Raw genomic sequence first — 57671 nt, 5'->3', positions numbered from 1 at the left:
CATACCGGCTGTAAAGCCGTAATCCATCAAATTGGAGAAGCTTTCGGACAAACGCTCGGTGACGATGTCACCCATTTTTTCAGAGTAGAAACGGCGGTTGTGTAATGCCACATAACCACGATCCTGGATGGTGCCGATGATCGCTGCATAGGTCGAAGGACGGCCAATGCCGCGCTTTTCCATCTCTTTAACCAGGCTCGCTTCCGAGTAGCGCGCCGGCGGCTTAGTGAAGTGCTGGCTCGGGTCGAGCTTGACCAGCTTGAGCACTTCGCCCTGATCCATTTCCGGCAGTACATCATCGTCGCCCGGCTTACTCAGCTGCGGCAGCGCACGGGTATAACCGTCGAACTTGAGAATACGCCCCTTGGCGCGTAGTTCGAACTGCGCAGCCGTCACCGTCACAGTGGTCGACAGGTATTCAGCCGGTGGCATCTGACAGGCCACGAACTGGCGCCAGATCAGCTCATACAGGCGCTCGGCGTCACGCTCCATGCCTGACAACTGGGTCGGCTTGAGGTTGACGTCGGAAGGACGAATCGCTTCGTGCGCTTCCTGTGCACCTTCTTTACTGCTGTAGGCAATCGGGTTGGCTGGCAGGTACTTCTTGCCAAACTCGCCTTCAATAAAGTCACGCACCATGCTCACAGCGTCAGCCGAGAGGTTGGTCGAGTCAGTACGCATATAGGTGATGTAGCCAGCCTCATAAAGACGCTGGGCCATCATCATGGTCTTCTTCACCCCAAAGCCCAGGCGGTTACTGGCAGCCTGTTGCAGGGTGGAGGTAATAAACGGCGCGGAAGGCTTGCTGCTGGTCGGCTTGTCTTCACGCTTGCTGACGGTGTAGCTAGACGCTTTTAGCGTAGCCAAGGCCGCCATGGCCTGGGCCTCGCTCAGCGGCTTGAAGGCAGCGCCGTTCTCGCGCGCCACTTCGAAGCGCACATTCGCGCCTTTGGCCGTGCCTAGATCGGCATGCACTTCCCAATATTCTTCGGGGACGAACGCGCGAATCTCTTTTTCACGTTCGACCACCAGCTTTACCGCTACCGATTGCACGCGGCCGGCAGACAGACCACGGGCAATCTTGGCCCACAGCAATGGCGAGACCATGTAGCCCACCACGCGATCGAGAAAGCGCCGCGCTTGCTGGGCGTTAACCCGGTTGATATCCAGCTCACCGGGCTTGGAAAACGCGTCCTGGATGGCCTTCTTGGTAATTTCGTTGAACACCACGCGCTTATAGCGGCTGTCATCACCGCCGATGGATTCGCGCAAGTGCCAGGCAATGGCTTCCCCCTCGCGGTCCAAGTCGGTTGCGAGATAGATGGTGTCGGCATCCTTGGCCAAACGGCGCAATTCCTCGACCACCTTCTCTTTGCCTGGAAGGATCTCGTACTTGGCTTTCCAGCCATGCTCGGGATCAACCCCCATGCGCGCGATCAGCTGGCGCTTGGCTTTTTCCTTGGGCGACAGCGCAGGTACTTCACCTGCAGCGGCTTTGCCACGCTTGGCCGGCTCTTTGGCGGTGCTCGCCGAACCACTGGTGGGTAGGTCACGGATGTGGCCGATGCTCGACTTCACCACGTACTCGTTGCCCAAGTACTTGTTGATGGTCTTGGCCTTGGCCGGGGATTCCACGATGACCAGCGATTTGCCCATGGATTGGAAATTTCCTGAATTCGGTAAATAAATGCGGGAGGCGCGGTGACTGCCTGTTAGCGCGGCACCGCTATATATAGTGGCGGTCCGGCTAAGGTCAAGCGCAGCGGTGGCCCGATGTCAGCTCAAGGCCGAGTAAACAATGCTGTTTCAGCCTGAATCAAAGCAAAGCGTGGAACCGTCTCGCCGTCCACCTGAACGCTCTCACAGAACATCTCAAGCGGCCTCACCCAAAGGCCAAACTCGCCGTACAGCGCCTGATAGACCACCTCCAGCTGCTGCGTTTCAGAATGCTGCGCCACGCCAAATACCCGGTATTCCGGGCCTTTGTAGTGACGATAGAGGCCAGGCTGTAACTGCATGGATGAATTCCTTAAAGATTTTCTACTAAAAACAAAAACCGGGGCACTTGGCCCCGGTTTTCCACCTTCTACATCGACTACAACTTAGATGCGTTCGAAGACGGTGGTGATGCCTTGGCCGAGACCTACGCACATGGTCGACACACCGAAGGTGCCACCATTCTGCTTCATCACGTTGAGCAGGGTACCGGAGATACGCGCACCGGAACAACCGAACGGGTGACCCAGAGCGATTGCGCCGCCGTGCAGGTTGACCTTCTCTTCCATCTTATCGAGCACTTTCAAGTCCTTCAGCACAGGCAGAGCCTGAGCAGCGAAGGCTTCGTTGAGCTCGAAGAAGTCGATGTCATTGATGGTCAGACCCGCACGCTTAAGGGCTTTATGAGTCGACGGTACTGGACCGTAACCCATGATCGCCGGGTCAACACCGGCAACAGCCATGGCACGAACCACTGCCATTGGCTGGATGCCGAGGTCCTGAGCGCGCTGAGCACTCATGACGATCATGCAGGAAGCGCCGTCAGTGATCTGCGAGGACGTACCTGCAGTCACGGTGCCGCCCTTCGGGTTGAACGCTGGCTTCAGTGCAGCCAGGCTCGCCAGGGTGGTTTCCGGACGAATGGTTTCGTCGTAGTCGAAGACCTTCAGGAAGCCATTCTCGTCGTAGCCTTGCATCGGGATGATTTCATCCTTGAACTTGCCTTCAACGGTAGCTTTCTGAGCCAGACGGTGCGAACGCTCACCGAATGCATCTTGCTGCTCACGGCTAATGCCATGCATTTTGCCGAGCATTTCAGCCGTCAGACCCATCATGCCCGAGGCTTTGGCCGCATACAGCGACAAGTGCGGGTTTGGATCAACGCCGTGCATCATGCCAACGTGGCCCATGTGCTCCACACCGCCGACAACGAACACATCGCCGTTACCGGTCTGGATCGCCTGCACAGCAGTGTGCAGCGCGCTCATGGACGAACCGCACAGGCGGCTCACAGTCTGGCCAGCAGCGGTGTGAGGGATCTGGGTCATCAGCGACGCCATGCGTGCGATGTTCCAGCCCTGCTCCAGGGTCTGGTTAACGCAGCCCCAGATTACGTCTTCCACTTCAGACGGATCGACCTTGGTGTTACGTGCCAGCACGCCACTGATCAGGTTGGCCGACATGGTCTCGGCACGGGTATTGCGATGCATGCCGCCCTTGGAACGACCCATTGGGGTACGACCGAAGTCGACAATGACTGCATCTCTAGGATTCAGGCTCATAAATTTACTCTCGCTCTAGTCTGTCCGCGATTAACCGAAAAACTTCTGGCCCTTAGCGGCCATTTCGCGAAGCTTGGCAGTCGGGGTGTACAGCGCGCCCAGCTCGGCATATTTGTCGGCCAGGGCAACGAACTCAGCCACACCGACGGTATCGATGTAACGCAGCGCACCACCGCGGAAGGGCGGGAAGCCGATGCCGTAAACAAGACCCATATCGGCCTCGGCAGCGGTCTCGACGATGCCATCTTCCAAGCAACGAACAGTTTCCATGCACAACGGGATCATCATCCAGTTGATGATGTCTTCGTCGGTGACTTCACGCTGCTCAAAGATGATGGGCTTGAGCACTTCGAGAACAGCAGGGTCAGCAACTTTCTTCTGCTTGCCGCGCTTATCCAGCTCGTAGGCGTAGAAGCCTTTACCGTTCTTCTGACCCAGGCGATCAGCTTCGTACAGTGCATCGACTGCCGAGCGACGATCGTCTTTCATGCGGTCTGGGAAGCCTTCGGCCATTACGTCGCGACCGTGATGACCGGTGTCGATGCCGACCACGTCCATCAGGTACGCCGGGCCCATTGGCCAGCCGAACTTCTCCATCACCTTATCGATGCGCACAAAGTCGACGCCCGCGCTGACCAGCTTGGCGAAACCACCGAAGTAGGGGAACAGCACGCGGTTGACCAGGAAGCCTGGGCAGTCATTGACCACAACCGGGGTCTTGCCCATTTTTTTGGCGTAAGCGACGGTTGTAGCCACAGCTACGTCGCTGGATTTCTCGCCACGAATAACTTCAACCAGCGGCATCATGTGCACAGGGTTGAAGAAGTGCATGCCAACGAAGTTTTCCGGACGCTTGAGCGCCTTGGCCAGCAAGCTGATGGAGATAGTCGAGGTGTTCGACGCCAGGATTGCATCCTCACGTACCATGCCTTCCACTTCAGCCAGCACGATCTGCTTGACCTTAGGGTTTTCGACGACCGCTTCGACAACGATGTCGACAGCGCCGAAATCGCCATAGGACATGGTCGGACGAATGGCGGTGAGGGCTTCTGCCATCTTCGCCGGGGTCATACGACCTTTAGCAACACGGCCACCGAGCAGCTTGGACGCCTCGGCCAAGCCCATCTGGATACCCTCTTCACGGATATCCTTCATCAGGATCGGGGTGCCCTTGGACGCGGACTGGTAGGCAATACCGCCACCCATGATGCCAGCACCGAGAACGGCAGCCAGCTTCACGTCTTTAGCGATTTCGTCGTGCTGTTTGGCTTTTTTCTTAAGATCCTGATCATTCAGGAACAGGCCGATCAAGCTGGCAGCCACTGGCGTTTTAGCCAGTTTAACGAAGCCGGCAGCTTCAACTTCCAAGGCCTTATCGCGCCCCATGTTGGCCGCTTTCTGGATGGTCTTGATGGCTTCAACCGGCGCTGGGTAGTTCGGGCCAGCCTGTCCGGCCACGAAACCTTTGGCGGTTTCAAAGCACATCATTTGCTCGATCGCGTTGAGCTTGAGCTTTTCCAGCTTCGGCTGACGCTTGGCCTTGTAGTCCAACTCGCCAGAGATGGCGCGCGAAATCAGGTCAAGTGCAGCAGCTTGCAGCTTGTCAGCAGCAACCACGGCATCCACTGCACCCATTTTCAGGGCATCAGCGGCTTTGTTCTCTTTACCGCTGGCAATCCACTCCACAGCGTTATCAGCACCGATAACACGTGGCAGACGCACAGTGCCGCCGAAGCCTGGGTAGATGCCCAGTTTGACTTCCGGCAGGCCCACTTTGGCGCTTTCGGCCATGACGCGATAATCCGCAGCTAGGCACATTTCAAAACCACCGCCCAAGGCGATGCCATTGATCGCGACTACAGTCGGAACATTGAGGTCTTCAAAATCACTGAAGATCTTGTTGGCTTCGAGGTTGCCAGCCACCAGCTCTTCGTCCGGCAACTTGAAGTTGTCGACGAACTCGGTGATGTCGGCGCCGACGATAAATACGTCTTTGCCACTGGTGACAATCACGCCTTTGATCGAACCATCAGCCTTAATTGCATCAACGGATTGACGCAGTTCATTGAGGGTAAGACGGTTGAATTTGTTGACGGATTCACCCTTGAGGTCGAATTTCAATTCGACGATGCCACTCTCAAGAGCCTTAACCGTGATGGCTTTACCTTCGTAAATCATCAACTGATCTCCACGGTATGGAAGCTGAACAGTACACATCGGAGCCAACCAGCAAGTTACTCAACGGCATGGCCGCATCAGAGTAACCCCAATCAGCCTGGCACACCCACCGACGCGATATTCGGGTTGTAAAGGCGATGGATTAAGTAAGCAAACGCTCAATTCATACGCCCGTTTGATTTGGGTGTGCACACCTTCAAGGAAAAGCCATGACTTGTCAATTGGCCCGTAACGGCGGCAATAACGTACAAAAAGTTACGCTCAAACGCGCACTGGCGCCCCGATAGCTTCGCCTCGAAAAAGCAGCCATTCGCTGCGATATAGCGCTACTTATCGAGAAAACCACGCAAAAAAGCGCACCCGCGACGACCTAGCAAAATATTTTAGCTACAGGTACAGTCGTCTCAATACGGCCGTGTTTATGACACCCGTAACTAAAACAAAAACAATTAAAGCCCAACCAAGGGCGCACGGAGTTTCCTTATGTCGAGGCGCACGCTTGCCATTGCTTTGAGCACCCTACTGGCAATCACACTCCCCCTGTTCAGCGCCGCAAGCCAAGCCGCTGAAACCGCCACCAGCCTACGTAACCTGCACCAGCTACGTCTTGCCGCGCAAAAAACGCTGGGCGATTTTTATATGTTTAACGGTATGGAAGGCGATCAACGCTATGCGCGGATGATCAATGAGTCGCTCAGCGAGGTGAACACCCAGCTAAGCGCGCTGAGAGACATGCCTGGCGAGGGCTCAAACGCCCTGCGCTCGCAGCTTGACCAGCAATGGAAAGGCTACCAGAGCGATCTCAATAACCTGATTAACGCACTAAAAACCCAGGGTTATACAGACCTACAGCCGGTGGCCGACCTGGCCGCGCGCAACCAACAGCTGATGAGCCTAAGCCAGGAGCTTTACAGCAAGATTCAGCAAGAAGGCAGCTACAGCGTGCCCACACTGACCCAGCATAGCCGCGAGCAAAGCCTGTTGATGCAAGGCATCGCTGTGGATTACGCCTCACGTAGCACTTCAGTGGGCGCCACTTTTATGGGCGGCGGCGATGCACGGCCGATTGAGGACATGGTCAGCGAGTTCGCCAGCAAGATGGCGACACTGCAGAAAGCCCCGCAAAACACCCCGCAACTTAAGCAGTCCTGGGGCGAGGTCGCGACCAAATGGCGCTACATTGAAAAATCGTTGATTAACTACAACGAAAACAGCGTGCCCTTTCTGGTCAGCAAGTATTCCAACACCATTATTCAGGGCATCGAACAGATTTCCACCCAGTACGCAGCCACCGATCTCTGATCGCCTCGGGCGCACTCAGCACTCGCTCCAGCGGCTTGCCTGGGCACAGGCAAGCGCGGTGCTTGCAAAGGCCTTTGTTAGCCTCAGGCTCTGGCCTTGAGAAAGCCGACAACTTTTTCCAGTGCCGCGCCAGCGCCCCGCTCGCCCCAGCATATCGAGAGCATCTGATCAGTCGCTTCAACCTTGAACGCATCCGCCGGCAATGCCTGCAACTCGGTCAACAAGGTCTCATCGGCGCAGGGCTCGCGCCATTTATTGACCCACTGCCCCGGCTCCAACTGCCAGTAGCACCAGCGATCGACCTGACCGCGCCGGCGCGCCTGGTGATATTGCGGGCACGACCCCGGTGGCTCACGCAACAACCAGTGCGGCCACTCTTGCGGCGACAATTGCATGGCCACGCCCATACGCCGAGCCTGCAGGCGCACATCCATCTGCCCACGCTGACGGCGTGACGGTGCCAGCCATGCCAAAGGGCTTAACATGACCGCCAGCAGTAAAACCAGAAACCAAGGACTCATATCGTTCTCTCACAGGCAAAAGCCTGTTATATGCATTCAAGAAGGCCATACTTAAACCATCGAACCACATGTAAGGAGCTATCCATGCCCTATCTGCACATTCTGGTCGCTGTCGACCTTACCGAGGAATGCGACCCGGTTATGCACCGAGCGCAGAAATTAGCAGCCAGCAGCGGCGCCAAATTATCCGTGGTGCATATCGTCGAGCCCATGGCCATGGCCTTTGGCGGCGACGTGCCGATGGACTTGTCGATGCTGCAACAACAGCAGTTCGACCAAGCACGCGAGCGCCTGGATAAATTTGCCGACAAGTACCCCGCTCTTAGCGACGAACATCGCCACCTGGCTTATGGCCAGCCGCGCCAGGAAATTCATCGCCTCGCCGAAGAACAGCAATGCGACCTGATAATTGTCGGCAGCCACGGCCGCCATGGCCTAGCCCTGCTACTGGGCTCGACCGCTAACGACGTCCTGCACGGCGCTCCCTGTGACGTCCTGGCTGTGCGGCTAAAGAAGGCCGAATAACGTCGGCGCACGAATAACGCAACGCCAACCGCGCTTGCGTTATTCGTTACTGTCGCGCGTTCCCATGACCAATGGGCGGATCTTCTGCAGTTGCGTCTCCAGCGAATAGGTCATGCTTGAGGCCATCGAAAAGAACGTCAAAAACGCCTTGAGGTTCGAGTCACCATCACAGGTTGCATGAATACGCTGCCAGAATGCCTGATTCACCAGCTGCAACTGCTGGAAAACCTCAACCAACCCCTTTAATTGCCAGTCAGCTGTATGCCCCTCGCGCAGGTTGAAATACTGCTGAGTGAGGTAGAGCGACACAGCCCGCAGAATGAATTCCTGGTTATTGGCGAACGGCAGATGGTGCTGCGCCATGGGCTTTAGCTTGCCCAGCAACGGGCACGCACTGGTTGCCATGATCACCCCAAGCAGCGCGCGCAACCCTTCGTCCAAGCCAACCTGTTTGTTGTACTCACGCTCCGGCGTACGCACCCAAACAGCAGCCTTCTTGAACGCCGGAAGGCCGTGGAAATCCTCAATCACCCGGTGCAAATCAACCGCTGCGGGGCAATGGCTGAAATTGTCCTTGCTCAGCGGACAATTACTGCACTGCTGATATTCCAGACGCGTCCAGGCTGGCGCACTTTGCGCAGCCTCTGCTGCATACACCCGGTCCAGCTCAATCCTATAACTGAACTGGTGATCGTCGTCGAGAGTAATGCTGTACTCGATGGCCATCGACTGTCTCCGCCAGAAGCCCGAATGCTATTTGAGCGCGCTACTTATTTACTAGGGCGCGGGATTAGCCTTCCAGCTCGGCCCAACGCTCAACCAATTGTTCCAACTCGTGCTGCACAGCCTGCAACTTAGCCAGTACTTCAGCGGCTTTTTCCGCTGGTTGCTGATAGAAAGCCGGCGAGCCGATCTGCTCCTGCAAGCTGGCAACCTGCGCTTCAAGCACATCGATCTGCCCAGGAATGGCTTCCAGTTCACGCTGTAATTTGTAGCTGAGCTTTTTCTTGCTCGCATCTGTAGCCACAGGCGCGGCCTCAACCGGCGCCGGAACCACCGCGGTGGCCAGTTCAGGTTTACCGGCTTTGCTTTCGCCAACGCCGAGCAAACGCGGTGAACCACCCTGGCGCAGCCAGTCCTGGTAACCACCGACGTATTCACGCACTTTGCCTTCACCCTCGAAGACCAGGGTGCTGGTCACGACGTTGTCGAGGAAGGCCCGGTCGTGACTGACCATCAACACGGTCCCCGGGAAGGTCAGTAGCACCTCCTCGAGCAGCTCAAGGGTTTCCACATCGAGGTCGTTGGTCGGTTCGTCCAGCACCAGCAGGTTGGCCGGTTTGCTGAATAGCTTGGCCAGCAACAGGCGAGCACGCTCACCGCCGGACAACGCCTTAACCGGCGTGCGCGCACGCTGCGGGCTGAACAGGAAGTCGCCCAGGTAGCTCAGCACATGGCGGTTCTGCCCGTCGATTTCGATAAAGTCGCGGCCTTCAGCAACGTTGTCGATCACGGTCTTTTCCAGGTCGAGCTGGTGCCGCAACTGGTCGAAATACGCAACATCGATGCGCGTACCTTCGGCCACCTCGCCGCTGGTGGGCTGTAAGCCACCCAACATCAGCTTGAGCAATGTGGTCTTGCCAGTACCGTTCGCACCGAGCAGGCCAATACGGTCGCCACGCTGCAGCACCATGGAAAAATCTTTGATCAGGAACGGGCCGCCTGGGTGGGCGAAGCTGACGTTTTCCAGGACCATCACCTGCTTGCCGGATTTCTCTGCAGTTTCCAGCATGATATTGGCCTTGCCGGTACGCTCACGGCGCTCGCTACGCTCCACGCGCAGGGCCTTGAGAGCACGCACACGGCCTTCGTTACGGGTACGGCGAGCCTTGATGCCCTGACGAATCCACACTTCTTCCTGGGCCAGTTTTTTGTCAAATAACGCGTTGGCAGTTTCTTCAGCGGCCAGCGTGGCCTCTTTGTGCACCAGGAAGCTAGCGTAGTCGCCGTTCCAGTCGATCAGGCCGCCACGGTCCAGTTCGAGGATGCGCGTAGCCAGATTCTGCAAGAAGGAACGGTCGTGGGTAATAAACAGCACCGCGCCCTGGAAATCGGTCAAGGCTTCTTCCAGCCAGGCAATCGCACCGATATCCAAGTGGTTGGTCGGCTCGTCGAGCAGCAGCAAATCGGGCTCGGAGACCAGCGCTTGGGCCAGCAGCACGCGACGGCGCCAGCCGCCCGAGAGCTCAGCCAGAGTCTTGTCAGCCGGCAACTGCAAGCGGCTCAGGGTGCTGTCGACCAGTTGCTGCAAGCGCCAGCCGTCACGGGCCTCAAGGTCCTGCTGCACGTGCATCAGCTTATTCAGGTCGTCTTCGGTGACGCAGTTCTGCGCCAGGTGATGGTACTGCGCAAGCAGTTCGCCTACACCGTCCAAACCCTGGGCGACCACATCAAACACCGTACGGTCATCGGCTACCGGCAGCTCTTGCGGCAACTCACCGATCTTCAACCCTGGCGCGCGCCAAACGGCACCGTCATCGGCTTTTTGGTCGCCCTTGACCAGCTTCATCATGCTCGACTTGCCGGTGCCGTTGCGGCCGATGATGCACACCCGCTCGCCACGGGCGATCTGCCAAGACACCTTGTCCAAGAGCGGCATTGCGCCGTAGGCCAGGGAAATATCGGTGAACTTGAGCAGGGTCATGGCACGCCTCAACAAAAAACGACGGGTGAAAGCCGGTCAACCGGGGCTGAGCAACGCACTTCGTTGCATCAAACGTACAGCGGTAACCTGAAACACCCAGAAAATCATCTGCAGATGCCCAAAGCAGCCGCAAAACAGGGCGCGCATTCTAACCGAGAAGCGCGTAGGCCGAGCAGGCAATTTCGCCAGCGGCCGAGGTAACCCCAGCCTCCGCACCACACAACCCTGACGGCAAGCGCTCTAGCACGCCTAATCGACCATTAAGCGAAGCCCCATCGCAGCAATTACGCGCTGCAACGCTTTGAGCCTTCACCCTCCCCAGGCAAAGGACTAAGCTAGGGTCATACGCACTATTTGCCTGGAAGTATCATGCGCGGTCCCCTGCTCAACCTATTGTCCTGCCTATTGCTGTCCTCCTTCGGGTTATCTGCGGCGCAGGCCGCCACCCTGGCGCAACAACGCCAGTATTACGACCAGGCCAAAGCGGCACTGGCCAAAGGTGACAAAGAGCCTTACCAGCGTTATGCCAACGCTCTGCGCGACTACCCGCTGGAGCCTTACCTGGCCTATGACGAGCTGACGGCGCGGCTGAAATGGGCAAGCAATGACGAGATCGAGAAGTTCCTCGCTGAACATGGTGACCTGCCGCAAATCAACTGGATGAAGCTGCGTTGGCTGCGTTGGCTGGCCGAGCGCGGTGAATGGCAGACTTTTATCAACCACTACGACCCGGCGCTGAACTTCACCGAACTCGATTGCCTGTATGGCCAGTACCAACTGAGCCATGGCATGCGCGCTGAAGGTAATGCCACCGCCGAAAAACTCTGGCTGGTGGGCAAATCGCAGCCCAATGCCTGCGACCCGCTATTCGAGCGCTGGGCGGCGGAAGGCCAGCTCACTGAACAGAAACGCTGGCAGCGCGCCAAACTGGCAGCCGAGTCGCGTAACTATGGCCTGCTCAGCCACCTGATCAAGAGCCTGCCGCCGCTGGGCAACCAGGGCAAAAACCTGCTGGAGGTCGCGCAAAAGCCTGAGCTGCTGAAACAAACCAGTCGCTTCACACAAACTGACCCAGCCAGCGCTGACATCGTCGGCCTTGGCCTGCGCCGCCTGGCCCGTCAGGACCCGGAAAGCGCGCTCAAACTGCTCGACAGCTATGCCCAGCGCATGAAGTTCTCCAGCACGGAACAAGTCGCCATCGCCCGCGAAATCGGCCTGACCTTGGCCAAGCGGTTCGATGCTCGTGCCTTGCAAGTAATGGCCAAGTATGACCCCGAGCTGCGTGACAACACTGTAAGCGAGTGGCGCGCGCGCTTGCTGCTGCGCCTGGGCCGCTGGGAGGAAGCCAACCAGCTAACCCACCAAATGCCCGCCGAACTCGGCAACACCAACCGCTGGCGTTACTGGCAGGCGCGCACATTGCAACTCGCGCAGCCCAACAGCCAGGCGCCAAAAGCCCTGTACCAGTCGCTGGCCAAGGAACGTGACTTCTATGGCTTTATGGCCGCCGACCAAGTACAGGCGCCCTATCAGCTGAGAAACAAGCCGCTGGCCCTGAGCCCGCAAACCATCAACAAAGTGCGTAACTCGGCGGCCATTCGTCGCGCCCTGGAGTTCCACGCCCGTGGCCAGGTCGCCGATGGGCGGCGCGAGTGGTACAACGTCACGCGTTTGTTTAGCCGCGATGAAATGGTCGCCCAGGCGCGCCTGGCCTACGAGATGGGCTGGTACTTCCCCGCCATTCGCACCATCAGCCAAGCGCAGTATTGGGACGACCTGGATGTGCGCTTCCCAATGGCCCACCGTGAGCAACTGGTGCGCGAGGCACGCAACCGCGACATTCACTCCAGTTGGGTATTTGCCATCACCCGTCAGGAAAGTGGCTTTATGTCCGACGCCAAGTCCGGGGTTGGGGCGATGGGTTTGATGCAGCTGATGCCCGCCACGGCCAAGGAAACCGCCAAACGCTTCGGTATTCCGCTGTCATCGCCGCAGCTGGCTTACCGACCGGAGGTCAATATTCAACTGGGCGCGGCCTATCTGAGCCAGATATACGGCCAGTTCAACGGTAACCGCGTGCTCGCCTCCGCGGCCTACAACGCTGGCCCAGGCCGTGTTCGTCAGTGGCTGCGCGGGGCGGATCACCTGTCATATGACGTGTGGATCGAGAACATCCCGTTTGATGAAACCCGCCAATATGTGCAGAACGTGCTGTCCTACTCAGTGATCTATGGCGACAAACTCAACGCGCCGCAGCCCTTGGTGGCGTGGCACGAGCGTTACTTCGACCAGTAAAGGCTCATCCTGCACGCTCAACAGCACCTGTTGAGCGTGCATTGCCGCCCTACTCCAACACCTGAACCGGCATATCCAACCGCAAATAGCCCTCGCCGCAGGCGATCAGGTTCTGTCCGAAAAACACCTCACCATTACGCTCACGGTAAGTTTTCAGCGTGGTCAGCGGCTCACGGTCTGCGCTGCGCTTGCCGGTTTGTGGGTCGAGGGTGGTCATGATGCAGCGTGAGCAGCCCTTGACCACGCGAAACTCCAACTCGCCAATACGAATCCGCTTCCAGCTGTCCTCGGCATAAGCCGCGCTGCCACTGACCACCAGGTTGGGACGAAAACGCAGCATCGGTAACGGCCGGCCAACCCTCGCCGAGAGGTCATCCAGCGACGCTTGGCCGATCAGCAGCAAAGGAAAGCCATCGGCAAACGCCACCTTGTCACCCGCCTCGGCATAAGCCGTATCAACCTGCCGTGCACGCGGCTCTGATACTTGCACCAGCCGGCAGGCACGCCCCAACCACTCGCTCAGCCACTGTGCAGCCGCATCACCGGCATCTGGCACCTGCAGGCTGTCACGCCAGATCGTCACAGCGCGCAGCGACGCCTGCTCATCCGGCACCACCACCTGTAGATCGCTCATACCTGGCGCACTTAGCTGCAGCTGCGTGCTCCCCAGCCAACGCGCCTGCAGCTGCGTCATCTGCGCCAGCAAACGCTGGGTAAGGAAGCGCCCCGTTTGCGTATCGACTACCATCCAGCGTCGGTCACCCTGCACGCCCAAGGTGTCCAGCTCCGTTTCGCGCAGGGCTTCACCCATCGCTGATTTCAGTGGATAGCGGTACAACCCGGAGAGATGCAACATGAACCCAACTTCCTTTTGGCAAAATGCACTTATACGAGTAAGCCGCCGCACCTACAAGCCTGCCCTGGCGCTGTCATTTGCCACGTTGCTAAGCGCCTGCAGCGGCAGCCCGCCGGACAACCTAGGCATCCAAAATGGTCGTTTGGCCGCCTGCCCAGATTCACCAAACTGCGTAAACAGCCAGGCCAGCGATGCCCAACACGCCATCAAACCACTGCCCCTGCAGGGCTCACCCGAGCAAACCCAAGCACGCCTTAAAGCCCTGATCAGCAATGAACCGCGGGCGCTTCTGGTGGATGAAGCACCGGGGTATTTGCGCGCAGAATTCAGCAGCAAGCTGATGCGCTTTGTGGATGATGTGGAGTTTATGGTCGGCGCAACTGCGGTGGATGTGCGCTCGGCGTCACGCCTGGGCTATGCGGACTTTGACGTTAACCGCGAGCGCATTGAGCAACTGCGCCAGCGCCTGAGCGAATAGCCCAGACCTGACGCAAACGCAGGGCCTAGCTAGTCAGCCGAGTGCAGAAGTGCCAAGCGGTCGCACACGACATCCACCAACTTGTCCGGCTGGAATTTAGACAGGAAGTTGTCGCAGCCGACCTTCTTCACCATGGCCTCGTTGAAGCTGCCGGACAACGATGTGTGCAACGCCACGTACAAATTCTTGAGGCGCGGGTCGTTGCGGATTTCCGTGGTCAGGCGGTAGCCATCCATCTCTGGCATTTCCGCATCGGTAATCACCATCAGCAGCTTTTCGTGCACATCAATGCCCGCATCCGCCCAACTCTTCAGCAAGTTCAAGGCGCGCAGACCATCACTGGCGCAATGGCAGCGAATATCCAGCTGCGCCATGGTGCCTTTGAGTTGGGTAATTGCGACGTTCGAGTCGTCCACCAACAACACTTCGCGACCACGCGCATGCTCAAGCAGCGGAGAGGCAAGCTTCTCCGGCGAAACCTTGGTGCTCATAGGGGTAATTTCTGACAGTACTTTTTCCACGTCGATAACTTCAACAATCTGGTCTTCGACTTTGGTGATCGCCGTCAGATAATGCTGTCGTCCTGCACCACCTGGTGGCGGCAAGATGGACTCCCAGTTGAGGTTGAGGATGCGCTCGACACCGCCGACCAAGAAAGCCTGCACCGAGCGGTTGTATTCCGTAACGATAATGGTGCTGCGCTCATCCGGCACAATGGGGCGCATGCCGATGGCCTGGGACAAATCGATCACCGGCAGGGTCTGCCCACGCAAGTTGACCACCCCGCAGACAAATCGATGACGCTGCGGCATCAACGTCAGTTTGGGCATCTGCAGCACTTCCTGCACCTTGAACACGTTGATTGCAAACAGTTGCCGGCCAACCAGGCGGAACATCAGAATTTCCAGGCGATTCTCGCCCACCAGCTGGGTACGTTGGTTCACTGAGTCGAGAATACCGGCCATCATGCGCTCCTGTTCACTGATCGATTTAGCCTAGTTCAAATGGCCATGCCCTAGTGTATCGGCTATAGGCCGCCCATCTAAAGGCAGATAACGAAGCGCATCGTGCAACAAGGGCCTCGCAAAGGCCCATCAGGGACAAGCTAGGCCTGCAACAGCGGCGAACCTGCCGGTAAATGCACCCGTAAAGCGGCCGGCAGGGCAACAAAGCGTAATTGACGACTTCCCATCGGCTCCCCGTCCAGATTGAGATCAAGGCCTTGCGGGGCATCCACCTCTAACCAAGCCAGCCGCGCACTGAGGGCCACACTCTGCAAGCCATTGATGCCGCCCGACAATAGCGTGCCCAGGGTGCCGACCACATCAGCTGCTGCCGGCACAATGCACACATCCAGCAGGCCATCATTAACCCGCGCCTGCGGACACAACACATGCCCACCGCCAGCCTGCCGACCATTGCCAATACCGAGGGCGATAAACTCACCTTCCCACTGAAAATCTGGCCCGGAAAAGCGACCAAACGACGACTCTACCTCGGCAAAGCGGCTCAACCCTGTCAGCAAGTAAGCGGCCCCACCCAAGACACGCTTAAGCTCTTCCGAGGTGTTGGCGGTGACGCTGGAACCAAAACCGCCCGTGGCCATGTTGAGGAACACCTGGCCGTCGACTTCACCCAAGTCAATCGGCTGCGCCGGCTCATCCAGCAAGGCCAGCGCTGCCATGGGCGCCAGCGGCACCCCGGCGGCATGAGCAAAATCATTGGCGGTGCCCAATGGCAGTAACACCAGGCTGGCGTTGGTTTTAGCGTGCGCCATGGCTTCGGCCACATCACGCAGGGTGCCGTCACCACCACCGGCGACCAGCGTTGGGTAACCCGCCTGCAACGCTTCGCGCACCATGCGCTGCGCATCACCGGCCTCCCAGGTGACGCGCACGTCCAGCTGCCAACCCTCTTTACGGCGTGCCTGCACGGCCGCTCTCACTTCGGTATTGAGCGCTTGCTTGCCATGCAGAATTAACAGTGCTTTACGTTCCTGCATTAGCGGCTTCCTTTTCACGCCTTAGACAAATACTCAGCACAGCCATTTGATACTGGATCCGCCAGGATGTGGCAAACCGAAGCTTATAAAAACATCAAAAATAACGATTATTAAGCTCAATATTTAAGCATTTTTAATCGTATTGATTTATTGGATCATCTATCCATTGCCCACGAACACCGCAGCAAGCGCCGGTGCTCATTCATGAGGATATGCAGATGATCGAAGTACGCCCCTTCGCCAAACTCGGTGGTGCCCATCACGGCTGGCTTAATGCCCGTCATCACTTTTCCTTTGCCGAATACTATGACCCGACGCGCATGAGCTGGGGCCCGCTGCGGGTGTGGAACGATGATGAAATCGCGCCGCAGACGGGTTTTCCAACCCATCCGCACCGCGATATGGAAATCATCACCTATGTACGCCAAGGCGCCATCACCCACAAAGACAACCTGGGTAACCATGGCCGCACCGAAGCCGGTGATGTCCAGGTGATGAGCGCCGGCACCGGGATTGCCCACAGCGAATACAACCTGGAAGACACCACCACCAAAATCTTCCAGATCTGGATTCAGCCCAACCAGTCCGGCTTGCCGCCATCTTGGGGGGCCAAGCCATTCCCTAAAGGTGAGCGCGCCGGTGCCTTCGTCACGCTGGCCAGCGGCTTTGCCGAAGATCAGGACGCGCTGTCGATCCGCACCAATGCACGGATGGCGGCCGCCACCCTGCAAGCAGGCCAGAGCACCGAGTACCCGATTGGTGCAGCGCGTCGGGCTTACTTGGTAGCCGCCAGCGGCAGTATCGAGGTCAACGGCATAAGCGCCCAGGCTCGCGATGGTGTGGCAGTCAGCGATGTCGAAGTGATCCGGGTAACGGCTATCGAAGATAGCGAAATAATCTTGGTGGATGTGGCCTAAGAAACTGCCTGCGATCTGCTGCGCGTCGGTCCTGCTGCGTTAAAAACAGGCTTGGAATGCTCATGTACAAAAGTACACTCCGCTTCCTCGCCTGTTTTTGCCTTGCATGACTCTAGCTCGCGAGATCGCAACTAGGTTCTACGCAATCTTGCGGGCAGCGTAGCGCAGCAGCCTTTTACGCTGGGTAGCCGGTGATTTTGCGGATGGTCTGGTACAGCGGCTTAAGCTGCTTGTACATGCGTTGATAAACCTGGGTGTAGAGCTGCTGGTAGGTGCGCTGCGCCTCAGGATTAGGTTCAAACACCTGGCCAACTCGAGTCATGGCGGCGATCGCCGTGGGGTAATCCGGGTACAGGCCTAGCCCTACCGCACAGTTGATCGCCGCGCCCAAACCACTGGTTTCATACAGATGTGGCCGCTCGGCCGGCAGGCCGAAGATATCGGCGGTCAGTTGCATGGCTGCATCGCTCTGCGAACCGCCGCCAGAGACGCGCAAACGGGTGATACGGGTGCCCGAACGCTTCTCGATCTTCTCCTTGCCCTGACGCAGGGCATACGCCAGCCCTTCGAGAATCGCCCGGTAGATATGGGCACGGGTGTGCACGTCACCAAATCCGATGATCGAACCCTTGGCCTCCAGCCCCGGCTCACGGATACCAGGCGACCAATACGGCTGCAGCATCAGGCCCATGGAGCCGGCTGGTACGCTGTTGACCAGCTCATCGAACAACGCCTCAGGCTCGACGCCCAGCTCCTTGGCGCGCTGCATCTCGCGTAGGCCGAACTCCTGCTTGAACCAGCTGACCATCCAGAAACCGCGATAGATCATCACCTCGGTATTGAAGTGATCGGGAATCGCCGAGGGATATGGCGGAATCAGCGGAATGGTTTCCAGGTACTTGCGGCGCGTGGTGTTGATCGTTGCCGTGGTGCCATAGGACAGGCAGGCGGTGCTCGCCTCCACACCGCCTGCACCGAGTACCTCACAAGCCTTGTCGGCGCCGGCAGCGATCAGCGGCAGGCCTTCGGGAATCCCGGTATGGCGGCTGGCCGCTGCGCTGATATGGCCGAGCCGTTCACCGGGCTTGCACAGCTCCGGCAACTGCTCACGGCGCACCGGCATGGCCTGCCATTTCCAGTCGCCGGCTTTGGCCCACTGCAGACGCTTGTAGTCGAACGGCAGGTAGGCCACGCAACTGGTCAGCGAATCGACAAACTGGCCGCACAGCCGGTGAGTGAGAAAGCCTGAGAGCAGCAGCACCTTGTGGGTATTGGCCCAGATTTCTGGCTGGTTCTGCGCGATCCAGTTGACCTCGGCCTGGGCGCGAAAATAATCAACCGTAGCCTGCAGACCCGCCAGTTTGAACAGCCAACCCCAGGGCCCGCTGATCCGCCCCTCGACCTTGGCCTGGCGTTGATCCAGCCAGAGCATCGCCGGACGCAGCGACTGGCCTTGCTCATCAACATTGATCAGGGTGCCGCGCTGGGTGGTCAGCGATACGCCACGGATGTGACTGCGGTCGATATCCACCTGCTGCCACAGCTGCGCGCATGCCTGGCCCAGGCTGGCCCAGTAATACTCGGGGTCCTGCTCGGCCCAGCCAGGCTGCTTGGAGTAATAGGCCTCCAGCTCTACCTTGCCCTTGGCGAGCAGGTTGCCCTGAAGATCGAACAGCAGCGCCCGGATGCTCTGGGTGCCGTTATCGATGGCCAGTAGGTAGTTTTTATCGCTCAAGGCACAACCCTTTCTGTAAATACACGCTAGTAGCCCGGATTGCATTCGGGCTACTGGCTGTTAATCAGTCGCCGATGCGCAAGCTGTAGCAGCGCTGCCAGAGCGCCAGATAATCCTGCTCTTCCTGCTGCCAACGCGCGTCATCCCAGCCCAACCGCGCCTGGCACAATGCACGGATACGCGGCAGTTCGGCGGCAGCACCCTGAGCCAACAACAAACCTAGGCGGGTACGGCGTAGCAGCAGATCATCCAGATGCAGCACCAACTCCTGCTCGGCGGCCCACGCCAGTTCGGCCCATAACGTGTCCGTACCGACTACCCGCTCAACACCTAGCTCGTCGATCAGCGCCAGCAATTGCGGCAGCGCCCGACCATAACGACCGATTAGGCGCTTCTGCTGAGCCGGGCTTAGCGTTGGCATCGGCTGGCTGGACAGCGCGGCAAAGGTCGCCGCGCCATGGTCGTCGACCGTGCGGCCAACCATCGGCGCGCAAGCCTGCAGCACCTCCAGCGCCAGCAGGCGGAAAGTGGTCAGCTTGCCGCCGGCCAGGGTCACGCAGCCGGGCTCAACCCAGAGTGCGTGTTCGCGCTTTTCATCCGAGGGTTTGCGTCCCGACTCACCATCGCTGACCACCGGGCGCACGCCGGCCCAGGTCGACAGCACATCGGCCGCACCTATCCCGGCTGCGGGAAACTGCTGAGCGCAGGCATCGAGCAGATAAGTGACTTCGTCCGGGCTGATCCGTGCTTCTTCAGCCAACGGTGCCGGGTGATCCAGATCAGTGGTGCCAATCACCGTTGCGCCTTCCCAAGGGAAGACAAACACCGGGCGCTTATCAGACGCGTGCATGAAGCTAAAGGCATGCGCCACCGGCAGACGCCAAGCCGCCAGCAGCAGGTGGCTGCCGCGCAGCGGGCGGATATGTTCCAGCCCTGTTTTGCGCCGCAGCTGATCGGCCCATGCCCCGGTGGCCTGGGCCACCGCACGGGTCTTAAAGCTGTAGCGCAAGCCTGTTTCGCTGTCTTCGGCGCGCAGGCCGGTGACCCGCCCATTCTCACGCAGCAGCTCAACCACACGCATGCCGTTGAGCGCTTCCGCCCCTTCGGCGCGGGCCTCACCGAGCACTCGCTGCACCAGGCGTGCATCGTCGGTCACGGCATCGAAAAATCGTGTACCGCCGAGCAAGCCGCCTTCCTTGATGCCAGGTGCCAGGTAGCGCAGTTGCTGCAGCGGGTAATACAGGTGGTTGCGCTTGCCAGCCAGGGCGTCATACACAGCCAGCAGGCCACCAAATACCTTGGGCCCGGGAAAGCCGCCCTGGTAGTGAGCCATGATAAAGCTCAGCGGATCGACCAGCCCCGGCGCTTCCTGCAGCAGACGCTCGCGCTCGCGTACCGAATCACGGGTTAGGCCAAACTGGCCCTTGGCGATATAACGCAGGCCGCCGTGGACCATCTTCGAGGAGCGACTGGAGGTGCCCCAGGCGAAATCGCGCTGCTCCAGCAGCAGACACTTCCAGCCACGCCGCGCCGCTTCACGGAGGATACCGGCACCGCTGATACCGCCGCCCACGACGATCAAATCCCAGTCGCGTGCAGCCAGTTCAGGCAGCGCCTGCTCGCGCCAGGGGGCGTTCCACTGAGTCATCATCAATCCTGAATCAGCACGCCAGGGGCCAGGCGCTGCTCAGGGTCGAAGTGCCCGGCCAGCGCCTTGAGCGTGGCCATGCCCAGCTCGCCCTTCTCTACCGGCAGGTAAGGCGCGTGATCACGACCCACACCGTGCTGATGGCTGATGGTGCCGCGGTTCTCGGCGATGGTCAGGCAAGCGGCATGCTTGAGCTTTTGCCAGCGCGCCATGGCCTCGCTGTAATCACTGCCAGGGCGGAACACGTAAGTGGTGTAGATACTCGAGCCTTCGTTGTAGACGTGGGACAGGTGAGTAAACACGTGTACCTGCTCATCCTCTTCACCCAGGCCGTTGCGCAAACTGGCTTCGAGCTTGTTCAGCAGGCTGTCGACATTACTCCAATCGGTGGCGGTTTCCAGGGTGTCCACCGCGTAACCGGCGGCCCACAAACCATGGCGCAGGTAGGGAAAACGAAAACGGTTCTCTGCCCACTTCTTGCCCAGCAGAGTGCCGGTAAAGATGCCGCCAAAACCCTTAAGCAGTTGCTTCGCCTGTTTTAGCGACGCGGCGTTCTGTGTACGGCTACCGGTGACGCCGAAGGTCAGTATGCACTTGCCCCCACGAGCGCCGCGCAGGGCCAAGTATTTCTCCAGCCAGGCAATCTGCTGCGGATGACCGGCCAGAGCCAGCTGGGTTTTGGTTTCGATGGCGTTGGACAGACGCAGCATCGACAGCGGCACCCGTGCCTGAGCCAGGCCGCGAATAGCGCTCAACGCCTGCTGCCAATTAGGCAGGAACACCGCGTAGAAGCTCTCCTGCTCGGCCAGGCGAGTAATACGCACCTTGACCTCAGAAATGATGCCGAAGCGCCCTTCCGAGCCCATCAGGATTTCCCTCAGGTCCGGCCCGGCCGCAGATGCCGGAAAGGTCGGAATCTCCAGGGTGCCGGCGAAGGTTTCGACCTTGCCGCCAGCAAACAGCTGCTCAATGCGCCCGTAGCGCAACGACTGCTGACCACTGGAACGGCTGGCGACCCAGCCACCCAAAGTCGACAACTCCCAGGACTGCGGGAAATGGCCAAGGGTGTAGCCCTGGGCGCGCAACTGGCTTTCCACTTGCGGGCCATTGGCGCCGGGGCCGAAGGTAGCGATCAGGCTGTCGTGATCGATTTCAATCAGTTTGCCCATGCGCTCAAGCGACAGGGTCAGCACCGGTTTGCTGCCAGCCTGCGGGTTGATATGCCCTGCCACCGAGGTGCCGCCGCCATAGGGAATCACGATCAGGTCCTGCTGACTGGCCCAGGCAAGCAACTCGCGGATCTGCGGGGCGCTCTCCGGATAGGCCACGCCATCGGGGAACACGCCAAAATCACCCGAGCGCATCGCCAGCCAGTCCGGCAGGCTCTGGCCGCGGGCATGGCGCACACGGTCTTCGGCATTCAGGCAGATCAGCGGATGGGCCTGCAGACGTGAGGCCGGCACCTGCGCCAGCACCTGCTCCAGACTGGCATCGGCAAGCAATTGGCCAGGGCCGACCAGTTCGGCAAGAAAAGCCTCGCCATGGCTCGGCAGCTCCACCACTGTTGCTTCATCACCCCAGCCGTTCCAACGTCGCATCTGTGTCTCCCGGATATTTCAGTCACCCTTGATGGCTGCCTATACTAGCGGGCCGTTACAAAGCGTCACTGTCGTATCGAGCCAGGCGTTATCGCCAATCAAGACAATCAGAATATGCACTCATAAGTAAGAGCAGGCTCATGGAAAACCTCGGCTATACCTCCGTTCCCTCGCTGCTCAAGTACCTGCGCCATGCTGAACAATTGACTCTGGATATCGACCAGGCACTGACGGCGGCCGGCATCAAGGCCGAGGACCTGGCCGACAACGGCAAGCGCATCCCCAGCGAAACCCACGAACGCCTGCTTGCGCACCTGCTACGGGTGTCTGGCGATCCGTTATTCGGCCTGCACTGCGCGCGCTTTGTGCAGCCTGGCTCCTGGAGCGTGCTCGGCTATATCACCATGAACTGCGCGACCCTCGGCGAGGCCATGAGCCGCATCGTGCCCTATGAAAAACTGGTGGGCGATATGGGCGTTAGCCGGGTCGAGGCGTCCAGCGACCACGTTCGCCTGATCTGGACCTGCCGCCATCAGGCCGAACCGATCCGCCGCCATATGGTGGAAAACGTGCTGGCCTCCTGGCTGCTGTATGCACGCTGGATCTCCGATTCGGACAGCTCGCCGCGGGAGGTGTGGTTCGAGCATGCCCTGCCTGAGGGCGTCGATATTGCTGAGTACCAGGCGATTTTCGGCTGCCCGATTCGCTTCCAGCAAAGCTGCAACGCGCTTATCGTGCCACTGGAGTACCTGGCGGTACCGCTGCGCCAAGCCGACGCCAACCTGCTACGGACCTTGGAAGAGCATGCCCTGACCCTGATGGCCGGACTGGACGACAACGAGCCGCTGCCGCAACGGGTAAAGAACGCCCTGCGCCTGCTGCTCAAGGATGGCTTGCCACGCAAGGAGCGCGTGGCAGAGAAATTCAATATGACGGTGCGCACCCTGCAGCGTCATTTGCAACTGGCCGGTACCAGCTACCAGCAGATTCTCGATGAGTTGCGCCAGGAACTGGCCGAGCACTACCTGCTGCGCAGCGACCTGGCGATACAGGATATCGCCAGCTATCTGGGCTTTACCGAATCACGCTCATTTCACCGCAGCTTCAAGAGCTGGACCGGGCAGACCCCGGGCGAATTTCGCGAAAGCCAACGCAACAATTGACGCCCTGGGTGGATGGGTGAAGCGCAATCCAACCTACTCCCGGAGACTCGCCATGCCCTCAACCGTAGGGTGGATGACGCTGTTTTCATCCACCACAAGGAGACAGCAGGTGCACTGCCCTACCCGAGGATTTCGCTCAGCGGAATAAACCGCAGGCTATCGCCCACGCTCAAGGTGGTGTTCTCCAGCACCTCAGCAAAACCCTCGGCCCAAGCCGCGCTGCGCAGCACCCCGGAACTCTGGTTCGGGTAAGGCACCACTCGACCATTTTCCAGACGCGCACGCAGGTATTCGCGGCGCTTACCTGGCTTGTTCCAGGTAAAGCCAGCCGGCATCGGAAAGCCCAGCGGCTCGACCCGCTGCACACCCAAGCGGCGCAGCAGATAAGGCCGTGCAAGCAGGCCAAAGGTCACCAGAGTCGACGCCGGATTACCCGGCAGACCAATCACCGGCACACCCCGGAACTGCCCGCAGGTCAGCGGTTTGCCCGGTTTGATCGCCAGTTTCCACAGCGCCTGCTCGCCTTCCTCACGTAGGGCCATGCCGAGGAAATCCGCCTCGCCCACCGACACACCGCCGGTGGAAAGAATCAGGTCAACATCGCGCAAGGCGCCCAGCGCTGCGCGGGTCAACTCCAAGTCATCGAGCAGAATTCCGCCGTCCACCACCTCGCAGCCCAGACGCTGCAGCCAGGCGATCAGTAAACGTCGATTGCTGTTGTAGATCTGCCCAGGCCCCAGCGGCTGACCCGGTTCGATCAGCTCATCACCGGTGGACAACACAGCCACGCGCGGCCGCCGGCGCACGGTCAATTCGGCGCAGCCTAAGGATGCAGCCAGACCCAGCTCGATGGGCCCCAGACGGGTACCAGCCGGCAGCACGGAATCGCCAATACGGGTTTCCTGCCCCTGGGCGCGCACGTTTTGCCCCAGCTTCAGCGGTTCGCAAAAAGCGACGCGGCCGTCCTCGCTAAGCACAGCATTTTCTTGCATTTCCACCGTATCGGCGCCGGCTGGCAGAGGCGCGCCGGTAAAAATCCGCGCGCAGGTGCCGGACTGCAAAGGCACCGGCGCGCTGCCGGCCTGGATACGTTGGCTGACGACCAGAGGCTCGCCATTCCAGTCGGCCAGGCGCAGGGCGTAGCCGTCCATGGCGCTGTTGTCCCAAGGCGGCAGATCAAGCGGAGCAAGCAACGGTTCGGCCAATACCCGGCCAGCGGCGTCGCTCAGATTGACCCGCTCGCATTCAACAATCGCGCTGGCCTCGGCCTGCGCCAGCAAACGCGCCAGCGCCGCCTCAACGGGCATCAATCCCGGCTTGTCACAGCAGCTCATCCACGGCTCTCGCAGGCGGCCACCGACTTGAGGTGCGGGACGAAATTGCACGGGCGGTGGCGGTTATCCAGCTGCTCAGCGAGGATACCGTCCCAGGCGGTGCGGCAGGCATTGGTCGAGCCTGGCAGGCAGCACACCAGGGTGCCATTGGCCAGGCCAGCGAGAGCGCGGGACTGCACGGTCGAGGTACCGATATCCGCCACGGAAATCTGCCGGAACAGCTCGCCAAAACCATCGACCTGTTTGTCCAGCAGACAGCTCACCGCTTCCGGGGTGCTGTCGCGGCCAGTGAAGCCGGTACCGCCAGTAATCAGCACCACCTGCACCTGATCTTCGGCAATCCAGGTGGCGACCTGGGCACGAATCTTGTACAGATCGTCCTTCAGCAAAAACCGGGCGGCGAGCTGGTGACCCGCGGTTTGCAGGCGGTCAACAAACAGCTGGCCGGAGGTGTCGGTATCCAGGCTGCGGGTGTCACTGACGGTCAACACCGCAATATTCAAGGGCACGAAATGTGCCTCGGCCTTGTGGTTCATGGCAGGCTTCCAGTTATGAGCGATAATGCCCGCCGTTATATCACAGGCCCGCTTTCGGAGACGCCATATGCCCACTGCCAAGACCCTACCTGCCTGCTCCGTGCTGCTGCTCTCGGGCGGGCGCGGGCAACGTATGGGCGGCCAGGACAAGGGGCTGCTCGACTGGCATGGCCGCCCGCTGATTGCCTGGCTGCACGAACTGGTTCGCCCCCTGACCGACGACCTGATCATTTCCTGCAATCGCAACAGCGAGCAATACGCGCATTTCGCAGATCGGCTGGTGGCTGATGACCAGGCTGACTTCCAGGGCCCCTTGGCAGGCATCAGAGCCGGCCTGCGCGCAGCCCTGCATCCGCACCTGCTGATCCTGCCGTGCGATGCCCCACAACTCGACAGGCCACTGCTCGTTAAGCTCTTGAGCCAGGCTGGCGAGCGCGCTGTAGTGATCCGCCAGGGTGATTTTCTTGAACCGCTATTCAGCGTCATTCCCACCGCACTGCATCCAAGCCTGGAGTTGGCTTGGCAAGCCGGTGAGCGCAGCCCTCAGCGCTGGCTGCGCAGCCTTGATCCACTGACCTTAGAACTCCCGCAGGGCGACCCGCGTCTGGCCAACTTCAATACACCAGAGTTACTCGGCGCGGCGCGCCCTTAACCGGAAGAAGGGAACTTGCCTGGCAAAGTTTCGTCACAAGCTGGGTAAAACATCTATCAATTAAGGAGATCTCCATGACCCAGCGGATTATTCCAGCAATGCTGCTTACCTTGGGCCTGGTCGCGCTGACAGGCTGCGCATCCCCCACCGTGATTACCCTCAACGATGGCCGTGAAATCCAGACCATCGACGAGCCGAGTTTTGACGAGGATTCGGGCTTCTATGAGTTCGAACAACTCGACGGCAAACGCGCCAAGGTCAACAAAGATCAAGTGCGCACCGTCAAAGAGCTGTAAGCCAATAACCCAGGCGTCGCCAAGGATTCATTACCCGACGCCTGGGTTGTTTCATGCGCAGCTAAAGAACGCTGAACGATAGAAAAAATTAAAACCTAACCCCTTGTGCGGTAAAACTTTTTCAGTAAAATTTTGCCCATTCGGAGTGTAGCGCAGCTTGGTAGCGCGTCTCGTTCGGGACGAGAAGGTCGCAGGTTCGAATCCTGTCTCTCCGACCAAACTCTGGCTTTATCTGCCGTTACTAGCGCAGATAAAACACATAAAAAAGCTCGCTCAATGCGGGCTTTTTTATGTGTATCGAAAAGCCTATTGCAGGCTTTCGAACGCGCGCACCAATGCCTTACTCAGGTCGACGATGGAGAACTTGGTCAACACGTCATTGGCACCGACTGCCTTGGCTTTCTCAGTATTCATGGTGCTGTCGAGCGAGGTGTGCAGGAGCACATAAATTTGCCCGATGCCTGGTTTTTTACGCAGGGTACGAACCAAGTCGTAACCGTCCATTTCCGGCATTTCGATATCCGAGACCAACACCTCGATGGGCTCCCCAGCATCGAACTGCTTCTGCAGCAATTCAAGCGCGTCGGCAGCGCTGCGGACCATCTGGCAATCCAGTTCCAGCTTGCGCAGTGTAATCATGGTCTGGTGCAACGCGACGTGGGAGTCATCCACGACCAGCACGCGACGGCCCTTGAGCAGTGCACGCTCGCGCTCTGACAACAGCTGTTCGTCCAATTCCTCGACAATCACCGGCGCAAGCTCGTGCAGCACTTTCTCGATATCGAGAATCTGCACAATCTTGCCGTCGATCTGCGTCACACCAGTGATAAACGCCTTGCTGCCGGAACCTGCCGGCGGCGGACGCACATCGCGGGTGGAACACTGGACAATGCGCTCCACGCTCTGCACATGCAGGCCCTGCCGCGAACGGCTGAGTTCGGTCACGATCAGGCAACCGTCATTATTCCCAGGAACCCCTTGCTCGCCGATGGCCTTAGCCAGGTCGATTACCGTCAACGCCGAACCGCGTAGGGTGGTAACACCACGCACATGCGGGTGGCGACTGGGGAGTTTGGTCAGCGCGGGGCATGGAATAATTTCCTGAACCTTGAGCAGGTTGATCCCCAGCAAACGGCCGCTGTGCAATCGGAACAGCAGCAGCGACAAGGCGTCGCCATGCACCATGCTCATCAATATTTTTCCTTGAATAAATCAGTGACCAGCACGCAGCGCACAGATATCAGACGCTGCGTAGAAGTTCGACAATGTGTTCAGCTTCGAATGGCCAGTTCAACTCGGCCCCGGTATCGCAGCGACGTAACACCGGGATACGCAGGGCATAATCCTCGACCAAGTATTCATGCTCAGCAATATCGACCAACTCGACCAACAGACCATGCTCGACAAATGGCATCAATAAGGCTTCTGCCACCTCACAAAGGTGGCAGCCGAGCGTTCCAAACAGTTGGCATTCCGGGAGCATCTACGCACCTCCGACGACTGGACGTGCAGTTTAGCACTGCCTATCACTCAGGCGTCGGTGCCCTTGGCGCTGTCCAGGCCCAGGTTACCTAGGTTTTGCAAACCATCGAGCAAGCGGCTATTGAGCTGCGCGGCCTTGTCCAGCCGACCGCTGTCAAAACGCTCGTCCAGCGAGAAGCCGCCGTTGAGCAGATCCAGCAGGCTGCTCTTGCCGGTGCCCGCTTCAACCACCTGATTGACGTTGCGCAATGCTTCGAGCAGACCCTGGGCATAGTCGATTAGCGAATTATTAACCGCGCTGGCGGCCTGCCCTGCGTCTTGCGCCACGGCGCTGTAGGCATCAGTCGCTTGCCGCACAGTGGTTTGCGTCAGACGCAGAGACATCGACGCCAACTGCTCACCGTCCATCTCTAGCGCCATGGCGCGATCGAAAGCACCGCTCAGGTCACCGGAATAGAACTTGTTGGACAGCTCCTGCACTTGGCCGAAGAGTTTTTCCAGTGCGGCACGCTCCTGATCATCCAGCTCGCCTTCAACACTGACCTGCCAGCCCCCCATCTGCAGGCTGCCCGATTGGCTGCTGGCGACCACAGAGCTGCCATTACCATTGCTGCTGGCGACAACGCCACTTTGCGACCAGTTGGCCGATGCCTGAGCGATAGATATACGTAGGCGATCACCATCACGGGTGGTCACCGACATCTCGAACGTTTCTGCCTGGGCGGCAAAGCGCTCGCTATAGGCCGCAATGCTGCTTGAGCCCTCAGCTAATGCGGCATTGGGGCTGAAACGCTTGCTCAGGTCACTGAAGCCGTCCTGAATCTTTTGGTAAGTGTCGTCAATATCGCTCGCCACCTTGCCTTGCAGCACGCCCATGCCGTCGAGAATCTTGCGCGCTTCGCCAAAGCCTTTCTCAACACCCTCACGGGCTTGGTCGAGAAGCTTTTGCAGTTTGCCGGTATCAGCGCCGGCCTCTTGCTCGCTTTGCAAGCGCTGCTCGATAAACCCAAGAATGCGCCCGGCGACTTTTTCCGGGCTGTAGTCATTGCCCTTGCCGGCCAGAGCACCAGGCTCAAGGCCAAGGCGTTCGGCCAGACGATTGGCCAGCGTTGCCTGCGCGTCAGCAGCATTGCGTGCACCTGACTGAGCAGTGGCGAAAGAGGGAGGCGAGGCAGAGGATAAGTTTGCGGCCAAAGGATTCATGGCAAAGTACCTGGGCGGTGTATTAACAGGTTGGCGGCCAAATACGGTGAAACTTTAACCTGACCCCGGGCTATCCGATCAACGGCGCCATACTCGCGCTAGAGCGCCTGCAACGACCGCACACCACTCCTCAACCCTATTCAATGGTGCACAACCGACCAAAGTCTAAAGGCCAAGGACAGACGTCCATGTTTTATTGCGCCTCGCTGGAATAGATCGGGCACACGCCGACCCGCATACACGAGGAGCTAATAATAATGACTACAACCCCCCTAGCCCGCGCTGTGGCACTCGCCGCACTGGGCACCTGCCTCACCCTGCCGTCGCTGGCTCAGGCAGAATTTATCAAGGACAGCAAAGCGAGCATTGAAGCGCGCAATTTTTATATGAACCGCGACCTGCGCAACAGCACCGCTATTCAGCAATCCAAGCGCGAAGAATGGGCGCAGGGTTTTCTGTTCAAGGCTGAGTCTGGCTTCACCGAAGGCACAGTGGGTTTTGGCTTGGATGCCTATGCTGGCGTGGGGCTGAAGCTCGACTCATCTGATGCGCGCGCCGGCACCAACCTACTGCCCAACAGTTTTGGTAATGAGGGGCCCGATAGCTACGGCGAAGCCACTGCGGCCGTCAAAGTCAAACTGTCCAATACCGTACTCAAAGTAGGCGGCTTGATGCCCAAGCTGCCGATCGTCTCTTCCGGTGATTCACGCCTGCTGCCTCAGGTATTCGAAGGCGCCATGATCACCTCGCAGGAAATCGCAGGCTTGACCCTCAATGGCGGTCAGTTGCGCAAGACCAACTTCCGTAACTCGACCAACAGCGAAGATATCAGCGCCACTAACTACACGGGTGTCGTCAGTGACCGTTACAATTTTGGGGGTGGCACCTACCTGTTCAACTCAGGTAACACCACGGCGGGGCTGTGGTACGGCGAACTGCAAGATGTCTATGACCAAAAAATGTACAACCTGATCCACACCCAGCCCATTGGCGACTGGAAGCTGGGTGCCAACCTGGCGTACTTCGACTCTTCAGAAAACGGTCGCAACCTGGCCGGTACGATTGATAACGACCTCACCTCGTTGATGCTTTCCGCAGGTATCGGTGCGCATACCTTCCGCTTGGGCTACCAGGACAGCAACGGCGATAACCCCTTCCCGTTCCTGAACGAAACCGACCCAGCCATTGCCAGCTACCTGCAAATTCTCGACTTCACCCGCGCGGATGAAACTTCCTGGCAGGCACGCTATGACGTCAACTTCGCCACCTATGGCTTGCCTGGCCTGACCGCGTTTGTGCGTTACGTCACCGGTGATGGCTTCGATGCTGCGGGTGGCCAAAATGGCAAGGAATGGGAACGCGACCTAGACGTCAGCTACACCGTTCAGGCAGGGACATTCAAAAATCTAGCGTTCCGCTGGCGTAATGCGATGGTGCGCTCCAATGCCAGCATCGGCGACCTCGATGAAAACCGCTTGATTGTCAGCTACACCTTGCCGCTGCTGTAAAACCCTTTAAGCGGCTGAACTAGAAAGGCCCGGACAGTGTCCGGGCCTTTTGCATTTCCGCGTAACTATTAGTCTTGGCTAACTGCGCCAATCTTATGCACTGAGAGGTCGGCACCGTAATACTCCTGCTCCTGGCTCAGGCGAATGCCTACAGTGGCTTTCAGCACGCCGTACACCAGCACGCCACCGATCAAGGCCACCACCACACCCAGCGCGGTGCCGACAAACTGACTGGCCAGGCTAACGCCGCCCAAACCACCCAGCGCCTGCTGGCCGAAGATGCCACAGGCAATACCGCCCCACACACCGCACAGACCATGCAGCGGCCAAACGCCAAGCACATCGTCGATCTTCCATTTCACCTGGGTCGCGGTAAACGCCCAGACGAACAACGCACCGGCAATCGCCCCGGTAATCAAGGCGCCTACCGGGTGCATCAAATCTGAGCCGGCACACACCGCCACAAGGCCGGCCAATGGACCGTTGTGCAGGAAGCCTGGGTCATTACGGCCGACCAATAACGCCGCCACGGTGCCACCGACCATCGCCATCAAGGTATTGACCGCCACCAGGCCGCTGACGCTACCGAGGGTTTGCGCACTCATGACGTTGAAGCCGAACCAGCCGATGATCAGAATCCACGAACCCAGCGCAAGAAAGGGAATATTCGACGGCGCGAAGGCCACCAGACGCCCTTCGCGGTAACGGCCATTACGCCGCCCCAGCAAAATCACCGCGCCGAAGGCCAGCCAGCCGCCCATCGCGTGTACCACCACCGAGCCGGCAAAGTCATGGAACGCCGCGCCAAACCGCGCCTCCAGCCAGGCCTGCACACCATAGTTACCGTTCCAGATCATGCCCTCGAAAAAAGGGTAGATGAACGCCACGATCAACACCGTGGCGCACAGCTGTGGACCGAACTTGGCACGCTCAGCAATGCCACCGGAAATAATCGCCGGGATGGCCGCAGCAAAGGTCAGTAGAAAAAAGAACTTCACCAACGCATAACCGTTACCTTCAGTCAGCACACTGGCCGGCTCAAGGAAGGTCACGCCGTAGGCGATCCAATAACCGACGAAGAAATAGGCCAGAGCCGACACGGCAAAGTCAGAAATGATCTTCGACAAGGCGTTGACCTGATTTTTCTGCCTGACTGTACCCACCTCAAGAAAGGCAAAACCGGCGTGCATGGCCAACACCATCACGGCACCGAGCAGGATAAATAAGGTATTGGAGCCGTGAATCAGGGTTTCTACAGCACTGTTGATGTTTTCCATCTGCAAAGAAAACTCCGTCGTGGGAAAAGCACCAAAGCGGATCATCAGCCGACAAATGCGCACCAGATAGCAGCATTTGCCTCCTTCCACTTTGTCGACGCCGGGTTGATACAGCACCAAGCGGGTGCTTTACCAACTCGACTCCTAAGCACTTATTCCATAGTTATTAGTCAGTTATAGATGCACCACGGCGTCCCAGCCAATCCCCCTGCAGCCCTATAAAAGGGCGCTCTCGCAAGAGTACGCACCAGCGCAATGCAAACGTTGTACCAGCCATTAGCGCATTCCGACGTCCTCACCGAAGAAAAAAGGAACCCCTGCTACGCTCAGTACTCGAACCCCTACACTGTTCGTCAAAAGGAGAGACATTTATGGCCCGTAAGACCCCCACAGCGTCCAGCCAGGATCAGTTACTCGAAGAGTTCCAGGCACTGGTACGCGACACCGAAAGCCTGTTGCAACACTCCGCCAGCCTCGCAGGCGAGCAGGCCGAGGAACTGCGCGAGCAAATCCGTAGTAGCCTAGGTCGCGCGCGCGGCACCCTGCACAACGCCGAAGACGCACTGCATGCACGCGGCAAAGCGGCCCTTGATGCCACTGAGGGCTATGTGCAAACTCACCCTTGGCAAACCCTCGGCGTTGCAGCCGCTATCGGCTTATTACTGGGTATGCTGATCTCCCGCCGCTAAAGAGAATCTCAATGGATGCAACACCGCCTACCCCGACAAGTCGCGGCACTTCGCCACAGCGATTTGGCCGTGCCTTGCTGGGGTTATTGCAGGGCCACATCGCGTTGTTTGCGGAAGAGTTCAAAGAGCAGCAAAACCATACGCTGAACCTGCTGGTGCTAACCTGCCTGAGCCTGTTCTTTGGCCTACTGCTGCTGATTGGCCTGTCTGCCGCGCTGTTGATCGCTTTCTGGGAAAGTCATCGCCTACTGGTTATCAGTGGCCTGTGTGCGTTCTATGCGCTAGGGCTACTGAGCGCGTTGATCACACTGCTGCAGCGAGTCCGCAATGCGCCTGCGCCCTTCAGCGCCAGCCTTGAAGAGCTGGCCCGCGACCGGGAGCAACTGCTGCCATGAATATGCCCGAGCCACCTGCCAAGGCCTCACGCAGTGAACTGCGTAAAACCCTGCTGCGCATGCGCCTGGAAATGCATCGACAGGAACTGCGCCACGAAAGCCTGGTCATGCTCCAGCCGCTGCGCCAAGCACAGTATTTACGCAAGCACTGGCGCGAAGAGTTGGGCAACAGCAATGCACCTTTCTGGGTCGCAGGCAGTGCGCTGCTGATGGCCACCGTAGGCATTCGCCGAGGCCATTGGCGACGCTGGCTGCGCATCGCCCTGATTGCCTTCCCGCTGCTCAGGCGTAACCCGCCACGCCACGCTGACAAGACGGCGAACGCGACTAAAGATAGCTGCACAGAGGATTAATCTGGCCACAATCTTGCTTAGTCACCCAGCTATAACGCCCACAAGGGCGTCTTGCCTGGCTAAGGAACTGCGCAGTGTTCAACGGTCAACCGCTTGCTGTTTTCCAACCTTTTATCGATACCGCCACCGGGCGGATCGCCGGCGTCGAAGCCTTGGCGCGCCTGCGCGCTGACGATGGTCAACTGCACTCCGCTGGCCCGTTGTTTAGCGACCCGAAAACCCCGCCTGCTGCTCTGCGCCGCCTCGACCGCGAGGTGCGCCAACAAGCACTCACACGCTTCCACGAAGCCCCGCAGGACTGGTTCCTCAGCCTGAATATTTCGCCACGCTGGATCAGCCGGCTGCGCCCCGAACAAGCCTTGCCCAGCCTGAAACAACTGCAGCGCAGCGGTATCGACCCCGCGCGCATCGTCTTCGAGATTACTGAGTTAGGCGGCGCCAGCGCACGCCTACCCGGCGTGGTCGAGCGCTACCGGCAAGCCGGGGCACGGATCGCCATTGACGACTTCGGCGCCGGCTACTCGCAGCTCGACCGCGTGCTGGCCTTGCAACCCGATATTCTCAAGTTAGACATGCGCCTGTTCCAACAGGCTGCCCGTGGTGGCCCGAGCAGCGAAGTGGTTAAAGCACTGGCGCAGATGGCGGAAAAAACCGGTTGCTGGATTATTGCCGAAGGCGTGGAAACCGAAGCCGAGCTGGACTTTGCCCTAGAGTGCGGCGCGCGCTATGTGCAGGGTTATCTGTTTGCCAAACCCGAAGAGGCTTTTTTCAGCAGCAATGCCTTCATCAAACGCTTTGCCCACTTGCGCGACCATTATGTGCAGCAAAAACTCGCCGAGCGTGCGCGCTTGATGAGCCTGCGCCAGCAGCTCGGCGAACTGATGGACAGTTTCAAACGCTGGATCGAAGGCGGCTCATCCCCCGATCAGCTACCGCAACCGCATGCCTCCCCTTGGCTGTTGCGCATCTTCCAATGCGACCGCCACGGCACCCAGCTTACGGCCAACCTAGAGTGGCACGCACCGCACTGGCTCAGCGACGCGCGCTATGTCGGGCATAACTGGTCATGGCGACCGTATTTCTATCAGCTGCTGGCCGAAGGCTGGGATGAGCGCCGGCTGATTCTCTCCAGCACCTACCGCGATGCCACGACCAACCAGTACTGCCTGACCGCCGGGCAATTTATCGACAACGGCAAACGCCTGCTGCTGATTGATATTGATGCTGCGGGCTTTTAACGCTGAAACCGCGCCATGTATTTGAGCCGATAGCGGTCTCACTGGCTCTGCCGCAGCAACTAGGCTTAACAGGCTGAAGCCCAAATGGGAGGCAGGCCAAATGCCCACTGCGCTGTTGCCACGTTGCTCGCTGTGTTGGCTGATGTTGCTAGCGATCAATCAGAGCCATGGGCAAACGCCTGTGACCTATCAGGATATTGCGCCGATTTTGCAAAGCCGCTGCGTGCTCTGTCATGCCGGCGCACAACCGCCGCTGGACTTAGCCCTGGACAGTCTGGAACACCTGCTGAGGGGCAGCCGTAATGGCCCTATCGTGAAAAAAGGCGACGCAACTGGCAGTGAACTGATCAAGCGACTAAGAGGCAGCCGCCTGCCCCGCATGCCCCTGACCGGCCCGCCGTTTCTCAGTGACACACAAATCAGCCTGTTCGAGCGCTGGATAAACGACGGCCTGCAGCCGAGCCCAGCAAACCTGCCAGCCGCCCTAGCGCAGCGCCCTGGAGCCGATGAGCCAGTCAACTACAGCCATGTTGAAGCCATCTTTATCTTGCGTTGCGCTAAGTGCCATTCACCGTCTGGGCTGCTCGGCCCGGCCCCTGAAGGTTACGTGCTGACGTCTTACACCGAGGTTCTCAACACGGCTGACCGCGCCCGCGTGGTTCCTGGCGCAGCAGATGCCAGCGAACTGGTACGGCGAATTCGTGGCCAAGCGCGGCCGCGCATGCCCTATGACGGCCCACCGTTTCTTGATGACGAAGAAATTGCCTTGATCGTGGCCTGGGTTCAACAAGGTGCCAGGGACGCTAAGGGCATTCCCGCCGAATTACCCGTCGGCAGCAAAGTGCGCCTGCATGGCAAACTCGGGCCGAACTGGGCCTTGGATGGCCTGCCGCTGCAGGTCACCCCTACCACACGTATAGATGATGCTCCGCAGCCGGGTGACTACGTGCAAGTACGTGGTCGAATTCAACGCGACGGCGCACTGCGCATTGAGCGCATTCGACCACGCTAACATTGGCAATTAAGGCGACCTAAGCCCTCACGCCCAACAAATAACCGCGATGCCACAACAACCTAAACCAATGAGGGCCCAGGGTATGCCGTGTGCGCCATGGCCATGTCCACATGGTTGATGGTGCTCATAATTTGCTCAGGCTCAGTCAAGGTCGGGGCCATCGTCCAGCGGTCCAGCGCATCATTGCCCACGCGCAGCATGCCGGTGTGATTAGCGTCGTTGAAGTCCACCAACGGGTCGGGGTCGTAGAACCCCAGCCGGTAGCGCACCAGGTCGATATCCGCGCGAGCACCCGTCAAAAACAGCCAACCCGGCTCGATATGATGACGCGCAACGTACTCGCGTAAGCGCTCCGGGGTGTCCATCTCCGGCTGCAGCGAAATCGAGTACATAAACACATCACGCCCTACCCGCTCACCGAGCATTTTTTGCACCAGACGCAAATTAGCCGTACTCACCGGACAACTGCGCTCACACTGGGCGTACATCATGTTGAAGGTCACCACCTTGCCGCGGATCAGGTCGTCATAGAACTTCACCGCCTGCCCCTCGTGGGTGTACAGGGTTACATTGGGGAAGTTCTGCGTACCTGCCGAGCCCCGCACGACTGCCGGCGGCGGCCCACTGCCGCGCTGCCATGCAGCAGCGCCCAGCGCAGCCACACCCAAGCCCATACCTGCCAGCAACTTTCTTCGCGTATTCATCAAACATCCTCCTGAATCTTTTCACCAACCTGCCCAGCAGCCATCAGACAATGTCCCAGCGCAGCATCATCGCGTGGTCCTCATGGATGAGGTTGTGGCAATGCATGACGTACTTGCCTTTGTAATCGCGAAAACGCAGCAATACGCGAATGGTGGTACGGCCGTTGACCACATACACATCTTTGCGTCCGCGTTCATGCGCGGGGATCACCACGTTTCGACCATTGGTGGTCTTGCTTAAAATCCGCCCTTCTTCGAGGTGAATATGAATCGGGTGATCCCAACCATTATCGATGCTCGACAACTCCCAGATTTCCATGCTGCCGAGGGGAACCTCCGCGCGCGGTAGGTTGATGTTGAGGAACTGACCATTAATCGCCCACATGTTTTGCCTGCGCTCAAACACAAAGCGCCTTACCGGCAGCGCCGCCAATTGCGCGGTAGTCGGTAACGGCCGCAGTGGGCGCAGAAAGCTTGGCACCTGGCTAAGGTCCTGTTCGGGTGGCTCGCGATCGACCACTATCTTCAGCACGCGTACGCCCGGTGCCACTACCCGATCAGGCCGCCGAGTGTCATCGGCAACATGAGTCAGGCGGTTGACCACGTACAGTTCGGTGCCCAAGGGGTAGCGGGAAAAATCCACCACAATGTCGCCACGCTCAGCCACGCCTAAACGCACAAAGGTTTGATTGAGCAGCGGTCTTTCCAGCAGATTGCCGTCATTGGCAATGTAGGTGAATGGCTGAATTACATTGTTCGGCCGCACCAGGTAAAACTGGTAGAAACGACTCGGCCCCTCATTAAGCAGGCGCAAACGATACTTGCGCCGCGCCACTCGTAACACCGGCTCAATCTTGCCGTTGACGAGCACCTTGTCACCGAGCACACCGTCAGGGTTGACTTGGTCGTAATAGAGCATGCCGCCTGCATCAAAGCGGCGGTCGGCAAAGCCCAGCGGGTAATCGTACGGATGGCTAGGTAAGCGCAGCGCTCCAGGGGTGGGATCACGTTCATTACCCGAATCCAGCGCATCAAACAGGCAGTAGAACCCCACCAACCCACGGACAATATTCGGTGCAGTGAAGTCGGTGGTGTGGTCGTGGTAGAACAGCGTGCCCAGAGCTTCGCGGTAGTCGCCAATACCGTTCTGCATCTCGTCGTAACCGGCATAGATATTTGAGTAGAGGTGATCCTTAAAGCCGCCAGGCGAGGTCAGGGTTGGTCCGGCCTTGGTGGCGCTGTAATAGTCGCCGGGAAAGCCATCGCTCTCCGAACCAATGTGCAGGTTATGCAAATGAGTGGAAATTTCCGGGGTGCCAAAGCCGACATGGTTGGCCGGTAAATCGTTGTAGATTCGGCAAAGAACCGGGTGCCCGTAATGGGCAAATACCACCGGACTTAGGATGCTCAAGTCCGGATCTTTAGCCTGATAGGTCCACACGCTTTGTGCCGGATACGATGGGCTGAACACCCAGTTATCCCGTTGCGCGGCGTGCAATTCATAGGGCTCCGCCCTCGCGGCAAACTCGCTCCAGCGTTGATGCGCTGGACGCCCTGCTTCACCGCCGGCCACATTCGCGGTTTCGGTGGGCGGTGGGTCTAAGGTTTCAGCGCCCAGCACACCGATGACATCCGGAAGAAACTCCTGCCACGGCACTGTTGGCGGGCTGGCCGCAACCGCTGCCACACTTTCTCCCGAGCGCAACAGTAGCGGCGCAGCTATCACGGCGGCGCTGCCCTTGAGGAAGTTACGCCGCGACGGCTGCTCTACTGCATCGCTAACCAATGGGGCCGTGACTGACTCACCCGGCTGTTCTGTGGGTGTTGCCAAGAGTGAAGATTTCATAAACATCCACCTCCCCGGCTACCGGCTCTCCACCCACTCAGGATCTCCATATCTGCCAAATGACAGGGCGAAAGACGTGCGCCGTATGCTGAAGCAAAACATCAATAGCGAACGCTCGGAGGCAAGCTTCACAACCCGTTGTAAGCCAACCATCGGTTATCGATTACAGCCAGCGTGATAGGCCGGACTCCCAAGCGAGAGTGCCGTGCGCTGGTCTCAGCCAGCAGGAGGGGGGGGCCATGCGATTGCAGCAAAGCACTGAGCACAGGAAACAACAGAGATGCTCGGCATCTCAGCGAGTCAGTAGACATAATATTCTCCCTAGCAATAACGCTTACACCGAACCCAGAGCGCTCCCCCACGCACTGAGCCCATCTTTTCAAGCACTCACTTAACTAACTAAAGTACCGAGCCCCGCGAATGTCAAATAACAGTCAAAACCCCTGACAAGTGGATTTAACAACTGCAAACCACTGTTTTAATTATTTATTTATAAATAATAATCACAGCACTTATAACCCCGTCGGCACCCACCGCCCTCGCCAGCGCATGAACGGGCGCGCCAACCCGTTATTGCCGCACACAGGCGACTCGCACAAGGCTTGCAGCCGACCGCACGAACACCGAAGCTAGCCCCTTATTCAGTGATGTCATGGTGAGGATTAGCTTTGGATTGGCAAACCCTGCTCAACCGCGAACGACTCGGCAAACCCACGCACAGCGCCGATGAATTGGGCCGCACGCCCTTCCATAAAGACCATGACCGCATCATCTTTTCCGGCGCGTTCCGTCGCCTGGGCCGCAAGACTCAGGTGCACCCGGTCTCCAGTAATGACCACATCCACACCCGCCTGACCCATTCACTGGAGGTCAGCTGCGTCGGCCGTTCGCTGGGTATGCGCGTCGGTGAAATGATCCGCGATGCATTGCCCGGTTGGTGCGAGCCGAGTGATTTGGGCATGGTTGTGCAGTCCGCCTGCCTGGCCCACGACATCGGTAATCCGCCTTTCGGCCACTCCGGCGAGGACGCCATTCGCCACTGGTTCCAGCAGGCCGCCGGGCGCGGCTGGCTGGACGATATGACGGCCAGCCAACGCGGCGACTTTCTCAGCTTCGAGGGCAATGCTCAGGGTTTCCGTGTACTCACCCAACTGGAATACCACCAGTTCGACGGCGGCACCCGGCTGACCTACGCAACCCTGGGCACTTACCTGAAATACCCCTGGACTGCACGCCACGCCGAAGCCATGGGCTACAAAAAGCATAAGTTCGGCTGCTACCAGAGCGAGTTGCCACTGCTGGAGCAAATCGCCGGCAAGCTAGGCCTGCCGCAATTGGACGAACAACGCTGGGCACGTCATCCGCTGGTGTACCTGATGGAGGCGGCGGACGACATCTGCTATGGCCTGATCGATCTGGAAGATGGCCTGGAAATGGAGTTGCTTGAGTACAGCGAAGTTGAAGCGCTGCTGCTCGATCTGGTGGGCGATGACCTGCCGGAAACCTACCGTCAGCTCGGCCCCGATGACTCCAAGCGGCGCAAGCTGGCGATTTTGCGCGGTAAAGCGATTGAGCACCTGACCAACGCCGCCGCCGAAGCCTTTGTCGAGCAGCAGGACGCGCTACTTTCCGGCACGCTGCAAGGCGACCTGGTTGAGCACATGCACGGCACCGCTAAACGGTGCGTGCAAAGTGCCAAAGACATGGCACGGCAAAAAATCTTTCAGGACAAGCGCAAGACCCTGCACGAAATCGGTGCTTACACCACGCTGGAAATCCTCTTGAACGCCTTCTGTGGCGCGGCCCTTGAACAGCATGGCGGACGCACGCCGTCGTTCAAAAACCGCCGTATTCTCGACCTGCTGGGTAATAACGCACCTGACCCGCACTGGCCGTTGTACACCTCATTTCTGCGCATGATCGACTTTATTGCGGGCATGACTGACAGCTACGCTACAGAAATGGCCCGCGAGATGACGGGCCGCTCTAGTCCGGTATAAGCCATGAATAGCCTATTACGACAAACCTTTAGCTGGCATGCCGGTCCGCCGGCCTGGGGCCCGGCGATGGTGGCGGGCTTTGGCTGCGCGCTGCCGTTGCTTCTCGGGCTGTTCAGCGCGCACCCGGGGTTTCTCTGGGCCTCGGCAGGCGCGTTTCAGGCCGCCCAGGCTAACCCTCTGCATCGCCTCGGGATGCTGCGCATGCTGATGCTCTGCGGCCTGGGTGCGGCCAGTGCTGGCTTGGGCTTTTGGTCGGCCGATCATCCTCACACCAGCTTTCTGATCTTCGCGTTGTTCGGTTTTCTCCTGGCCTGGCTGCAACGCTTTGGCAGTGAAGCCGGCAAGCTGGGCATCGGCCTGGCCATCTGCTTGTGTCTGGGGCAAGGTCAACAGGGCCTCGGTACGCTGAATAATCCCTACGCCATCGCCATGCTGTTTATCCTCGGCGGCCTCTGGGTGATGCTCCTGGCCTTTGGCCTGCGCGGCATGCATGGCTTGCGCATGTGGCCGTACATGCCGCGTTTTATCAGCATTTTCAAAGTGCTCAAACGTCACGCCAAACGCCTGCCGAAACAGAAGTGGCGGCTGCATGCGCTGGGCTGCACCCTGGCATTCGCGCTGTCCGGGCTGATCGTCAACCTGGCACACCTGCACCGTGGCTACTGGCTGACACTCACAGTGGTGAGCACCTTGCAGCTGAGCTTCCAGGGCAGCCTGGTGCGCGCCGTGCAATCCATTCTGGCCAGCCTGGGTGCGGCGGCACTGCTGATACTGCTCGGCCATAGCCTGCAAGATCCGGCATTGATGGTGGCCACCCTACTGCCGCTAATTGCTCTCAGCCGTGCGTTGCAAGCCAACCATTACGGGCTGTTTGTGCTGCAGACCAGCGTGTGCTTTGTGCTGCTGGCAGAAAGCCTGGCGCACGACTGGCAACTGCCGCAGGTGCGTTTATTCAACAGCCTGATCGGCGTGGTGCTGGCGTTGTTAGTGGCGTTAATGGTGTACGGCCTGGAGCGCTGGCTGGAACATCGACAACTGCTTAAGAAAGCCCACACCGAAGGCCCTAGCGCACCAATATAGGGCCGCCAATGGGCCAAGCAAAGCCCGCCTGCGTTCACTATGCTTTGCCCCTTGGTTATGCATTTAAGGACGTGTGACATGCAGCCGACGCCACGCCTCAAAGAACGCCGCTTTCCGCTGCATTTCCATATCAGCGTGCTGTTCAGCCTGCTGCTGCTGAGCTCAGGGGCCGTGCTGGGGGTTTTCAACTACCAGCAAACCAGCAACATCATTCTCAGCAGCAGTGACCAGCTGTTCAGCCAGATGCGCAAAGAAGTACAAGCGGATTTGCGCAATACCTACCAACCGATTCAATTCATGATCAACCTGCTGGCGCGTAATGAGCAGGTCAACGGTCGTGATCGTCATGAACGCATGATCGTGCTGCCGATCTTCGCCCAGGCGCTGCGTGATAACCCGAAACTGGCATCGATCTATGTGGGCTATGGCGATGGTGCTTATTTCATGGTGCGGCCGCTGCGCAGTGAACAGCTGCGGAAAATCTTCTACGCCCCGACTAACGCGGCGTACCAGGTGTGGAGCATTGACCGCATCAGCGAGCAACGGCTGGAATCCGAATACCTGTTCTTCGATGCGCAGCTGCAACCCATCAGCCGGCGGCAGAACCTCAAGGAAACCTTCGACCCGCGCAGCCGCCCCTGGTACCAGGGCGCCATGCAGAGTCAGGGGCATTTCAGCACAGCGCCTTATGCCTTCTTCTCCACTGGAGAGATCGGTACCACCATCGCCCGCAAGAGTAGCGAGACCACAGTCGTGGCGGCTGACCTGACCCTCGCCGATCTTTCCGCCACACTGTCCTCGCACAAAATTACGCCCTCCACCGAGGTGGTGCTGTACAGCCCCGACGGCAGCGCCGTCGCCTACCCAGACAGCTCACGTCTAGTCGTGCCTGGGGACACACTGCAACTGGCTCAGGCTAAGGATCTCAGCCCGGTGCTGGCCGAGTTTCTCAGCCTTGGCCTGGCTCAGGGCCGCCAAGATGGCGTGCAACTGGGCGAGCAGCGCTGGCGAGTCGCCTACAGTCAGTTCGATGAAGGTGGCCCACAAGGCCTGCGCCTGGCTTTGCTGGTACCGGAAAATGAACTACTGGCGGATGCATACCGGATCCGCTGGCAGGGCGCGATACTGACGTTTGGCATCCTATTGCTGTGCATTCCAATTGGCTGGTTGCTCTCCACTATTTTGGTCAAACCGCTGCGCCTGCTGGTGGATGAAGCTGAAGCCATCCGCAGTTTCAACTTCACCTACCCGGCCAGCGCGCGCTCCATGGTCAAGGAAGTCAATCAACTGGCCGTGTCGATGGCGAGCATGAAGGAGACCATTTCCAGCTTCCTTGAAATTGCCGCCACACTGTCGGCGGAAACCCGCTTCGATGCCCTGCTGCGCCGCGTGTTGCGTGAAACCGTCAAACTCAGTGACGCCAGTGGCGGCCTGCTTTATCTGTTTGACAGCCAGAGCGGGCGCCTGGAGCCCCATCATTTAATTATTGATGAGCAGCACCACAGCCTCGATGCCCACCACATAGCCGCCTTTGCACAGGACGATCCAGACCTACCCGACTGGCTCGCCCAGACGGCAGCGGGTGGCCCCAGCGTCATCGTTGAGCTCGGTTTCGAGCAGGCTCAGGGCTTCCAGAGCCTGCTGCACAGCCTCGACAGCCCGCGCGTGCACTTGGTCTGCACTGGCCTGCATAACCGCCAGGGCCAGACCCTCGGAGTACTTGTGCTCCTGCACCGCGACAGCGGCGACGAAGCCGACCTGGCCATGCTGCGCCCAGAGCGCATTGCCTACGTCGAAGCGGTGTCCGGCGTAGCCGCCCTGTGTATCGAGAGCCAGCGCCTGCTGGATCAACAGAAAAAACTCCTCGACGCCTTTATTCAGCTGATCGCCGGCGCCATCGACGCCAAGAGCCCCTACACCGGCGGCCACTGCCAGCGCGTGCCGGAAATCACCCTGGTGCTCGCCCGCGCGGCGGCAGCCAGCGATGAGGCCCCGTTCCGTGACTACCGGCCCAGTGAGGAAGAATGGGAAGCCCTGCATATCGCCGCCTGGTTGCATGACTGCGGCAAAGTCACCATCCCCGAGTACGTGGTGGACAAAGCCACCAAACTGGAAACCCTGTGCGACCGTCTGCATGAAGTGCGCATGCGCTTCGAAGTGCTCAAACGTAACGCCTGGATCAGCTACTGGCAAAGCCTGAGCCAGGGCGGTGATGCGCACGCTCTGGAGCAGGTGCGCGATGAACTGCTGGCCACGCTGGATGATGAGTTCGCCTTTATTGCCCACTGCAACCTGGGGGGCGAGGCAATGGCCGAGGCCGACCTGGAGCGTTTACGCCGCATTGCTACGCGCACTTGGATGCGCACACTGGATGATCGCTTGGGGGTTTCCTGGGAAGAAAACCAGCGCCAGTCACGCACCTCGCCGCCCGCATTGCCTGTGCAGGAAACACTCCTAAGCGACAAGCCTGAGCACCTGTTTGAGCGCCCGGACAGCGAACGGATCGCTGACGACAACCCCTGGGGTTTCAAGCTGGACGTCCCGACCTATAAGCACAACCGTGGTGAGCTTTATAACCTGAGCATTGGCCGTGGCACGCTGACCGAAGAAGAGCGTTTCATCATCAACGGCCATATGGTGCAGACCATCCGCATGCTCAACCACCTGCCCTTCCCCCCACACCTGGCCAACGTCGCCGAAATTGCCGGTGGTCACCACGAGAAAATGGACGGCACCGGCTACCCCAAACGCCTGAAGCGCGAAGACATGAGCCTGCCCGCGAGGATGATGGCGATTGCCGATATTTTTGAAGCCCTGACAGCAGCCGACCGGCCCTACAAGAAAGGCAAGTTGTTGTCTGAGTCACTGAACATCATGGCGGGTATGTGTAAGGCCGCGCACATCGACGCTGAACTGTTCAGCCTATTTGTGCGGGAAAAAGTCTATTTGCAGTACGCCGAGCGCTTTGTCCGGCGCGAACAAATTGACCCGATCGATGAGGCCGCGTTGCTGGCCAAGGCTGGCCTGGACGGCTAGCGGAAGTCTTGCGTAGATAACGGGAACAGCAGCGGGGCATGCGTGAGGCATGCCCCGCTTAGAGCATCAGGCCTGATTCAGCTGATTGTCTGGGTACCAGACATCAAGCAGCGGGCTGACAGTGAACTCCACCAGCTCGTCACGGCCTTTGAGCCAGGCTTCAACGGCAGCGCGCTGCTCTTCGTTGACCGAGCCACGCTTGGCCAGGCAAACCAGACCGAAGTCATCGCCACCGACATAGCCGAGACCGTTAGCGGTCATGGCGTCACGCAGAAAATCTTCAAGGAAAGTATCGATGGCTGCATCAGCCAGATCTTCCTTGAAGGTCAGGTTCAGCTCAAAACCCAGCTCCTGGAATTCATCCACGCAGAGTTTTTTGCGCAGACGGCGGGAACGGTTAGTAGCCATGGAACAATCCTCAAAAGTGATAACGCGCGGCACTCTAGCAGTTTCGCCGCCTGCACGCCCGTCTCAAAGACGACAGGTCATCATGCGGCCTGCAGAAAAGCACCCTGGCGCGGCAATTACTGCCACTGCGCAGGCCTGCTCTTGAGGCATAATTGCCAACCTGATCCCAACCCGCGATGGGACCTCTTTACATCTCTCGCGTCATCTTTTCCCTCAGCTGGAGGGTCGCCGCCCATGATCAAAACCCTGCGTCGCCTGGCCATCGCCGGCCTGCTACTGCCTATTTGTTTTCCGCTTGCAGCCGCCAACAACGGTTTATCAAACAAGGTTCAACAATCGTTAAAAGTTAACAAAATCAGCAGCCAATCCCTGTCCGTAGTGACCATCCCGCTCAATGGTCCCGGCAGCAGCAGTTTTTTCAATGCCGATATTTCCGTTAACCCAGCCTCGACCATGAAGCTGGTGACCACCTACGCGGCGCTCGAACTGCTCGGCCCAACTCACCAATGGAAAACCGAATTCTTCACCGACGGCCAACTGAAAAATGGCGTGCTCAACGGCAACCTTTACCTCAAGGGCGGCGGTGACCCCAAGCTCAACATGGAAAAGCTCTGGCTGCTGCTGCGCGACCTGCGTGCCAACGGCGTGCATCAGGTTAACGGTGACCTGGTGCTCGACCGCAGCCACTTCGTGCAACCGCAGCTGCCCAGCTTTAATGACGACGGCGGCGACGCATACAAGCCCTTCCTGGTGACGCCCGACTCACTGCTGGTCAACCTCAAAGCGCTGCGCTTTATCGCCCGCACCGAAGGCGGCAAGGTGCATATCGCCGCCGAGCCGCCCATTGCCGATATCCGTATCGACAACCAGGTCAAAGCCCTGCCCGCCGCCAAATGCCCAGGCTGGCCGGATGTGCGCTACAACCCCGTGACCGAGTTCGACGGCACCACGGTGATTGTCAGCGGCAAGCTGGCCGAGGGCTGTAGCTCGCAAACCTACTTGTCGTTGCTCGACCACCCGAGCTACGCCGCCGGCGCGATCCGCGCCATCTGGCAAGAGCTGGGTGGCAGCATCATGGGCAAGGACCGCCTCGCTGAGGTGCCAGCCAAAGCCCGCCTACTGGCCCGCGCTTACTCACCGGACCTGACCGAGATCATCCGCGACATCAACAAGTACAGTAACAACACCATGGCCCGGCAACTGTTCCTCAGCCTGGGCGCACAGTTCCGCAACGCCGCCGACCAAGACGACAGCAAGGCGGCACAGCGGGTGATTCGCAGCTGGCTGGCGCGCAAAGGCATTACCGCGCCGCACTTGGTAATGGAGAATGGCTCCGGGCTTTCTCGCGCCGAGCGGGTCAGCGCGCGGGAAATGGCCACCCTGCTACAGGCCGCCTGGAAGAGCCCTTATGCGGCCGAGTTTATGGCCTCGCTGCCACTGGTGGCGATGGACGGCACCATGCGCAAACGCCTGCACCGCACGCCATTGGTGGGCGAGGCGCGAATCAAGACCGGTACGCTGAACAACGTGCGCGCCATCGCGGGCTTTAGCCGCGACAGCAACGGCAACAGCTGGGCGGTGGTGGCGATTCTCAACGACCCACGGCCGTGGGGCGCTTCGTCGATACTCGACCAGGTGCTGCTGGATCTTTATAAGCAGCCCAAGACCAGCGCCAAACGCTGAGCCGTTCAAGGCCGCGCGCACCTGTTGCGCGCGGCGTCGCTATTCCATCTCCTCACACAGCTGCGCCGCACGTAACAGCGCGGCGGTCAGGCTGTGGCGCTCCCATTCCTGCAGCCCGGCAAACCGCTCGACGAACTCCGGCGGCAACAAGCTCGGCGCTTGTTGCAGCAACGCCCGGCCGGGCTCGCTGAGCAGCAGCCATTGCTTGCGCCGGTCTTGATCATCACGTTGACGCTGTAACAACCCGCGCTCCTCCAACCGATCGAGCATGCCCGACAGGGTTGCCGCCGTCAGGCTGACGCGGCCACTGAGGTCGCTGGCCGTCAGGCGTTTCTCGCCTGCCAAGACCTGCAAAATCATCAGTTGCATTGGCGTCAGCCCACCAAAACGGCTGAGGCGCTTGGCGTGCACTTCACCCGCCTGCTGCAAGCGCCGCAGCGCCTGAAAAAGGGGTAATTCAAACGCAGAAGTAGATGACAAATCTATTTCAGTAGAAACCTTTTTATCCGACATATACGCCTTTTAATTCGATATAAAACTTTGACATCAAAGCATTATTTTGTTTTGGTGTAAAAGGTTTGCTGAGCCAAACCACTCCCCAACGGCAATACCGGTAAGGAAAACTATGTGCGGAATAGCTGGAGAACTACGCTTTGATCAACGACCAGCCGACCTGGCTGCAGTCGAGCGGATCACCCATCACCTAGCCCCGCGCGGCCCCGACGCGCACGGCTTCCACAGCCAAGGACCGCTTGCCCTTGGCCATCGTCGGCTGAAGATCATGGATCTCGCCGAAGCCTCAGGCCAACCGATGATCGACAGCGATCTGGGCCTGTCCATGGTCTTCAACGGCGCCATCTACAACTACCCGGAACTGCGTGATGAGCTGAAAGCGCTGGGCTATCGCTTCTTCTCCGGCGGTGACACCGAGGTGCTGCTCAAGGGCTATCACGCCTGGGGCACAGACCTGCTGCCCAAGCTCAATGGCATGTTCGCCTTTGCCATCTGGGAGCGCGACACCCAACAACTGTTTATTGCCCGCGACCGTCTCGGGGTAAAGCCGCTGTATTTGTCGCGCACCAGCCAGCGCCTGCGTTTCGCCTCCAGCCTACCGGCACTGATGGCCGGTGGTGATATCGGCAAAACTCTCGACCCCATCGCGCTCAACCATTACCTGAACTTCCACGCCGTAGTGCCTGCGCCGCGCACCCTGCTCGCAGGCGTAGAGAAGCTGCCGCCCGCCACCTGGATGCGCATCGACGCCGAAGGTAACTGCGAGCAGCACACCTGGTGGAACCTAACGTTCGGCCCGCAGCGTGATGAAATCAGCTTTGGCTTGGACGAGTGGAAAGAGTGCGTGCTCGACGGCATGCGTGAAGCGGTGTCGATTCGTCAACGCGCCGCTGTGGATGTCGGCGTGCTGCTGTCGGGCGGGGTTGATTCAAGCATGCTGGTCGGCCTGCTGCGTGAGGCTGGGGTGGAAAACCTCTCGACCTTCTCCATCGGTTTTCAGGATGCCGGTGGTGAGCGCGGCGACGAATTCCAGTATTCCGACCTGATCGCCGAACGCTTCAATACTCAACACCATCAGCTGCGCATCGGTGAGCACAAGATTCTCGACCAGCTGCCCGCCGCTTTCCGCGCCATGAGCGAGCCGATGGTCAGTCACGACTGCATCGCCTTCTACTTGCTGTCGCGTGAAGTGGCCAAGCACTGCAAGGTGGTGCAAAGCGGCCAGGGTGCCGATGAACTGTTCGCCGGCTACCACTGGTACCCGCAGGTGGATCAAGCTGAGGATGCGTTTGCCGCTTACCGCGCCGCCTTCTTCGACCGCGACTACGACGAATACGCCGCCTGCGTGCAGCCGGCCTGGCTAACCGGTGATGCGGCGGGCGACTTCGTTCGCGAACACTTCGCCCAACCCGGCGCAATCGCTGCGGTGGATAAAGCGCTGCGCCTCGACAGCACGGTGATGCTGGTCGATGACCCGGTCAAACGCGTCGACAACATGACCATGGCCTGGGGCCTGGAAGCCCGCACCCCGTTCCTCGACTACCGCCTGGCCGAGCTGTCCGCGCGGATTCCGGGACGCTTCAAGCTGCCCGATGGCGGCAAACACGTACTCAAGGAAGCCGCGCGCCAGGTGATCCCCAGCGAGGTCATCGACCGGCCTAAAGGCTACTTTCCGGTACCGGGCCTCAAGCATCTGGAGGGCGCCACCCTCGGTTGGGTGCGCGACCTGCTGCTGGACCCCAGCCAGGATCGCGGGCTGTTTAACCCCGCCATGCTCGACCGGTTGCTGACGGACCCGCACGGCCAGCTGACCCCGCTGCGCGGCTCCAAGTTGTGGCAGATGGCCGCGCTCAACCTCTGGCTGAATGAGCACGGCCTGTAAGGCTGCTCATTTGCCCGTTTCCCTGAATACCCCGGCCGGTGCCGGGGTGCGCAGCCAGCAAAGGATGCCTTCCAATGCGTGCCACTGCCTTTAACCAACGCCTGCTCCGCGGTCAGACACCGTCTTACGAACGCCTGCAGGCGCGTTTCGCCGAAGAACCCGACAGCGAGATGGGCCAACCAAAAGCCGTGCACTGTGGCTGGGGCCGCCTGCTGATCGGCCACACCTACCCGGACGCCGCCGCCCTAGCCGGCGACTTGCTGACCGAGCAGCCTGGCGAGCGCGATATCGCCCTGTATGTCGCCGCTCCCCACCAGGTTCTGGCGCAGGCTCAGCAACAGTTATTTCTTGATCCCTCGGATACCCTGCGCCTCTGGTTTAGCGACTACCGCCAGGCTCGCCGGCGCTTTCGCGGCTTTCGCATTCGCCGCGCGCAAAATGCCAACGACTGGCAGGCAATCAACACCCTGTACCAATTGCGCGGCATGCTGCCAATCGACCCGGCAAAACTCACCCCGCGCCATCTGGGTGGGCCGGTGTACTGGCTGGCCGAAGATGAAGACAGCGGCGCCGTGATCGGCAGCGTGATGGGCCTCAATCACCACAAGGCCTACCAAGATCCGGACAACGGCAGCAGCCTCTGGTGCCTGGCAGTCGACCCACGCTGCAGCCGGCCCGGTGTCGGTGAGGTACTGGTGCGCCACCTGGTCGAACACTTTATGAGCCGCGGCCTGAGCCACCTGGACCTGTCCGTGCTGCACGACAACGACCAGGCCAAAGGGCTTTACGCCAAGCTGGGCTTTCGCGAGTTGCAGACCTTCAGCATCAAGCGCAAAAACGGCATCAACGAAGCGTTATTTATCGGCCCTGGCCCGCATACGCCGATGAATCCCTACGCCCGGATCATTGTCGATGAAGCCCTGCGCCGCGGTATCGACGTGCAGGTGGACGACGCCGATGCGGGTTTGTTTACCCTGAGCCACGGCGGCCGGCGCATTCGCTGCCGCGAATCACTGACCGACCTGACCAGCGCCGTCAGCATGACCCTCTGCCAGGACAAACGCCTGACTCACCGTGCCCTGGCCCAGGCGGGGCTGCACCTGCCAGCCCAACGCCTGGCCGGTAACGCCGAAGAGAACGCCGCGTTCCTCGCCGAACACGGCAGTGTGGTGGTCAAACCGGTAGATGGTGAGCAGGGCCAGGGCGTTGCAGTAGATCTACGCACGCCACTGGACGTGCAGGATGCGATTGAGCGCGCCAGCACCTTCGACAGCCGTGTGCTGTTGGAAAGCTTTCACCCAGGCTGCGACCTGCGCATTCTGGTGATCGGCTTTGCTGTGGTGGCAGCCGCCATTCGCCGTCCGGCCGAAGTGGTCGGCGATGGCCAGCACAGCATCGGCGCGCTGATCGACGCGCAAAGCCGCCGCCGACAAGCCGCCACCGAAGGCGAAAGCCGCATCCCCAAGGATGCCGAAACCCTGCGCACCCTGCATGCCGCCGGGGTCGATTACGACAGCGTGCTACCGGCGGGCCAGCGCCTGGCCGTGCGCAAGACCGCCAATCTGCATACCGGCGGTAGCCTGGAGGACGTCACCCCGATTCTTCATCCGGTGCTGGCCGATGCAGCGGTACGAGCAGCACGCGCACTGGACATCCCCGTGGTGGGGCTCGACCTGCTGGTGCCGGCCGCCGATCAACCCGACTACGTGTTTATCGAGGCCAACGAGCGCGCCGGCCTGGCCAATCATCAGCCACAGCCCACCGCCGAGCGCTTTATCGACCTGTTATTCCCCCTCAGCCAGGTGGGTTAACCCCCCCATTAGAACCGCGAAACACGGCGCAATCCGGGTCAAGACTCGCCCGGTTGCGCCAAGAATTACGCAGGCCTGGCCGCCCAGACAATTTCCGCAAGGAGACCTTGTATGCAACAGCTCCCTGAACCCGACCTCGATTACCTACAAAAGGTATTACTGGAAATGCTCGCCATTCCCAGCCCCACCGGCTTTACCGACACCATCGTGCGCTACGTCGTCGAGCGCTTAGAAGAGATCGGTATCCCTTTCGAGATGACCAGGCGCGGCACCATTCGCGGCACACTCAAAGGCAAGCAAAGCAGCCCGGACCGCGCGGTCTCGGCGCACCTCGACACCATTGGCGCGATCGTCCGCGAACTGCAGGACAACGGCCGCCTGGGCTTGGCGGCGGTCGGCTGTTGGTCCAGCCGCTTTGCCGAGGGCAGCCGCGTCAGCGTATTTACCGATCACGGCGTAATTCGCGGCAGCGTGCTACCGCTGATGGCCTCGGGGCACGCCTTCAACACCGCCGTGGACCAACTGCCGATCAGTTGGGACCATGTCGAGTTGCGCCTGGACGCTTACTGCAGCACCCGTGCCGACTGCGAGTCGCTGGGCATCTCGGTGGGTGATTTCGTCGCCTTCGACCCGCTGCCGGAGTTCACCGAAAGCGGCCATATCAGCGCCCGCCACCTGGATGACAAAGCCGGCGTCGCCGCCCTGCTCACCGCCCTCAAGGCCATTAAAGAAAGTGGCATCGAGCCGGAAATCGACTGTCATCCATTGTTCACCATCACCGAGGAAGTCGGCTCCGGAGCCGCCGCAGCGCTACCCTGGGATGTCAGCGAGTTTGTTGGTATCGATATCGCGCCGGTCGCGCCGGGCCAGCAGTCCAGCGAGCACACCGTCAGCGTGGCGATGCAGGATTCCGGCGGACCGTATGACTATCACCTGTCGCGGCAATTACTGCGCCTGGCCGAAGAAAACGAGGTGCCGGTGCGCCGCGATCTGTTCCGTTACTACCACAGCGATGCGCAATCAGCGGTGACCGCTGGCCACGATATCCGTACCGCCCTACTGGCCTTTGGCTGCGACGCCACGCATGGCTACGAGCGCACGCATATCGACAGCCTCAAGGCACTCAGCCGCCTACTCGCCGCCTACCTGCTCAGCCCGCCGGTATTTGCCAGCGATGCCCAGCCGGCGCAGGGTTCGCTGGAGCGCTTCAGCCACCAACTGGAACACGATGCGCAGATGGAAAGTGACACCCGTTTGCCGACTGTCGACAGCCTCTGGCGCACTCGTGATCAGGAGACTTGAAGGGCAGCGCGCATACGGGCAAAGTGATGGCACGGAACGGAGCCAAAGCAGGCCCCGATAATAATAATGAGGACAGTGGATGCCTCGTATATGGCTGGCGGTGGTGCTCTTCTGGCTCTGTGGGCCGGCATGGGCACTGCTGCCTGCAGTGCTAGACAGTAACGACCTACGCCTGTCACTGGGGCCATCCATGGCCTATATGGAAGACCCCAAGGGCGATCTGAGCATCGAGCAGGTCAGTGCCCTGGCCGACGAAAACTTTACCGCGGTAAAGGGCCCGCACGCCAACCTCGGTAAAAATGCTTCGGCCTGGTGGTTCAAGGTACGACTGGATAATCGGCTGGCGCAAAACCTGCCCGGCTACTTGGAAGTCAACTACCCGCTGCTCGATCACCTGCAGATCTTTTTGATAGCCCCCGATGGCCAGCGGTACATGCAGGAAAGCGGTGACCGCTATGCCTTCTCCCAGCGCCCGGTGCAGGTACGTAACTTTTGGTTTCCACTAGAACTGGCACCCGGCGAAAGCACCCTGCTGCTGCGCGTTGAAACCACCAGTACGATCTTTATTCCGCTGCTCTTCAGCACCTACCAAGCCAGTGCCGCCGCCCAGGAAAACCTCATGGGCATCAGTGGTGCCTTCTACGGCGTGCTGTTTGCGATGTTCTGCTACAACCTCTTTCTGTTTATCTCGCTGCGCGAGTCGGCCTATTTCTGGTACCTGGTGTACAACCTGAATATTGGCCTGTTTGCCGCCAGCTTCGACGGCATGCTGTTCAAGCTGTTACCCGAGCATGTCGGCCTGCAGTCGGTGAGCATCTACATCCTCATGTACATCCACTGCCTGACGGCCACCCAGTTCAGCCGCCACTTCCTGCACACCGCACAATACTTTCCGCGCCTAGACCTCGGCCTGCGTCTGTTTATGTTGCTGGTGGGCGGCTGCCTGGTGTCGGTGCCGTTGATTGGCCTGCAAGCCTGGAACATCCTGGCCAGCCTGACCGTACTGGCGGTGTCGCTGGTGCTGCTGCTCTGCGGTGCGTATGTGTGGCGCCAGGGGCTGCGCTACGGTTCTTATTACATCCTCGCCTGGAGCATCTTGCTGGCCTCGTTCATCATCGCCACCACGGGTTCGCTGGGTGTCGAACTGTTTGGTTTGTATGGCGCGACGGTGGTTAAGATCGGCGTCACCATTGAGCTGATTACCCTGTCCATCGGTTTGGCAGACCGTATCAATATGCTCAAGGAGGAAGGCTTTCAATCACGCCGCGCTGCCGAGCAAGCCGAAATCGAAAACCAGGCCAAAAGCCGCTTCCTGGCCAAAATGAGCCACGAGATCCGCACCCCGCTTAATGGCGTATTGGGCATGCTGCAACTGCTCAAGGAAACCTCGCTAGACCGCAGTCAGCGGTTCTATGTCGACACCATCGCCAGCTCCGGCAGCTCACTGATGGCCGTGATCAACGACATCCTCGATTACGCGCGCATCGAATCCGGAAAACTCAGCCTGGAACATATCGAGTTCGACCTGGAAGACCTGATTTCCGACACCCTGAGCCTGTTTACCGGACAGGCGCTGGATAAGCGTCTACGTCTCTATGTAAGCCTGGAAAATGGCGTGCCGCGTCGTCTCAATGGCGACCCAACCCGCCTCAAGCAAGTGCTGATGAACCTGCTCAGCAATGCCCTGAAATTTACCGCCGAAGGCCACGTGGCACTGAATGTTTGCCTACGCAATGACTCCCAAGGCAACCCACACCTGGTGTTCGCCATCAGTGATAGCGGCATCGGCATCACTGACCAGGCATTGACCCAGTTGTTCGAGTCATTTGCCCAGGGTGACTCCAGCACCACCCGCCGTTACGGCGGCAGCGGCCTGGGCCTGGCCATTAGTAAAGAGTTGGTGGAGATGATGGGCGGACGTATCGAAGTGCAGAGTACGCCAGGTCAAGGCACCCGCTTCGCCTTCGATATTCCGCTACCCGATGACATACCCACCATTGACCCACTGCACGAACTGCTCAAGGGGCGCACAGCACTGCTAACCTCCCTCGACGGCCTTGGCCTGGATGCGCTAAGCCGCCTGCTTGGGCGCTGGGGTATGCGCACCGAGCGCTGCCAAAATCCCGAAAACCTGCTCGGCTACCTGGAGGATTTTGCGGCCCCTCCGTTGCTGGTACTGATGTCACCCTGGCCTGGAAGTAGCCAGCACTGGCTGGACTCTCTTCAGCCGCTGCTAAAGCCAGGCCAGCGCGTCCTGCTGCTCTGCGCGCCAGATCAGAAGCAGCAACTACCCTACGCCCCGGGCCTACGCCTATATGGCCTAACGCAGCCGCTAGCCATTAACGCCTTACGCGCTGCGCTACTGGAACTGTACGAAGAACCCCGCATAAGCGAAATCACGCTACCCATCACACCACGCTGCGATTCCACCTGCACACCGTGCATCCTGGTAGCTGAAGACAACCCAGTTAACCAGTTAGTGGTACAGGGCTTCTTGAAGAAGCGCGGTTATAACGTGCGCGTGGTGGCCAACGGCTTGGCTGCCCTCAATGAGTACCAGCGAGACCCGAGTGCCACACAACTGATCCTGATGGACTGCGAAATGCCAGAAATGGATGGCTTCGAAGCTACCCGGCAGATCCGCCGCCTGGAGCGAAAATGCAACTTACCAGCGGTGCCGATCATCGCGCTCACCGCACACATCCTCGAAGAACACCGCCAGCATGGCGCCGAGTCCGGAATGAATGACTTCCTGGGTAAGCCGCTGGACAGCAGCAAGCTCTACAGCACCTTGGAAACCTACCTGCAGCCAACCGTTCCAGCCAGCCAATAGCCTGAAGCAAACATGGTCAGCCAGCCCTGTGCGCGTTAGCATCGCCGCTGCGCTCTGGAGGCCATACCGTGCTGATCCCCTATCACCTGCTCGAAGCTGACACCCTGACCCGCCTGATCGAAGATTTCGTCACCCGCGACGGCACCGACAACGGCGACGAAACACCGCTGCACACGCGTATTGAACGCGTACGCCACGCGCTGAGCAAAGGCCAGGCGGTGATTGTTTTTGATGCAGAAAGCCAACAATGCCAACTGGCGCTGAAACGCGACGTACCGAAAGAATGGTTGGATGCGCTGGAGCAATAGTTGCGTTAAACCCTTGGGTTAGCCGCGCAAACCACCCTCACGTTCCCACGCACAGCGCACGCGCAACTCACCTTCCTGCGGGCTGTGAAAACCGTTGTCCGACTCCCAGCGAAACGTGTGCGTACCGTTCAACTCGGTTTCCAGGTGCACCACTGCGCTGGCCCAGTACAGGCGCTTGAGCAGGGCTTCGAACTGCTTGATCCACAGGCTCCACTCGTACTCCACCGTACGGTAGCTGGCGCCAAAGTGGATCACCTGAGTCTGATACACGCCATCACCCGGCAGCTCGCTAAAAGCGAACATCTCTCGGCCAAGCAAACTCCAGGCATCGCCCACTGGCAGGTCGGCCAGTACCTGCCGATTGATTTCACGGCGCAAACGGCTTTCCGCCGGACTGTCCGACGGACAGTCTTGGATACAACCATAAACGATGGATTCGGACTCCACGCGGGCACTCCAGCAAATCAAGGGGTGCCTTCTATCACAGCCGCAAAAGCCAAGGAAGGAACGGAGGCTAAATAAGCATTATTGCCTTGAAAACCGCGCCTAACTGAACTCAGTTAGGCGTACCTGCGCGCCCACGGCCCATCACCCAAGCCAGCACGGTCATCACCAGCGCCAGCGCTGTCAGCACCATAAACGGCAGCTGATAGTTACCGGCCAGATCCCGCGCCAACCCCGTTAATACTGGCGTCAGACAGGCCAGGCTGTAACCCATGCAGAGCATCATTGCAGTCCAGCGGCTAACCGCCATGGGCGAAGCCGCCTCGTACAGTGGCAATACCAATGACAGCGCAAAGGAGCCGCCCAGACCGAAACCAACAGTGACCGCCCACAACTCGGGCAGCACGGTGGGCTGAAAGGTGATCATCATCAGGCTGATCGACGACAACAAGCCACAGCCCATCAACAAGGCATAGCGATTCTGGAAGCGTTGCGCCAACCAGGGCAACAAGAACGAGCTGGGCAACCCCATCAGCATCGACACACTGAACAGGCTATTACTGTGGATTAGACTCAGCCCGGCTTCGTGATACCGCGCCACCGCCCATGTAGCCAGGGCGTAAAACAACCCGGCCTGAAGGGCGAAAAACGCACTGACTAGCCAGGCACGTGGCTGCCCCCAAGGCAAGCCCTCCGCTGCTCCGGTGTCAGCCTCAACGCGATTGGGCAGGCACAGCCACAACAACAACCCGACTAACGCCGGTAACGCCCAAAATGCCAGACCACGGGTCCAGTCATCGCCCAACCACTGCGTAGCCGGCACCGTCAGCACCGCACCACCGGCCCCGCCAATCGCCATGCTCAGCGAATACCAGCCCACCACACTGCCCATGCGCCCGGCAAAATGGCGTTTGATAAAGCCCGAAAGCAACGGCCCGGCGACCGCAATAGCAGCGCCCAACAGCACCGCACTGCCAATCAAAATCACACTAGCATGGGCCATCACGCGTAGCAGCAACGCCAACGCAATCAGCGCCATACACAGAGCAATGGTATGTTCCAGACCGAGACGCAGCGCCAAGCGTGGCGCGAAAGGCGCCAGCAGGCCCATACACAACACGGGGAGCGCGGTGGTCAGGCTGATCAGGCTGCGACTCAAGGCCAGCTCAGTGGCAATCCGCTCGATCAGCGGGGCCAGAGAGGTAATGCCGGGGCGTAAGTTGATTGCAGCCAGAACGAGGGCCAGCAACAGCATGGCCCGGGGGAAAGGTTTCACAGAACATCCATCAGTTTCGCGGCCATGCCGGCATGACCGCAAACCTTAGAACGCGAGCTCATAGCAGACAAGCCCTAAGCAGTATTATGTTGACCGTTAAATCAACAAAACCACATCGGCTCACTTGCTGCGTGGCGCACGCATCTTATCGGCCATGATGGTCATTTCGTTGTACAGCAACTGCGGGTTTTTCTGCTTCAAGGCCCAAGCCATGCGGCCCTGCTCATGGGGCAGAATCATAAACTCGCCTTTGCCAATCTCTTGATAAATGTAATCAGCAATATCCGCCGCACTGATCGGCGAGCTCTCCAGCAACTTGCCAACTTGCACCTTCATCGCCGGCGTAGGACCGCGGAAGGAATCCAACAGGTTGGTCTGGAAGAACGATGGGCAGACCACATGCACAGCAATTTCGTGCAGCTTCAGTTCAATCAACAGGCTTTCCGACAGCGCCACAACACCCGCTTTGGCCACGTTGTAGTTGCTCATCGCGGGGCCCTGCATCAACGCGGCCATGGAGGCGATATTGACGATCTTACCTTTGCTTTTTTCCAGCAGCGGCAGGAACGCTTTGCAGCCCTTAACCACGCCCATCAAGTTGATCGCGATCTGCCAATCCCAATCCTCCAATGACAATTCACTGAAGAAGCCACCCGAGGCAACCCCAGCGTTATTGACGATCACATCAATACCGCCGAGCTTTTCCTCACAGGCCTGAGCAAACGCGATCAACTGACTGTAGTCACGTACATCACAGCGTTGGGTGAATCCATCACCGCCGGCATCGCGCACCATCTGCAGGGTTTCTGTCAGACCCGGCTCGTTAACATCCGACAGCGCCAACTGCCAGCCTTCACGCGCCCAACGCAGGGCAATCTCACGCCCCAAACCCGAACCTGCGCCGGTGATCATCATGCGATTTTGCATAGGAAAGCTGCCTTTGCTGCTGTGGTTGATGGCACCAGTGTAGCCGGTGAAATTATCCAACCTGCACACCATCATTTCTCTGAATAAGGCGGCCTAAGCTCAACTCACGGACGTCACCTGATAACCAAGGCGAAAAAGTTGCACGATCGGGTAGGAGGCGGCCTCACGGCCGCCGTCCTCCCACACCACCGTGCGTACGGTTCCGTACACGGCGGTTCAGGCCATGCGGTTAAGCCGATTGATCGTATCCAGTATCGAGACCAGTCCAAGTCTGTCCCATAGCTTCTTCGGCAGCGCCTGATTCATATGCGGCGCTCCTGAGTTCCACCACGGGCCTCGGCCATTGAAGGCCGACTTGCAGGCACGCTCCTCGCTCAATCCCAGGCGCATCAGGTTGCGCGCCCTCGTAGAGGGCTGCTTCCATTGCCGCCAGATGACAC

At 59.3% G+C, this 57671-nt stretch carries 49 protein-coding genes, 1 tRNA gene and 1 pseudogene (1 of these 51 running past the window's edge); 24 read left to right on the top strand and 27 right to left on the bottom strand.

Annotation, left to right across the window (positions count from 1 at the left end; translation table 11 throughout):
- From topA to fadB, 4 genes are all read right to left on the bottom strand, one after another.
- Positions 1-1656 carry the 5' portion of a type I DNA topoisomerase gene (gene topA / locus SOP97_RS08780; RefSeq protein ID WP_274088623.1) on the bottom strand. The gene continues 954 nt to the left of window position 1, outside the view, so the window shows 1656 of its 2610 coding nt (coding positions 1-1656); it begins with the start codon at positions 1654-1656; its stop codon lies off the left edge, out of view.
- A gap of 125 nt (positions 1657-1781) precedes the next feature.
- Positions 1782-2018, bottom strand: coding sequence for a DUF1653 domain-containing protein (locus SOP97_RS08775; RefSeq protein ID WP_274088624.1), 237 nt, complete (start codon positions 2016-2018; stop codon positions 1782-1784).
- 84 nt (positions 2019-2102) lie between these two features.
- A complete protein-coding gene (gene fadA / locus SOP97_RS08770) occupies positions 2103-3278 on the bottom strand; it encodes an acetyl-CoA C-acyltransferase FadA (protein WP_274088625.1) in 1176 nt (391 codons plus the stop codon).
- Between the two features lie 30 nt (positions 3279-3308).
- Complete coding sequence (gene fadB / locus SOP97_RS08765) at positions 3309-5456, bottom strand: fatty acid oxidation complex subunit alpha FadB (RefSeq protein WP_274088626.1); 2148 nt, start codon at positions 5454-5456, stop codon at positions 3309-3311.
- Positions 5457-5939: 483 nt separating this feature from the next.
- On the opposite strand from fadB, the gene SOP97_RS08760 reads away from it, so the two are divergent.
- Positions 5940-6758: a hypothetical protein gene (locus SOP97_RS08760; RefSeq protein WP_322948961.1), complete on the top strand. Its 819-nt coding sequence runs from the start codon at positions 5940-5942 to the stop codon at positions 6756-6758.
- A gap of 83 nt (positions 6759-6841) precedes the next feature.
- Here the strand turns inward: SOP97_RS08760 and SOP97_RS08755 are convergent, their stop codons facing one another.
- Complete coding sequence (locus SOP97_RS08755) at positions 6842-7279, bottom strand: hypothetical protein (protein WP_274088628.1); 438 nt, start codon at positions 7277-7279, stop codon at positions 6842-6844.
- An 84-nt stretch (positions 7280-7363) separates the two neighbouring features.
- Here SOP97_RS08755 and SOP97_RS08750 point away from each other — a divergent pair, with 84 nt between their 5' ends.
- On the top strand, positions 7364-7804 hold the full coding sequence (locus SOP97_RS08750) for a universal stress protein (RefSeq protein ID WP_274088629.1): 441 nt from the start codon (positions 7364-7366) through the stop codon (positions 7802-7804).
- A gap of 39 nt (positions 7805-7843) precedes the next feature.
- Here the strand turns inward: SOP97_RS08750 and SOP97_RS08745 are convergent, their stop codons facing one another.
- Positions 7844-8530, bottom strand: coding sequence for a DUF6901 family protein (locus tag SOP97_RS08745; RefSeq protein WP_274088630.1), 687 nt, complete (start codon positions 8528-8530; stop codon positions 7844-7846).
- 64 nt (positions 8531-8594) lie between these two features.
- The gene (locus SOP97_RS08740; RefSeq protein ID WP_322948960.1) at positions 8595-10508 is read right to left on the bottom strand and encodes an ATP-binding cassette domain-containing protein; all 1914 of its coding nucleotides are present in this window, start codon (positions 10506-10508) and stop codon (positions 8595-8597) included.
- A gap of 369 nt (positions 10509-10877) precedes the next feature.
- Here SOP97_RS08740 and SOP97_RS08735 point away from each other — a divergent pair, with 369 nt between their 5' ends.
- Positions 10878-12803: a transglycosylase SLT domain-containing protein gene (locus SOP97_RS08735; protein ID WP_274088632.1), complete on the top strand. Its 1926-nt coding sequence runs from the start codon at positions 10878-10880 to the stop codon at positions 12801-12803.
- Between the two features lie 49 nt (positions 12804-12852).
- Here the strand turns inward: SOP97_RS08735 and SOP97_RS08730 are convergent, their stop codons facing one another.
- Positions 12853-13659: an MOSC domain-containing protein gene (locus SOP97_RS08730; RefSeq protein WP_274088633.1), complete on the bottom strand. Its 807-nt coding sequence runs from the start codon at positions 13657-13659 to the stop codon at positions 12853-12855.
- Here SOP97_RS08730 and SOP97_RS08725 point away from each other — a divergent pair.
- Complete coding sequence (locus SOP97_RS08725) at positions 13658-14137, top strand: DUF1499 domain-containing protein (protein WP_274088634.1); 480 nt, start codon at positions 13658-13660, stop codon at positions 14135-14137. The two genes, SOP97_RS08730 and SOP97_RS08725, sit on opposite strands and share 2 nt — an antisense overlap.
- 29 nt (positions 14138-14166) lie before the next feature.
- Here SOP97_RS08725 and SOP97_RS08720 read toward each other — a convergent pair whose 3' ends face one another.
- Together SOP97_RS08720 and yegS are read right to left on the bottom strand one after the other, a co-directional pair.
- Positions 14167-15102, bottom strand: a complete 936-nt coding sequence (locus SOP97_RS08720) for a chemotaxis protein CheV (RefSeq protein ID WP_322948959.1) — start codon at positions 15100-15102, stop codon at positions 14167-14169.
- Between the two features lie 140 nt (positions 15103-15242).
- Positions 15243-16139: a lipid kinase YegS gene (gene yegS / locus SOP97_RS08715; protein WP_274088636.1), complete on the bottom strand. Its 897-nt coding sequence runs from the start codon at positions 16137-16139 to the stop codon at positions 15243-15245.
- Positions 16140-16357: 218 nt separating this feature from the next.
- On the opposite strand from yegS, the gene SOP97_RS08710 reads away from it, so the two are divergent.
- The gene (locus tag SOP97_RS08710; protein WP_322948958.1) at positions 16358-17056 is read left to right on the top strand and encodes a pirin family protein; all 699 of its coding nucleotides are present in this window, start codon (positions 16358-16360) and stop codon (positions 17054-17056) included.
- A gap of 175 nt (positions 17057-17231) precedes the next feature.
- Here SOP97_RS08710 and SOP97_RS08705 read toward each other — a convergent pair whose 3' ends face one another.
- The 3 genes from SOP97_RS08705 to SOP97_RS08695 all read right to left on the bottom strand — a co-directional run bounded on the left by SOP97_RS08705 (position 17232) and on the right by SOP97_RS08695 (position 22037).
- Complete coding sequence (locus SOP97_RS08705) at positions 17232-18791, bottom strand: FGGY-family carbohydrate kinase (RefSeq protein ID WP_322948957.1); 1560 nt, start codon at positions 18789-18791, stop codon at positions 17232-17234.
- 64 nt (positions 18792-18855) lie between these two features.
- Positions 18856-20439, bottom strand: coding sequence for a glycerol-3-phosphate dehydrogenase/oxidase (locus SOP97_RS08700; RefSeq protein ID WP_322948956.1), 1584 nt, complete (start codon positions 20437-20439; stop codon positions 18856-18858).
- Between the two features lie 2 nt (positions 20440-20441).
- On the bottom strand, positions 20442-22037 hold the full coding sequence (locus tag SOP97_RS08695) for an FAD-binding oxidoreductase (RefSeq protein WP_322948955.1): 1596 nt from the start codon (positions 22035-22037) through the stop codon (positions 20442-20444).
- Positions 22038-22177: 140 nt separating this feature from the next.
- Here SOP97_RS08695 and gliR point away from each other — a divergent pair, with 140 nt between their 5' ends.
- On the top strand, positions 22178-23200 hold the full coding sequence (gene gliR, locus SOP97_RS08690) for an AraC family transcriptional regulator GliR (protein WP_322948954.1): 1023 nt from the start codon (positions 22178-22180) through the stop codon (positions 23198-23200).
- Positions 23201-23319: 119 nt separating this feature from the next.
- Here the strand turns inward: gliR and SOP97_RS08685 are convergent, their stop codons facing one another.
- Positions 23320-24534 (bottom strand): molybdopterin molybdotransferase MoeA, encoded by a 1215-nt coding sequence (locus SOP97_RS08685; RefSeq protein WP_322948953.1) that lies wholly within the window; start codon positions 24532-24534, stop codon positions 23320-23322.
- Positions 24531-25070 carry a molybdenum cofactor biosynthesis protein B gene (gene moaB, locus SOP97_RS08680; protein ID WP_322948952.1) on the bottom strand — a complete coding sequence of 180 codons (540 nt, stop codon included), beginning with the start codon at positions 25068-25070 and terminating at the stop codon, positions 24531-24533. Before moaB ends, SOP97_RS08685 begins: the two co-directional genes overlap by 4 nt.
- Positions 25071-25137: 67 nt before the next feature.
- Between moaB and mobA the strand changes: the two genes are divergently transcribed.
- The 3 genes from mobA (at position 25138) to SOP97_RS08665 (ending at position 26236) form a co-directional block, all read left to right on the top strand.
- Positions 25138-25722, top strand: a complete 585-nt coding sequence (mobA, locus tag SOP97_RS08675; RefSeq protein WP_322948950.1) for a molybdenum cofactor guanylyltransferase MobA — start codon at positions 25138-25140, stop codon at positions 25720-25722.
- 74 nt (positions 25723-25796) lie between these two features.
- Positions 25797-26018, top strand: a complete 222-nt coding sequence (locus tag SOP97_RS08670) for a YgdI/YgdR family lipoprotein (RefSeq protein ID WP_322948949.1) — start codon at positions 25797-25799, stop codon at positions 26016-26018.
- Between the two features lie 141 nt (positions 26019-26159).
- Positions 26160-26236: transfer RNA gene (locus tag SOP97_RS08665), tRNA-Pro, on the top strand.
- An 88-nt stretch (positions 26237-26324) separates the two neighbouring features.
- Here SOP97_RS08665 and SOP97_RS08660 read toward each other — a convergent pair.
- From SOP97_RS08660 to SOP97_RS08650, 3 genes are read right to left on the bottom strand one after another with little or no spacing between them, the layout of a single operon-like run.
- Positions 26325-27209, bottom strand: coding sequence for a chemotaxis protein CheV (locus tag SOP97_RS08660; RefSeq protein WP_322948948.1), 885 nt, complete (start codon positions 27207-27209; stop codon positions 26325-26327).
- Positions 27210-27258: 49 nt separating this feature from the next.
- Entirely contained in the window at positions 27259-27501 is a 243-nt protein-coding gene (locus SOP97_RS08655) for a glutaredoxin family protein (protein ID WP_322948947.1), read from the bottom strand.
- A gap of 47 nt (positions 27502-27548) precedes the next feature.
- The gene (locus SOP97_RS08650; protein WP_322948946.1) at positions 27549-28703 is read right to left on the bottom strand and encodes a DUF5610 domain-containing protein; all 1155 of its coding nucleotides are present in this window, start codon (positions 28701-28703) and stop codon (positions 27549-27551) included.
- Positions 28704-28960: 257 nt separating this feature from the next.
- Between SOP97_RS08650 and SOP97_RS08645 the strand changes: the two genes are divergently transcribed.
- Positions 28961-30211, top strand: coding sequence for an OprD family porin (locus SOP97_RS08645; RefSeq protein WP_322948945.1), 1251 nt, complete (start codon positions 28961-28963; stop codon positions 30209-30211).
- 68 nt (positions 30212-30279) lie between these two features.
- Here SOP97_RS08645 and SOP97_RS08640 read toward each other — a convergent pair whose 3' ends face one another.
- Positions 30280-31488, bottom strand: coding sequence for an ammonium transporter (locus SOP97_RS08640; RefSeq protein WP_322949001.1), 1209 nt, complete (start codon positions 31486-31488; stop codon positions 30280-30282).
- Between the two features lie 371 nt (positions 31489-31859).
- On the opposite strand from SOP97_RS08640, the gene SOP97_RS08635 reads away from it, so the two are divergent.
- From SOP97_RS08635 to SOP97_RS08615, 5 genes are all read left to right on the top strand, one after another.
- Positions 31860-32177, top strand: a complete 318-nt coding sequence (locus SOP97_RS08635; RefSeq protein WP_322948944.1) for an ElaB/YgaM/YqjD family protein — start codon at positions 31860-31862, stop codon at positions 32175-32177.
- 11 nt (positions 32178-32188) lie between these two features.
- Positions 32189-32572: a phage holin family protein gene (locus SOP97_RS08630; RefSeq protein WP_322948943.1), complete on the top strand. Its 384-nt coding sequence runs from the start codon at positions 32189-32191 to the stop codon at positions 32570-32572.
- Positions 32569-32925, top strand: a complete 357-nt coding sequence (locus SOP97_RS08625) for a hypothetical protein (RefSeq protein WP_322948942.1) — start codon at positions 32569-32571, stop codon at positions 32923-32925. Before SOP97_RS08630 ends, SOP97_RS08625 begins: the two co-directional genes overlap by 4 nt.
- A 74-nt stretch (positions 32926-32999) precedes the next feature.
- Complete coding sequence (locus SOP97_RS08620; RefSeq protein ID WP_322948941.1) at positions 33000-34163, top strand: EAL domain-containing protein; 1164 nt, start codon at positions 33000-33002, stop codon at positions 34161-34163.
- Between the two features lie 100 nt (positions 34164-34263).
- Positions 34264-35175, top strand: a complete 912-nt coding sequence (locus tag SOP97_RS08615) for a c-type cytochrome domain-containing protein (RefSeq protein WP_322948940.1) — start codon at positions 34264-34266, stop codon at positions 35173-35175.
- Positions 35176-35237: 62 nt separating this feature from the next.
- Here the strand turns inward: SOP97_RS08615 and SOP97_RS08610 are convergent, their stop codons facing one another.
- Both SOP97_RS08610 and SOP97_RS08605 read right to left on the bottom strand, forming a co-directional pair.
- Positions 35238-35882 (bottom strand): SCO family protein, encoded by a 645-nt coding sequence (locus SOP97_RS08610; RefSeq protein WP_322948939.1) that lies wholly within the window; start codon positions 35880-35882, stop codon positions 35238-35240.
- A gap of 43 nt (positions 35883-35925) precedes the next feature.
- Positions 35926-37728 (bottom strand): multicopper oxidase domain-containing protein, encoded by a 1803-nt coding sequence (locus SOP97_RS08605; protein ID WP_322948938.1) that lies wholly within the window; start codon positions 37726-37728, stop codon positions 35926-35928.
- 668 nt (positions 37729-38396) lie between these two features.
- Between SOP97_RS08605 and SOP97_RS08600 the strand changes: the two genes are divergently transcribed.
- The 3 genes from SOP97_RS08600 (at position 38397) to SOP97_RS08590 (ending at position 43844) form a co-directional block, all read left to right on the top strand.
- Complete coding sequence (locus SOP97_RS08600; RefSeq protein ID WP_322948937.1) at positions 38397-39728, top strand: deoxyguanosinetriphosphate triphosphohydrolase; 1332 nt, start codon at positions 38397-38399, stop codon at positions 39726-39728.
- A 3-nt stretch (positions 39729-39731) separates the two neighbouring features.
- The gene (locus tag SOP97_RS08595; RefSeq protein WP_322948936.1) at positions 39732-40808 is read left to right on the top strand and encodes an FUSC family protein; all 1077 of its coding nucleotides are present in this window, start codon (positions 39732-39734) and stop codon (positions 40806-40808) included.
- A 78-nt stretch (positions 40809-40886) separates the two neighbouring features.
- Positions 40887-43844 carry an HD domain-containing phosphohydrolase gene (locus SOP97_RS08590; protein WP_322948935.1) on the top strand — a complete coding sequence of 986 codons (2958 nt, stop codon included), beginning with the start codon at positions 40887-40889 and terminating at the stop codon, positions 43842-43844.
- Positions 43845-43910: 66 nt separating this feature from the next.
- Here the strand turns inward: SOP97_RS08590 and SOP97_RS08585 are convergent, their stop codons facing one another.
- Positions 43911-44252: a YggL family protein gene (locus SOP97_RS08585; RefSeq protein WP_274088659.1), complete on the bottom strand. Its 342-nt coding sequence runs from the start codon at positions 44250-44252 to the stop codon at positions 43911-43913.
- A 234-nt stretch (positions 44253-44486) separates the two neighbouring features.
- Here SOP97_RS08585 and dacB point away from each other — a divergent pair, with 234 nt between their 5' ends.
- On the top strand, positions 44487-45935 hold the full coding sequence (dacB, locus tag SOP97_RS08580) for a D-alanyl-D-alanine carboxypeptidase/D-alanyl-D-alanine endopeptidase (protein ID WP_322948934.1): 1449 nt from the start codon (positions 44487-44489) through the stop codon (positions 45933-45935).
- Between the two features lie 39 nt (positions 45936-45974).
- Here dacB and SOP97_RS08575 read toward each other — a convergent pair whose 3' ends face one another.
- Entirely contained in the window at positions 45975-46448 is a 474-nt protein-coding gene (locus SOP97_RS08575) for a MarR family winged helix-turn-helix transcriptional regulator (protein WP_322948933.1), read from the bottom strand.
- Positions 46449-46560: 112 nt separating this feature from the next.
- Between SOP97_RS08575 and SOP97_RS08570 the strand changes: the two genes are divergently transcribed.
- From SOP97_RS08570 to SOP97_RS08550, 5 genes are all read left to right on the top strand, one after another.
- Positions 46561-48330: an N-acetylglutaminylglutamine amidotransferase gene (locus SOP97_RS08570; protein ID WP_274088662.1), complete on the top strand. Its 1770-nt coding sequence runs from the start codon at positions 46561-46563 to the stop codon at positions 48328-48330.
- Positions 48331-48404: 74 nt separating this feature from the next.
- On the top strand, positions 48405-50141 hold the full coding sequence (gene ngg, locus SOP97_RS08565) for an N-acetylglutaminylglutamine synthetase (protein WP_322948932.1): 1737 nt from the start codon (positions 48405-48407) through the stop codon (positions 50139-50141).
- Positions 50142-50252: 111 nt separating this feature from the next.
- Positions 50253-51443: an osmoprotectant NAGGN system M42 family peptidase gene (locus tag SOP97_RS08560; protein ID WP_322948931.1), complete on the top strand. Its 1191-nt coding sequence runs from the start codon at positions 50253-50255 to the stop codon at positions 51441-51443.
- A gap of 79 nt (positions 51444-51522) precedes the next feature.
- Positions 51523-54276, top strand: coding sequence for a hybrid sensor histidine kinase/response regulator (locus SOP97_RS08555; protein ID WP_322948930.1), 2754 nt, complete (start codon positions 51523-51525; stop codon positions 54274-54276).
- 68 nt (positions 54277-54344) lie between these two features.
- Positions 54345-54584 carry a YheU family protein gene (locus tag SOP97_RS08550; protein ID WP_274088666.1) on the top strand — a complete coding sequence of 80 codons (240 nt, stop codon included), beginning with the start codon at positions 54345-54347 and terminating at the stop codon, positions 54582-54584.
- Positions 54585-54602: 18 nt separating this feature from the next.
- Here SOP97_RS08550 and SOP97_RS08545 read toward each other — a convergent pair whose 3' ends face one another.
- The 4 genes and pseudogenes from SOP97_RS08545 to SOP97_RS08530 form a co-directional block, all read right to left on the bottom strand.
- On the bottom strand, positions 54603-55031 hold the full coding sequence (locus SOP97_RS08545; RefSeq protein ID WP_322948929.1) for a hypothetical protein: 429 nt from the start codon (positions 55029-55031) through the stop codon (positions 54603-54605).
- A 109-nt stretch (positions 55032-55140) separates the two neighbouring features.
- A complete protein-coding gene (locus tag SOP97_RS08540; protein WP_322948928.1) occupies positions 55141-56304 on the bottom strand; it encodes an MFS transporter in 1164 nt (387 codons plus the stop codon).
- Between the two features lie 120 nt (positions 56305-56424).
- The gene (locus SOP97_RS08535) at positions 56425-57231 is read right to left on the bottom strand and encodes an SDR family oxidoreductase (protein WP_322948927.1); all 807 of its coding nucleotides are present in this window, start codon (positions 57229-57231) and stop codon (positions 56425-56427) included.
- Positions 57232-57447: 216 nt separating this feature from the next.
- A pseudogene (locus tag SOP97_RS08530) lies at positions 57448-57671 on the bottom strand (group II intron reverse transcriptase/maturase); the annotation flags it as partial.

Origin of the sequence: Pseudomonas spirodelae, from assembly GCF_034653255.1 — a bacterium.
Taxonomy (GTDB): Bacteria; Pseudomonadota; Gammaproteobacteria; order Pseudomonadales; family Pseudomonadaceae; genus Aquipseudomonas; species Aquipseudomonas spirodelae.
The sequence above is the reverse complement of the archived record's forward strand: the minus strand, read 5'-3'. Positions and strand labels throughout refer to the sequence as shown.

Excerpts from the sequence above, each read along its gene's own strand:
- SOP97_RS08760 (WP_322948961.1), top strand. The coding sequence starts at position 5,940 with ATGTCGAGGCGCACGCTTGCCATTGCTTTGAGCACCCTACTGGCAATC.
- SOP97_RS08700 (WP_322948956.1), bottom strand. The coding sequence starts at position 20,439 with ATGACTCAGTGGAACGCCCCCTGGCGCGAGCAGGCGCTGCCTGAACTG.
- SOP97_RS08720 (WP_322948959.1), bottom strand. The coding sequence starts at position 15,102 with ATGGCCGGTATTCTCGACTCAGTGAACCAACGTACCCAGCTGGTGGGC.
- SOP97_RS08660 (WP_322948948.1), bottom strand. The coding sequence starts at position 27,209 with ATGAGCATGGTGCATGGCGACGCCTTGTCGCTGCTGCTGTTCCGATTG.
- SOP97_RS08560 (WP_322948931.1), top strand. The coding sequence starts at position 50,253 with ATGCAACAGCTCCCTGAACCCGACCTCGATTACCTACAAAAGGTATTA.
- yegS (WP_274088636.1), bottom strand. The coding sequence starts at position 16,139 with ATGCAGGAACGTAAAGCACTGTTAATTCTGCATGGCAAGCAAGCGCTC.
- SOP97_RS08610 (WP_322948939.1), bottom strand. The coding sequence starts at position 35,882 with ATGAATACGCGAAGAAAGTTGCTGGCAGGTATGGGCTTGGGTGTGGCT.
- SOP97_RS08740 (WP_322948960.1), bottom strand. The coding sequence starts at position 10,508 with ATGACCCTGCTCAAGTTCACCGATATTTCCCTGGCCTACGGCGCAATG.
- SOP97_RS08755 (WP_274088628.1), bottom strand. The coding sequence starts at position 7,279 with ATGAGTCCTTGGTTTCTGGTTTTACTGCTGGCGGTCATGTTAAGCCCT.
- SOP97_RS08695 (WP_322948955.1), bottom strand. The coding sequence starts at position 22,037 with ATGCGACGTTGGAACGGCTGGGGTGATGAAGCAACAGTGGTGGAGCTG.
- SOP97_RS08590 (WP_322948935.1), top strand. The coding sequence starts at position 40,887 with ATGCAGCCGACGCCACGCCTCAAAGAACGCCGCTTTCCGCTGCATTTC.
- SOP97_RS08745 (WP_274088630.1), bottom strand. The coding sequence starts at position 8,530 with ATGGCCATCGAGTACAGCATTACTCTCGACGACGATCACCAGTTCAGT.
- SOP97_RS08710 (WP_322948958.1), top strand. The coding sequence starts at position 16,358 with ATGATCGAAGTACGCCCCTTCGCCAAACTCGGTGGTGCCCATCACGGC.
- dacB (WP_322948934.1), top strand. The coding sequence starts at position 44,487 with ATGATCAAAACCCTGCGTCGCCTGGCCATCGCCGGCCTGCTACTGCCT.
- SOP97_RS08625 (WP_322948942.1), top strand. The coding sequence starts at position 32,569 with ATGAATATGCCCGAGCCACCTGCCAAGGCCTCACGCAGTGAACTGCGT.
- SOP97_RS08555 (WP_322948930.1), top strand. The coding sequence starts at position 51,523 with ATGCCTCGTATATGGCTGGCGGTGGTGCTCTTCTGGCTCTGTGGGCCG.
- SOP97_RS08730 (WP_274088633.1), bottom strand. The coding sequence starts at position 13,659 with ATGTTGCATCTCTCCGGGTTGTACCGCTATCCACTGAAATCAGCGATG.
- fadA (WP_274088625.1), bottom strand. The coding sequence starts at position 3,278 with ATGAGCCTGAATCCTAGAGATGCAGTCATTGTCGACTTCGGTCGTACC.
- SOP97_RS08640 (WP_322949001.1), bottom strand. The coding sequence starts at position 31,488 with ATGGAAAACATCAACAGTGCTGTAGAAACCCTGATTCACGGCTCCAAT.
- gliR (WP_322948954.1), top strand. The coding sequence starts at position 22,178 with ATGGAAAACCTCGGCTATACCTCCGTTCCCTCGCTGCTCAAGTACCTG.
- SOP97_RS08645 (WP_322948945.1), top strand. The coding sequence starts at position 28,961 with ATGACTACAACCCCCCTAGCCCGCGCTGTGGCACTCGCCGCACTGGGC.
- ngg (WP_322948932.1), top strand. The coding sequence starts at position 48,405 with ATGCGTGCCACTGCCTTTAACCAACGCCTGCTCCGCGGTCAGACACCG.
- SOP97_RS08635 (WP_322948944.1), top strand. The coding sequence starts at position 31,860 with ATGGCCCGTAAGACCCCCACAGCGTCCAGCCAGGATCAGTTACTCGAA.
- SOP97_RS08685 (WP_322948953.1), bottom strand. The coding sequence starts at position 24,534 with ATGAGCTGCTGTGACAAGCCGGGATTGATGCCCGTTGAGGCGGCGCTG.
- SOP97_RS08575 (WP_322948933.1), bottom strand. The coding sequence starts at position 46,448 with ATGTCGGATAAAAAGGTTTCTACTGAAATAGATTTGTCATCTACTTCT.
- fadB (WP_274088626.1), bottom strand. The coding sequence starts at position 5,456 with ATGATTTACGAAGGTAAAGCCATCACGGTTAAGGCTCTTGAGAGTGGC.
- SOP97_RS08670 (WP_322948949.1), top strand. The coding sequence starts at position 25,797 with ATGACCCAGCGGATTATTCCAGCAATGCTGCTTACCTTGGGCCTGGTC.
- SOP97_RS08595 (WP_322948936.1), top strand. The coding sequence starts at position 39,732 with ATGAATAGCCTATTACGACAAACCTTTAGCTGGCATGCCGGTCCGCCG.
- moaB (WP_322948952.1), bottom strand. The coding sequence starts at position 25,070 with ATGAACCACAAGGCCGAGGCACATTTCGTGCCCTTGAATATTGCGGTG.
- SOP97_RS08735 (WP_274088632.1), top strand. The coding sequence starts at position 10,878 with ATGCGCGGTCCCCTGCTCAACCTATTGTCCTGCCTATTGCTGTCCTCC.
- SOP97_RS08650 (WP_322948946.1), bottom strand. The coding sequence starts at position 28,703 with ATGAATCCTTTGGCCGCAAACTTATCCTCTGCCTCGCCTCCCTCTTTC.
- SOP97_RS08630 (WP_322948943.1), top strand. The coding sequence starts at position 32,189 with ATGGATGCAACACCGCCTACCCCGACAAGTCGCGGCACTTCGCCACAG.
- SOP97_RS08585 (WP_274088659.1), bottom strand. The coding sequence starts at position 44,252 with ATGGCTACTAACCGTTCCCGCCGTCTGCGCAAAAAACTCTGCGTGGAT.
- SOP97_RS08655 (WP_322948947.1), bottom strand. The coding sequence starts at position 27,501 with ATGCTCCCGGAATGCCAACTGTTTGGAACGCTCGGCTGCCACCTTTGT.
- SOP97_RS08570 (WP_274088662.1), top strand. The coding sequence starts at position 46,561 with ATGTGCGGAATAGCTGGAGAACTACGCTTTGATCAACGACCAGCCGAC.
- SOP97_RS08615 (WP_322948940.1), top strand. The coding sequence starts at position 34,264 with ATGCCCACTGCGCTGTTGCCACGTTGCTCGCTGTGTTGGCTGATGTTG.
- SOP97_RS08775 (WP_274088624.1), bottom strand. The coding sequence starts at position 2,018 with ATGCAGTTACAGCCTGGCCTCTATCGTCACTACAAAGGCCCGGAATAC.
- SOP97_RS08535 (WP_322948927.1), bottom strand. The coding sequence starts at position 57,231 with ATGCAAAATCGCATGATGATCACCGGCGCAGGTTCGGGTTTGGGGCGT.
- mobA (WP_322948950.1), top strand. The coding sequence starts at position 25,138 with ATGCCCACTGCCAAGACCCTACCTGCCTGCTCCGTGCTGCTGCTCTCG.
- SOP97_RS08750 (WP_274088629.1), top strand. The coding sequence starts at position 7,364 with ATGCCCTATCTGCACATTCTGGTCGCTGTCGACCTTACCGAGGAATGC.
- SOP97_RS08605 (WP_322948938.1), bottom strand. The coding sequence starts at position 37,728 with ATGAAATCTTCACTCTTGGCAACACCCACAGAACAGCCGGGTGAGTCA.
- SOP97_RS08725 (WP_274088634.1), top strand. The coding sequence starts at position 13,658 with ATGAACCCAACTTCCTTTTGGCAAAATGCACTTATACGAGTAAGCCGC.